Consider the following 57,671-nt stretch of genomic DNA (forward strand, 5'->3'; position numbering starts at 1 on the left):
CAGAGATTGGGTGGTGGTCGGCAGTACGCCACAGGAGATGCTCGACGCGGGCTACCAGCAGGTAGGCCGCGATTTTCCTGTTTTTCTGCATCCGCAAACCCATGAAGAGTATGCGCTGGCACGTACCGAACGGAAATCCGGCTCCGGTTATACCGGTTTTACCTGTTATGCCGCGCCAGATGTCACACTGGAAGATGATCTTAAGCGTCGCGATCTGACCATCAATGCACTGGCTCAGGATGATAACGGCAAGATTATCGACCCGTACAACGGCCTGAGCGATCTGCAAAATCGTCTGTTGCGCCATGTTTCCCCCGCGTTTGGCGAAGATCCGTTACGCGTTCTGCGCGTGGCGCGTTTTGCTGCGCGTTATGCCCACCTCGGTTTTCGTATTGCCGATGAAACTCTGGCGCTGATGCGTGAGATGACTCATGCAGGCGAACTCGAACACCTGACGCCCGAACGCGTGTGGAAAGAGACTGAAAGCGCCCTCACCACACGCAATCCGCAAGTTTTCTTCCAGGTATTGCGTGATTGCGGCGCACTACGCGTTTTATTCCCGGAGATCGACGCGTTGTTTGGTGTCCCCGCTCCGGCGAAATGGCACCCGGAAATCGACACGGGTATTCACACCTTAATGACGCTCTCCATGGCAGCGATGCTGAGTCCGCAGGTCGATGTCCGTTTCGCAACGTTATGCCACGATCTCGGTAAAGGGCTGACTCCACCAGAACTTTGGCCGCGTCATCACGGTCACGGTCCGGCGGGCGTGAAGTTAGTGGAACAACTATGTCAGCGTCTGCGGGTGCCAAATGAAATTCGCGATTTAGCCAGACTGGTGGCTGAGTTTCACGACCTCATCCACACCTTCCCAATGCTGAACCCAAAAACCATCGTCAAATTGTTTGATTCCATCGATGCCTGGCGTAAACCGCAGCGTGTCGAGCAACTGGCGCTGACCAGCGAGGCCGACGTGCGCGGCAGAACCGGCTTTGAAGCGGCTGATTACCCGCAAGGGCGCTGGTTGCGCGAAGCCTGGGAAGTGGCGCAGTCAGTACCGACAAAAGCGGTCGTTGAAGCGGGATTTAAAGGCGTGGAGATTCGCGAAGAGTTGACCCGACGCCGGATTGCGGCGGTAGCCAGCTGGAAGGAACAACGTTGCCCAAAACCTGAGTAATTGTTGGATATATAACTAAAAATTAGTGCGAACTGTCCCCTCGCCCCTCTGGGAGAGGGTTAGGGTGAGGGGAACAGGCCAGTACCAGAGCGAACAATTACCCTCACCCCGGCCCTCTCCCTAAAAGGGCGAGGGAGAAAACCGGGCCTGCTCCGAATCAAAAGAACACTACGTACACCGCAGCCGCCACAATAAAGCGATAAATGGCGAACGGGATAAACGAAATGCGCTTAATCAGTTGCAGGAAGGTTTTAATCGCAATCAGCGCCACCACAAAAGCGGTGATAAACCCAACGGCAAACATCGGGATATCGCCGGTTGTCAGGAAGCCCCAGCTTTTGTAGAGATCGAGCGCCGTTGCGCCCATCATCATCGGCACCGCCAGCAGGAACGAGAACTCAGAAGCGGCGTAGCGGCTCACGCCCATCAGCATCCCGCCGGAAATAGTTGCCCCAGAGCGGGAGAAACCCGGCCACAGCGCCAGACACTGGAAACAGCCAATCATAAACGCCTGACGATAGGTCATATCATCCAGACCCGGCGCACGCGGCTCTTTCGGCTTCAGGCATTCGGCGGCAATCAGCAACAGACCGCCAACAACCAGCGCATACATCACATTTATAGGGTTAAACAACGACTTAATCGTATCGTGGAATAAAAGTCCCAACACCACCGCCGGGATCATCCCCAGCAAAATGTGGATCAGCGTTAACCGGCCTTTGCTTTCTCCTTCGTGCTGCAACGGACGCCCAAAGTGAATGCCAATCAGGCCAAACAGACGCCGCCAGAACATCACTACCACAGCCAGAATTGATCCTAACTGGATCACGACTTCAAAGGTTTTCGCCGTGTCGCCCTCAAACCCCAACAAATGACCGACAATAATCATATGGCCCGTGCTGGATACCGGCAGAAATTCTGTCAATCCTTCGACCACACCCAATATTGCCGCTATCAGCAGCGAGTGCATATCGCTCATCAATAAACCCCTAAATTATAAAAATGTACCGCTTGTCCGAACTACTGCAGTATGACCAGGTTATAACCGTTTGGTTTAACAGCTGTAAAATTAATTATTTTCTTTCAGATTATTGCCACGCTCAATGATGACGCCAACATTCGCTGCACGCGCCACTGCGCCTGGCTTGCTGAGTTTGATACGCACCCACGGCGAGTTAAAGCGTGCTAACAGCAGTTCCGCCACCTCTTCCGCCACGCGTTCCACCAGCGCAAAACGCGCGCCCTCGACGTGGCTGACCACCGTTTCTGCAATGTCAGCGTAGCTGAGACAATCCGCCACATCATCGCTTTTCGCCGCTTTACGGTTATCCCACGCCATTTCGATATCGAACACTAACTTCTGTTCGATGGTCTGTTCCCAGTCGTAAACACCAATAGTGGTGATTACCGAAAGTTGCTCTATAAATACAATATCCATCACGTCCTGCCTGCTTTTTGGCTAACCGGATACCACTTCCGGCGAAATGTGCGTATTATCCACAGATTCATCGTTGAACACGAATTTTCAAAACGGAACAGCTTATGAGTGCAATCGCGCCTGGAATGATCCTCATCGCGTACCTCTGCGGCTCCATTTCCAGTGCCATTCTGGTTTGCCGCTTGTGTGGGCTGCCCGATCCGCGAACCAGCGGCTCCGGCAATCCAGGCGCAACCAATGTGTTACGTATCGGTGGCAAGGGAGCAGCCGTAGCAGTGCTGATTTTCGACGTTCTGAAAGGAATGTTGCCCGTCTGGGGCGCGTATGAATTAGGCGCCAGCCCCTTCTGGCTAGGGCTGATTGCGATTGCCGCCTGTCTTGGGCATATCTGGCCGGTTTTCTTCGGTTTTAAAGGAGGAAAAGGCGTTGCCACCGCTTTTGGTGCAATCGCCCCGATAGGCTGGGATTTAACGGGCGTGATGGCGGGAACCTGGCTGTTAACCATTTTACTCAGCGGTTATTCGTCGCTGGGAGCGATTGTCAGCGCACTGATTGCCCCGTTTTATGTCTGGTGGTTTAAACCACAATTTACCTTCCCGGTTTCTATGCTCTCTTGCCTCATCCTGCTGCGTCATCATGACAACATCCAGCGTCTGTGGCGTCGCCAGGAGACAAAAATCTGGACGAAATTCAAAAGAAAGCGCGAAAAAGATCCCGAGTAATTTCTGGCAGGTTTACAAAACCTGATAGCCTTCATCGGGCTTGCCCAGTCGTTGCTGGCACCACGCCGCCAGAAACTCTACGCAGACGCGCAACTTCATACTGCGATAGAGTGGCTCCCGATAGACAGCCCAGATATTGGCGCTTTGTGCATATTCCGGCAATACTCGCACCAGTTTGCCACTCTCCAGAAACGGCAGCACATCCCATTCGGAACGCAGCATAATCCCTTTCCCTTCCAGCGCCCATTGCAGCACTATCTCACCGCTGTTGGAGGAAAGGTGCCCGCTGACTTTCACCGATTTTTTCTCCTGACCGTTCCCCAACTCCCATATTCCGTGGGTCATATCGCGCTCTTTAGTCACCAGGCAGTCATGACGACTTAATTCCTGTAAGGATTGTGGCTGGGGATATTTTTGCAGATACTCAGGTGCTGCGCATAATATTCTTTTATTTTTCGTCAAAAGATGCGCGATATAATAATCAGGGATTTCATCATTAATACGAATATCCAGATCAATATTATCCTGCACTAAATCAATTTGCCGATCGAACAATTCAAAATGCACCTGTAATTCAGGGTAATTGCGCATCAGTTCAGTAATTGCTGGCGCAATATGGCTGCGACCAAAACCAAAACTACAACCAATACGAATCATCCCCTCCGGGCGCGTTTTGATTTGCGTGACGTCATCGACCAGTCGCTGATATTGGGTGAGGATTTCCAGCGCATGTTCGTAACAACGTTGGCCACTTTCAGTCAGCGCCACGCCGCGAGCGGAGCGGTTAAGCAGCGTCGTTGCCAGCGTGTTTTCAAGGATTTGGATTCGTTTGGTGACAAATGCGGGCGTCTGCCCAAGCGTCGCCGCTGCGGCACTAAAACTGCCGCTATGGACGATTTCCACCAGTACCTGCAAGTCTTTGGCTAAAGGCCAGCTATTCAGCATCGTTAATTATCCGCAATTTTGACTGGCTCAGTGTATTTCGCAAAACATTGCCATTCCCTGCTCTGGCGCAATATTCATTCTTATTTTCGTGTTGATTCACGAACTGTTAATTACATATTCACGGCGGTAAGAAATATAAAACCCTATTTTTAGTGTTAGTTTGTGGCGGTGAATTTTTCCAGACAAATAGAAAAACTGGAGTTGCCATGATGAGCGAATGTAATAAACAACAGGCAGTGAATAAGTTGACGGATATTGTCGCTAACTTTACCGCCATGATTTCTACCCGGATGCCCGATGACGTGGTGGATAAACTAAAACAGCTTCGGGACGCCGAAACGTCGTCGATGGGGAAAATTATCTACCACACGATGTTCGATAACATGCAAAAAGCGATCGACCTGAATCGCCCGGCCTGTCAGGACACCGGCGAAATCATGTTTTTTGTTAAAGTCGGTTCTCGTTTCCCGCTGCTTGGCGAGCTGCAAAGCATTCTTAAGCAAGCCGTGGAAGAGGCGACCGTCAAAGCGCCACTGCGCCACAACGCGGTGGAAATTTTTGACGAAGTGAACACCGGCAAAAATACCGGTAGCGGCGTACCGTGGGTTACCTGGGATATCGTCCCCGACGGTGACGACGCGGAAATCGAAGTTTACATGGCTGGCGGCGGCTGCACGCTACCTGGCCGCTCGAAAGTGTTAATGCCATCGGAAGGCTACGAAGGCGTGGTGAAATTCGTCTTCGAAAATATCTCCACCCTCGCCGTAAACGCCTGTCCACCGGTACTGGTAGGTGTAGGCATCGCCACCTCGGTGGAAACCGCCGCAGTGCTCTCACGTAAAGCCATTTTGCGCCCAATTGGCAGCCGCCATCCCAATCCAAAAGCGGCAGAGCTGGAGCTACGCCTGGAGGAAGGACTCAACCGTCTGGGGATTGGTCCACAAGGGCTGACTGGCAACAGTTCAGTGATGGGCGTGCATATCGAATCTGCCGCTCGCCATCCCTCTACCATCGGCGTCGCTGTCTCTACCGGCTGCTGGGCGCATCGTCGCGGCACGCTGCTGGTTCATGCCGATCTCACCTTTGAAAATCTGTCTCACACCCGGAGCGCGTTATGAAAAAGATCCTGACAACCCCGATCAAAGCTGAAGATCTGCAAGATATTCGCGTCGGCGATGTGATCTACCTGACCGGTACGCTGGTGACTTGCCGCGACGTTTGTCACCGCCGCTTGATCGAACTGAAACGTCCGATCCCTTACGATCTCAACGGCAAAGCGATTTTCCACGCAGGCCCCATCGTGCGCAAAAACGGCGACAAATGGGAGATGGTCTCCGTCGGCCCGACAACCAGTATGCGTATGGAAAGTTTTGAACGTGAATTCATTGAACAGACCGGCGTGAAACTGGTGGTCGGCAAAGGCGGAATGGGGCCGCTGACCGAAGAAGGTTGCCAGAAATTCAAGGCGCTGCATGTAATTTTTCCGGCAGGCTGCGCGGTACTGGCGGCGACCCAGGTGGAAGAGATTGAAGAGGTGCACTGGACAGAACTCGGAATGCCGGAGTCGCTGTGGGTCTGCCGGGTCAAAGAGTTCGGTCCGCTGATTGTCTCTATTGATACCCACGGAAACAACCTGATAGCCGAAAACAAAAAGCTGTTCGCCGAACGCCGCGATCCCATCGTGGAAGAGATTTGCGAGCACGTCCACTACATCAAATAACCCTCCCGGAGAGGCTCACCCCCTCTCCTTTTTCGCAGGCATAACACGATGAAACCTTCCACTGAATGGTGGCGATATCTCGCACCGCTGGCGGTCATCGCCATTATTGCTCTACTTCCGGTTCCCGCAGGGCTGGAGAGTCATACCTGGCTCTACTTTGCGGTTTTTACCGGCGTGATCGTTGGGCTGATCCTCGAACCCGTGCCGGGTGCCGTGGTGGCGATGGTGGGTATCTCCATCATCGCCATTCTCTCGCCCTGGCTGCTGTTTAGCCCCGAGCAGCTCGCCCAGCCAGGCTTTAAATTCACCGCAAAATCCCTCTCCTGGGCGGTTTCCGGTTTTTCTAATTCGGTTATCTGGCTGATTTTCGCCGCCTTTATGTTTGGCACTGGCTATGAAAAAACCGGTCTTGGACGCCGTATCGCGCTGATTCTGGTGAAAAAGATGGGGCATCGCACACTGTTTCTCGGCTATGCGGTGATGTTCTCCGAGCTGATCCTGGCACCTGTAACACCGTCCAACTCAGCGCGCGGTGCGGGGATTATCTATCCCATCATCCGTAACCTGCCGCCGCTCTATCAATCACAGCCGAACGACAGCAGTTCGCGCAGCATTGGCTCATACATCATGTGGATGGGGATTGTTGCCGACTGCGTGACCAGCGCCATTTTCCTGACGGCGATGGCACCTAACCTGCTGTTAATTGGACTGATGAAAAGCGCATCTCACGCCACGCTGAGTTGGGGCGACTGGTTCCTCGGTATGTTGCCGCTCAGTATCTTACTGGTTCTGCTGGTTCCCTGGCTGGCTTATGTGCTGTATCCACCGGTGCTGAAGTCTGGCGATCAGGTGCCGCGCTGGGCAGAGACGGAACTACAAGAGATGGGGCCACTCTGTTCGCGTGAAAAACGGATGCTGGCGCTGATGGTGGGCGCGCTGGTGCTGTGGATTTTCGGCGGTGATTATATCGATGCTGCGATGGTCGGTTACAGCGTGGTGGCACTGATGCTACTTCTGCGCATTATCAGCTGGGACGATATTGTCAGTAATAAAGCGGCGTGGAACGTTTTCTTCTGGCTGGCCTCGCTAATAACCCTCGCCACCGGACTCAACAACACCGGTTTTATTAGCTGGTTTGGCAAACTGTTAGCAGGCAGCTTAAGTGGTTATTCGCCGACGATGGTGATGGTAGCGTTGATTGTGGTGTTTTATCTGCTGCGCTACTTCTTTGCCAGCGCCACGGCGTATACCTCCGCTCTCGCGCCGATGATGATTGCCGCCGCGCTGGCGATGCCGGAAATCCCGCTGCCGGTGTTCTGCCTGATGGTTGGCGCGGCAATTGGTCTGGGGAGCATTCTTACGCCATACGCCACCGGGCCCAGTCCGATTTACTACGGCAGTGGTTATCTGCCAACGGTGGATTACTGGCGACTGGGGGCGATTTTTGGGCTGATATTCCTCGTGTTGCTGGTGATTACCGGCTTACTGTGGATGCCCGTGGTGTTGCTTTAAGTGAGGACGGTGCCGGAAGTGACTCTCCGGCACCCGAGAGTTTTACGCAGCCGGTAACTCTGCCAGCGGCCAACGCGGACGCACGCTAACGCCGAGATCCGCCGTCGCGCCTGCTTTAAACCGCACCATTCCGGCATAGGCGATCATCGCACCGTTATCGGTACAAAATTCCGGGCGCGCGTAGAACACTTCGCCGCGACGCTTTTTCATCATTTCCGCCAGTTTCGCCCGCAACGTGCGGTTAGCACTCACGCCGCCCGCCATTACCAACCGTTTGAATCCCGTCTGATCCAGCGCCCGCTTACACTTAATCATCAGCGTATCAACCACCGCATCTTCAAAAGCGCGGGCAATATCGGCACGCGTCTGGTCGTCGGTGCCATTGTCACGAATCGTGTTCGCGGCGAAGGTTTTCAGGCCGGAGAAGCTGAAATCCAGCCCCGGACGGTCGGTCATCGGGCGCGGGAAGACAAAGCGCCCGGCTGTACCCTGCGCCGCCATTTTCGACAGCAGCGGCCCGCCAGGATAATCCAGCCCTAACAGCTTCGCGGTTTTATCAAACGCTTCACCAGCGGCATCATCAATGGACTCGCCGAGCAGCTCATACTGACCAATGCCAGTCACGCTGATTAACTGCGTATGACCGCCAGAAACCAGCAATGCGACAAACGGAAATTCCGGCGGGTTATCTTCCAGCATCGGTGCTAACAGATGCCCTTCCATATGGTGCACCGGGATCGCCGGAACGTTCCAGGCAAATGCCAGAGAACGTCCCACGGTCGCACCAACCAGCAGCGCGCCGACTAATCCTGGGCCTGCGGTATAGGCCACGGCATCAATATCTTTTGCCGTCAAACCAGACTCTTTCAGCGCCGCCTGGATCAACGGTACGGTTTTACGCACGTGATCGCGGGAGGCCAGTTCAGGCACCACGCCGCCGTAGTCAGCGTGTAATTTCACCTGACTATACAATTGGTTGGCTAACAAACCTTTTTCATCGTCGTAAATGGCGATGCCGGTTTCATCGCAGGAAGTTTCAATACCCAGTACACGCATGACTTGTTTTACCTCGCTTTATTACCGCGCAGTGTAGGACCAATGCGGGTTGATGTAAAACTTTGTTCGCCCCTGGAGAAAGCCTCGTGTATACTCCTCACCCTTATAAAAGTCCCTTTCAAAAGAGGTCGCGGTGCTTTACAAAGCAGCAGCAATTGCAGTAAAATTCCGCACCATTTTGAAATAAGCTGGCGTTGATGCCAGCGGCAAACCGAATTAATCAAAGGTGAGAGGCACATGCCGGTAATTAAAGTACGTGAAAACGAGCCGTTCGACGTAGCTCTGCGTCGCTTCAAGCGTTCCTGCGAAAAAGCAGGTGTTCTGGCGGAAGTTCGTCGTCGTGAGTTCTATGAAAAACCGACTACCGAACGTAAGCGCGCTAAAGCTTCTGCAGTGAAACGTCACGCGAAGAAACTGGCTCGCGAAAACGCACGCCGCACTCGTCTGTACTAATTCCCTGAGAGCGTTGCTCTCCGATCAGACCGAGTTGTAGTTGTAAGGCCGTGCTTCCGAAAGGAATGCGCGGCTTATTTTCGTTTATGAATTGCTAAAAATCGGGGCCTATGGCTGGACGAATCCCACGCGTATTCATTAATGATCTGCTGGCGCGCACTGACATCGTCGATCTGATCGATGCTCGTGTGAAGCTGAAAAAGCAGGGCAAGAATTTTCACGCGTGTTGTCCCTTCCACAACGAGAAAACCCCGTCATTCACCGTTAACGGTGAGAAACAGTTTTATCACTGCTTTGGATGTGGCGCGCACGGCAACGCGATCGACTTCCTGATGAACTACGACAAGCTCGAGTTCGTCGAAACGGTCGAAGAGCTGGCGGCAATGCACAATCTTGAAGTGCCATTTGAAGCAGGCAGCGGCCCCAGCCAGATAGAGCGCCATCAACGGCAAACGCTTTATCAGTTGATGGACGGTCTGAATACGTTTTACCAACAATCTTTACAACAACCTGTTGCCACATCTGCGCGCCAGTATCTGGAAAAACGCGGATTAAGCCACGAGGTCATCGCCCGCTTTGCGATTGGTTTTGCGCCCCCCGGCTGGGACAACGTCCTGAAACGGTTTGGCGGCAATCCAGAAAATCGTCAGTCATTGATTGATGCGGGCATGTTGGTCACCAACGATCAGGGTCGCAGTTACGATCGTTTCCGCGAGCGGGTGATGTTCCCTATTCGCGATAAACGCGGTCGGGTGATTGGTTTTGGCGGGCGCGTGCTGGGCAACGATACCCCCAAATACCTGAACTCACCGGAAACCGATATTTTCCATAAAGGCCGCCAGCTTTACGGTCTTTATGAAGCGCAGCAGGATAACGCTGAACCCCAGCGTCTGTTGGTGGTCGAAGGCTATATGGACGTGGTGGCGCTGGCGCAATACGGTATTAATTACGCCGTTGCATCGCTGGGTACGTCAACCACTGCCGATCACATTCAGTTGTTGTTCCGTGCGACCAACAATGTCATTTGCTGTTATGACGGCGACCGTGCAGGTCGCGATGCCGCCTGGCGGGCGCTGGAAACTGCGCTGCCTTATATGACAGACGGCCGTCAGTTACGCTTTATGTTTTTACCGGATGGCGAAGACCCAGACACACTGGTGCGCAAAGAGGGTAAAGAGGCGTTTGAAGCGCGAATGGAGCAGGCAATGCCGCTCTCCGCATTTCTGTTTAACAGCCTGATGCCGCAGGTTGATCTGAGTACTCCTGACGGGCGCGCACGTTTAAGTACGCTGGCGCTGCCGCTGATTTCTCAGGTGCCAGGAGAAACGCTGCGCATCTATCTTCGTCAGGAATTAGGCAACAAGTTAGGCATCCTTGATGACAGCCAGCTTGAACGATTAATGCCGAAAGCAGCAGAGAACGGCGTTTCTCGTCCTGTTCCGCAGCTAAAACGCACGACCATGCGTATACTTATAGGGTTGCTGGTGCAAAATCCAGAATTAGCGACGTTAGTCCCGCCGCTTGAGAATCTGGATGAAAATAAGCTCCCCGGACTTGGCTTATTCAGAGAACTGGTCAACACTTGTCTCTCTCAGCCAGGTCTGACCACCGGGCAACTTTTAGAGCACTATCGTGGTACAAATAATGCTGCCACCCTTGAAAAACTGTCGATGTGGGACGATATAGCAGATAGGAATATTGCTGAGCAAACCTTCACCGACTCACTCAACCATATGTTTGATTCGTTGCTTGAACTGCGCCAGGAAGAGTTAATTGCTCGCGAGCGCACGCATGGTTTAAGCAATGAAGAACGCCTGGAACTCTGGACATTAAACCAGGAACTGGCGAAAAAGTGATTTAACGGCTTAAGTGCCGAATAGCGATCGGGAAGCCCCCGACAGCCGCACTGAGAGGCAGCGGCAATGATATAAGTACGCCCTCGTAATTATCGTTGGCGGTAAACAACCGTTGGATTTCAGTATTAACGTCTGAATGATATCCGGTCAATCGCCCAACACCAACCTCATGAAATAAGTGTGGATACCGTCTTATGGAGCAAAACCCGCAGTCACAGCTGAAACTTCTTGTCACCCGTGGTAAGGAGCAAGGCTATCTGACCTATGCCGAGGTCAATGACCATCTGCCGGAAGATATCGTCGATTCCGATCAGATCGAAGACATCATCCAAATGATCAATGACATGGGCATTCAGGTGATGGAAGAAGCGCCGGATGCCGATGACCTGATGCTGGCTGAAAACACAGCAGACGAAGATGCTGCCGAAGCCGCCGCGCAGGTGCTTTCCAGCGTGGAATCTGAAATCGGGCGTACGACTGACCCGGTACGCATGTACATGCGTGAAATGGGCACCGTTGAACTGTTGACCCGCGAAGGCGAAATTGACATCGCTAAACGCATCGAAGACGGGATCAACCAGGTTCAATGCTCCGTTGCTGAATATCCGGAAGCGATCACCTATCTGCTGGAACAGTACGATCGTGTTGAAGCAGAAGAAGCGCGTCTGTCCGATCTGATCACTGGCTTTGTTGACCCGAACGCAGAAGAAGATCTGGCGCCAACCGCCACTCACGTCGGTTCAGAGCTTTCTCAAGAAGATCTGGACGATGACGAAGATGAAGACGAAGAAGATGCCGACGACGACAGTGCCGACGATGACAACAGCATCGACCCGGAACTGGCTCGTGAAAAATTTGCTGAACTGCGCGCTCAGTACGTTGTAACGCGTGACACCATCAAAGCGAAAGGCCGCAGCCACGCTGCTGCTCAGGAAGAGATCCTGAAACTGTCTGAAGTATTCAAACAGTTCCGCCTGGTGCCGAAGCAGTTTGACTACCTGGTCAACAGTATGCGCGTCATGATGGATCGCGTTCGTACACAAGAACGTCTGATCATGAAGCTCTGCGTTGAGCAGTGCAAAATGCCGAAGAAAAACTTCATCACCCTGTTTACCGGCAACGAAACCAGCGATACCTGGTTCAACGCGGCAATTGCGATGAATAAGCCGTGGTCGGAAAAACTGCACGATGTCTCTGAAGAAGTGCATCGCGCCCTGCAGAAACTGCAGCAGATTGAAGAAGAAACCGGCCTGACCATTGAGCAGGTTAAAGACATTAACCGTCGAATGTCCATCGGTGAAGCGAAAGCCCGCCGTGCGAAGAAAGAGATGGTTGAAGCGAACTTACGTCTGGTTATTTCTATCGCTAAGAAATACACCAACCGTGGCTTGCAGTTCCTCGATCTGATTCAGGAAGGCAACATCGGTCTGATGAAAGCGGTTGATAAATTCGAATACCGTCGTGGTTACAAGTTCTCCACCTACGCAACCTGGTGGATCCGTCAGGCGATCACCCGCTCTATCGCGGATCAGGCGCGCACCATCCGTATTCCGGTGCATATGATTGAGACCATCAACAAGCTCAACCGTATTTCTCGCCAGATGCTGCAAGAAATGGGTCGTGAACCGACGCCGGAAGAACTGGCTGAACGTATGCTGATGCCGGAAGACAAAATCCGCAAAGTGCTGAAGATCGCCAAAGAGCCAATCTCCATGGAAACGCCGATCGGTGATGATGAAGATTCGCATCTGGGAGATTTCATCGAGGATACCACCCTCGAACTGCCGCTGGATTCTGCGACCACTGAAAGCCTGCGTGCGGCAACGCACGACGTGCTTGCTGGCCTGACCGCGCGTGAAGCGAAAGTTCTGCGTATGCGTTTCGGTATCGACATGAACACCGACCACACGCTGGAAGAAGTGGGTAAACAGTTCGACGTTACCCGCGAACGTATCCGTCAGATCGAAGCGAAGGCGCTGCGTAAACTGCGTCACCCGAGCCGTTCTGAAGTGCTGCGTAGCTTCCTGGACGATTAATCGGTAGGCCGGATAGGCGTTACGCCGCACCCGGCACTAGTCCCTCTGCACAAACGCCACCTTTTCGGTGGCGTTTTTATCGCCCACGCACCACTAGCGCCTGATCCAGTTCCCGATACGCCTCAACCAGTTTCTCCAGTGAAACGCGACTTAAACCGCTGGGATTCGGCAACACCCAAATCTGCGTCGAACCAATAGTGAGCGTTTGTTTCCCCCACTGTACGCCGCGCTGGCTGAATCCCTGTTCATATGCTTGTTTGCCCAGAATCGCCAATGCTTGTGGTTGGTAATCTTCAATTTTTTCAATCAGCTTACGCCCGCCTGCGTGCAGCTCCTGCTTTGAAACTTCATTGGCTTGCACCGTTGGACGGTCTACCAGTTTGGTAACACCGCAACGATAATCCAGCAGATGCTGCGCTTCCTGCGGCTTCAACTGACGGTCAGTAAATCCGGCCTGATAAATCACCTTCCAGAAGCGATTTGCCGGATGGGCAAACGGAAAGCCAGACTCTGCGGAAGAAAGACCCGGATTGATGCCACAAAACACCACACGCAATCCTGGCGCAAGAATATCGTCAACCATATTAACTCCTGAACAACACAACTCGCAGGAAGTATAACGAATTGAAAACACATTGTTTATAAAAACAGCAGCCGCGCGCTAATGGCTGGATTGCAGCACGGAGTTACTTTATAATCCGCTACCATGGCCCCTTAGCTCAGTGGTTAGAGCAGGCGACTCATAATCGCTTGGTCGTTGGTTCAAACCCAACAGGGGCCACCATATCTATCAAGGGGTTACGTTAACAGCGTGACCCCTTCGTTTTTTCTAGGATACCTATAGGATACCGTGACAGAGTATAAGCAGGTATAAAAACAACAAGTTACGCAACATCATACCTGTCATGAAACTTTAACTATCCGTCATGATAGCTGGTCGATGATACGGATAATCCGTTATGTGGATCCCCATATCGGCATCAGGCCCACCAGCGTGAAGCGTTTTTCATTTTTCGCGGGTATAAAAAATCGATGGGGCTGGCAGTCCGGAAGACGTCAGGCCGCAGGGATTTGACCCGCCCCTCTCTGTGCATGAGCACAATAAATAACCGAAGGCGGAATTCCGCCCTCGGTACTCACATATGAGAAGATATTTCTTCCTCTGATACCCAAAATTTGGGTATCGCGAGTAAGCCCCAAAATCTGGGTGTTACTCTTACTACCCAAACTACGGGTAGTTTCCGTAGTTTCATAGTCGAGTTGCAGATCTGCAACTCGCCATCAGTCAGGGAAATTTTGTAATTTCACGGGGGTAAAAATTCGAAGAGGCGGGCACTCCAAGAGATAAGAGACGGTAGGGATTTTGCTCCCCCTCCTGAATGCAATTTTTCGTATATATATACAAAACAGTGCGGGTTATGCGGGTTAGCGGGTTATCTTCGCGTGCTAAGTATTTTTTATTCTTTAATATCAATGCGTTGAAAAATGACACGTTCAAATGTTAGCCAAATCGTAACCCGCAAGCCATTCAAAATAACCCGCAACCACCCCCAAATAACCCGCAAACACATCAGGAAAATGGGGCCAGTGATGCCACCGATACCCTATATTTGGGTATCGCGAGTAAGCCCCAAAATCTGGGTGTTACTCTTACTACCCAAACTACGGGTAGTTTCCGTATTTTCATGGTCGAGTTGCAAATCTGCAACTCACCCACCCGCCAACCCATTTTTGGGCCGTCGGGAATATCAACAAATTAGCACAGAAATAACTCAGGCAGATACAAAACTCAACTTTGAGCTTTGCTTATTATTCAGTTGGTTAACATCCCTCAAAACTGAGGACTGTACCCAAAGCTATTTTTATAGCTCCGGCCTCAGCAGTTGGCTGTTCCCGAAAATATCAGTCAGTTACGTTAACCGCTAATTTCTGCCTTTGGTGTGAATACTGTCGCTTTAACCTACGGTAATTGTTCTGCCTCGGTGCGTGTCACCGCCGTAACCGCGCCAGTAAACACCACAGATTCGTGGTTTTCCTGAATATCAGGAATCTACCGCCGCAACCGTTCCGGCTTCTTCCACTGGTAAGTATTTTTCGCGCTCTCCCTCCGTTGTTGAGAACGGCGACGGTATGCCAGCAACTCAAGAACTCTGGTTCGTATGTTGCGCATATCCACGCCGTTAAGCTCAATACCGTCACGGCGCATTACCTCAGCCACCACACGCGTGTAATTTTCGGCTATCACGCTGTCCGGCTGTGTAGCCTGTTCGTCAGGCTGCTGACTGATTCCGGTAATGCGGCGAATTATTTTTAGTAGATCAGTTTCAGTCATTCTCGTCATACCCCATCAAACGCCGCAAGTCGCTCTTTGTGGCTGTCGCTCATATCAAATGCAAATTCCTCATGCTCTGCCTGGAATGTGCCAAACGCCATCAGCGCCGCAACGCTCGGGTCTATCTTGTTGGATGATTTTTTCTTGTTCGGCTTGATATTGGCGTTCGCGTCACTCTGCATCACAACATTACTCATTGACCAGGCCAGCACCGGATCACCACGATGCACAATCACCTTCCGGTTAACAAAAACTTCGAACGATTTCGCCGCCGGACTGAAACGAAGGTATGTTTGCGGGAACGGCTCCACCTCTAATCCTGCCCCCTGTAGCTGCGTCCTCAGGTGCGTGGCGTTCCATGTATCGAAGCCCACCAGCCTGATATTGAAATTCTCTGCATCCGCCATGATGTCATCACGGATACGGTCATAATCAATGCAGTCACCCGGTGTTGTGCGTATCCAGCCCGCCTTTACCCACTGGCGATAGATGGCGCGGTTTTTATTGGCGGGGTTCTGTAGCTGAAATTCCGGCAGATAGTGACGGGAAACCAGCATAATCTTTTTACCGACCGGAAAGGCATAGCACACGCTGGAAATATCGCTGGTTGATGATAAGTCCAGCCCCGCGTAGCACTCCTGCCCGTATAAATCCGCCTCCGCGAACGTTCCGGCGCACTCCGCCCATGCACCGTTACCCATCCACGGCGTAGCCCCCTGACACCAGATATTGAATCGCTTGGTGAGCATTTCCACCCACTGCGACGGAATACCCCGCGCTTTCTGGATGGTTGAGGCCAGTTTTTCACGATCGACGGAAACATCGATATTTGGATTCGCCTTTATCCACATCGCCGGATCGTCAACCTCGCTTTCATCATCCAGCTCGTAAATCAGAACGAACATGGATTCGTTCATCTCTTCACCATCCAGTATCTGACAGCAATAGTCATAGTGTTGTTTACAGGCTGAAACAACGTTGCTCCCCGATGTGGTGATGGCAAATAACAGCCCCTCCGGACGCGCCCCCATCCCCAGCTCAAGTGCGGAATAAACCCCGTTGTCTGGGTGCAGGTGATATTCATCCACAATGGCAAGACTCGGGTTTGTCCCCTCAATGGTTGCCGCTTTTGCTGCCAGTGGCTTTAACAGGCTGTTGGTTTTCGGGTGTATCACCTTGTGCGCCTGAATATTTACCCGCTTTCGTAACGGTCGGGATAAAAGGCACATCTGACGCGCATCATCAAACACGATCCGCGCCTGATCACGACTCACGGCGGCGGTGTAAATATCCTGCTGCCCGTTTTCCATAACCAGAAACCAGTTAGCCAGGATAGCGGCGACCGTGGATTTGGCATTTTTTCGCGGTACTTCAATGAATGCGCTGGTGTATTTGCGCCGTCCGGTGGCCTTAACCTTAAAGCCCAGGATGCAGGCAAAGGCGAACTGCTGCCACGGCTCCAGTTCAATGGGGCTACCGCGCATTGCGCCTTTTACGTGCGGGCACACCCGGGAAAAGGCAATAAACCGCTCCACGACCTCCGGATCGAACGTGTAAAGGGAGTTTTCAAGGTCAGAAAAATACCGTTTAACGGCCTGTTTCAGTCGTTTACAGGCCGTAATTTTGCCGTTTTTTACGCCTTCTGCGTACTCATGCCAGGCGGTCAAGTTCGTCCTCTTCCTCTGTTTCCGGTGGATTTCTGCGACGGCTTACCGGGTCAAAACCCAGCAAAGAAGCCATTTTGATCATTATTCTTTCTGCGTCAGCCTTTGCGCTCAGTGCGGGGTTTCTGCTCTCGCTGCCCTGACTGTTAACAATGCTGAACCCGCGCGTCGCAAGGTCTTCGACGGCTTTGCGGTATATGGAGTAGTTAACACAATACAGTTCCAGATTGCTCCAGTCGGCGGGGGTAAGGTCTTCCCGCCCGGAAAGCTGGCGCGATTTTTCCTTCCACTGCCTGACCGCGATTTCATCCAGGTAAGCGGGGGTTTTTGGTGGTCTTGCCATGTTCTTTTTTCGCCCAATTATTTTCAAAAAAATTACCGTGCACAAAAATTTGAGGGGGCGGTCGGTGTCCGGCAGGGACGGTTTCGTCCTGAAAACCGCCCCCACCCCCTCTGACGGCCTCACCAGCGATTGCGAAAACATTCCATGACCTCGCGGTCACGGTCGGTTAATCGCTTCGCTGTGGTGCGTTTTGTGCGCCCTGTCCTGTTGGCTTTGTGCTCTGTCTCCTGTGTCTTCCATGTGTCACGCTGCCTTATCAGTCCACGTATCAGCCTGGTTTGCTCCTGTTCAGTCATCATCGCCATACATCCAGTCGTTACGGTGTGCCGCCCGTTCTTCCTGCTCGCGATACATGCCCGCTTTACGGTTTGCTTTCGTGGCTGGATCTTCTCGTGTCGTCTTACGGTTGTGGCACGTCTGGCACAATGCCTGGTGATTCCACTCAGGCCAGAAGAGAACATCACCGCCGCCATTGATGGGAATGATGTGATCCACCACAAGAGCTGGCGTATAAATCCCCTTAGCCAGACAACGCACGCATAACGGGTTTTTGCTCAGGTACAGGGCGCGGTATTTGTCCCACTGTCGGGAATACCCGCGCGCGCGGCGGTGTCCCCGTCTGGCATCCTCTGCACGCCATGCAGCCCGCCTGTGCTCTTCACACTTGCCGGACTTCACGCGCTTATTACAGCCAGGCTCAGTGCATCGCCTTAATGGTTGCCACGGCATCAGTACACCCCTACGTCACGATAAACTGACCAGAGCGCAGAAATAGCCATAGGCAGTTCCGAGTGCTCCACTGGTGAAACCGCTTCCCGGTTCTCGTACAGGAAAGCGATGTACATCAGGCAACCAACACGCATTGCCGGGGTAAATTCCAGCCCGTCTTCAAAACGTTTCCCGATATGCTTCTGGCAGGCTTCCAGCGCCGCATCGGTATACATTTTCAGAAGTTCGCCTTCACCGGATAAATCATCATCAAGTCGAAGATGTGCCCTGACTTCATCAGGTGTAATTCTGGCTTCACTCATCTTTTCTCCCTTTAATTTCCACAGTCTGTTTCCATGCCTGGCTGAACTCATCACCACCTTCACGCGGCGGCATACCCTCACGCTCACGGGCTTCGTTCGGATTCATGATCCCGTTCTTAATCCCTTTCTCATACGTGGCATAACGTTCGGTGGGTGTGGCGCGTAATAAATCGGCTGAATCAAACTCAACCAGATAACGGGTACCAGGTACGGGAGAAGCCACCAGCAAAGCGGCCTTGATTTGCTGTTCGAAGTTCGCTAGCCACGGGCGCATTGTCATGGTCAGAAACGCGCGGCTTGCCTCGCTGAAATTGCTGTAGGTGCTGTTGCTGTATTCCTGCAGAAAAATAGGCGATACGTTGAACATGCGGGCGATGTCTTCAATGGAGAAGCGACGGGAGGCCAGCCATTCCGCATCCTGGTTACTCATTCCCAGTTGCCTGTAATCCATGCCCCCTTCAAGGATTGGCGTTTTTCCGGCATTTTTCGCCCCCTTGTAGCGTTCCAGAGCATCCAATGCCTGTTTACCTTTCACGCCGTCCAGCCATTCGCCTGACGTGATAATCCCTGCCGCCATCATGCCATCTTTCATAATGCTGGCTCCGTGACGCTGTTGAGCAAGGCCAAGCCCCAGCGCCTCACGGCAAATCGTGACGGGGGAACGCCCCAGAAAGCCATCATCCGAGGCATAGCGGAGATGCAAAACTTCTTCCTGTAAATACGTGCGCACCGTTCCTGTACAGGGTTCGGTGATGGTATAGCGGTATTTGTGTGCGCCTGTGCATTCCGGTACAACACACCCCGGCGCATAAGGATGAAGTGATTTTGGCTGCCCGTCCTGCCCCCACTCAATAACCGCATAGGCGTTACCGTTCAGCAGGCAGTGACGCATCATTGTGCGTTTAAACTGGTAAGGTGTCTGGCACGAATTAGGCTGCTCATTCAGCAGAATATCTACCGGGTGACTGTCCAGCCATTCCCGCGCCTCCCTGCCCTTGTCATTACGTACCAGATACAGATAACACGGCATCGTGGCCACCGCCTCAGCGATGACAGAAACCGCATTCATCACTGCAGGCAATGATTCAGCCGTCCCGGCAGAAACATATTCTCCGGATCCGGTATTCGGTACGCCGGACAGCGCCAGAAAATCATCAATGGACAGGTTACGCTGCTCGCTTTTTTTACGACTAAAAGGCCACCACATATCACAACCCCGCCAGCTCAGACCAGCGATGACGATTATTTCCTGTCGGACGTAATTCAGGGTGCTGTGCAAACAACGAACGGTGGGCAATCTCCACGCCAGATTCTGGATAAGCAGGCATCGACGTTATTGTGATTTCACGGAGTTCAGCGGCGGTTACGGTACGCAGATACGGTTTTTGCGCGATACTCCACTCCTCGCATAATGCGCGAAAACCAAAGCTCATTCCTGTAATGTCGCCACGCTCCACCAGCGTAAGCACATCTTTTCCAAGCTGGGTATCCGGCGGTGTCAGTTCAAAACGTAACCCGGTGTTATCCTCAGTCAGTACCAGAGTGCCGGATTTGGTGCGCCCCAGCAGTTGGGTATAGTCATGCTCATACAGGCAGCGCACATCATTACCCGTCGCCAGATAGTCAGCAAAAGCCCCCGGCGTGAACTGTTCGCGGAATTCGTCCCAGATAATTTCTGAAAGGCTGTTCCAGCGAACGGCATACCCCACCAGCTTTTTATTGCTGGCGGTCAGTTCAGATGTGCGGATTTCAAAATCGGTGTTTTTCATCGGTGTACTCCATAAAACTGAAAAAGGAGGCCGCAGCCTCCTCCTTACTCATGACTAGCCAGCTTTCATTTCCAGAATTTTGATGGCGTTTGAATCCACCACACCACCGCCCAGATATTTATCCGTGTGGACCTTGTAGAATCCGGGTTCAGTAATGTTGTCCGGTCGGGTGCGAATCCCTGTTACATGATCAACGATGAAATAACCACGACTGAAATCTCCAACCGCTAGCGGTGCTTTTCCTGTGCCGATGTCCGGCATGGACTCCAGGCAGTAAACAGGACGACCAAGCAACATATCCGGCGCACCTTCTTTAAGGCTGTCGCGCCAGATATAATCGCCGTTCTCATTTTTCAGCTTCTGTAGTGCCCCTGCCGTGCCCGAGTTCATCACCCAGACGGCATTTTTGCGGTATTTCGCTTTCAGCTTGTAGAGAATGTCGATCAGTTCGTCCGCTGTAATGGCGGTTCCACTTGCCGCTACCATTTTTTCAATGGTGCCAAAAGCGCGGGTTTTGTCACTGGTCGCCGCACGGGTGTAAGCCATGAAGCCTTTCGGCTTGCCGTTACCGTCGCCATTAACAAAATCATCCTCTTCGGTGCTGGCGAACGTGTCGGCAATTTCGGAGGATAACCAGCCCAGAATATCCACCTCTGAAAAATCCAGGATTTCCTGCGTGGTTTTCGGGTAGGCGTAGATCGGATTCAGCTTGATGGTTACGCGTTCAATTTTCGGGGTGTTGGTTTCACTGCGTGCGCTGCCTTCTGTGCCTCGTCCTACAGTTGCGCCGCCAGTGGAAACCAGTTTCTGAAACTCATTTGATTTTGCGGTCTTCACGGTCGCGATCACGCGCATAACACTGTCATCCTGTAGCTGGCGCATGACTTCGCGATCGAGCTCAGGAATTACGGTATATCCACCATCCCTGCCGCTGTCAGTGCTGGTGGACAGTGATCGCACATCTCCGGTTACGATGTAGTTACGCAATTCATCAGATGATAATTTCTGGATGCCCGTTCCTGGCTTGCTGCGTTCTTCATCAGCCACAGACTCGAGGCGGGAAATTTCTGTGTCGAGGGAATCGGCTTTTGCACGCAGTTCATCAAACTGTTTGCCCTCGTCATCGTTCAGGCTGCGGTTTTCACTGTCGGCTTTTTCCAGCAGGGATCGCATCTGGTTTTTCAGGGCGTTTTTTTGCTGGCGGAGTTCGATTAATTTCTTCATGAAGGTTTTCTCGTATTGGTTAAGATTCAGGACGTGAAACCAACACGGAGGGAGCGCCGCCCGACACTCTCGGCATCTCGCAGATCAACCCGGCATCACGCAGGGGGTCAGGCGGCATTGTGGCGGCTCACGTCTGAGTGCCACACGCCAACATATACATAAAAATCAGTATGTAAACATCAGCCAGAATCACCGAACAATCTGGAACAACCGCGAACAAATAATTTACAAAACCTGAAAAAAGACCCGGGAAAAATCCGGGCCTTTATCGCTTTACTGTTTCACGGGATCGCGCATTCTGCGCCTTATTTTCCACAAATATTCGATCATCGCTTCCACCTGCTCACGGTTGGTTGCGAAAATTTCCCCGGTCAGTGAGCTGCGCAGAAAATCATGATGATCCACAACAAATAACGCATCGGAAGAAAGCAGACGGCGATATTTTTTTGCTGTCGTGGTTTCCAGATCATCAATACCATGAAACTTTTTATGTTGCTGAACTTCTTCAAATGTCACTGGCATGTATCCCCCTGTTATCGCTAAAAGGGTATGTTATCCCCGTATGGATCATCATTCCCCGCCTGTTGCTTAGCCCTATTTAGAGCGTCAGTAGCCTGACCCTGCTGGCCTTTTTTGCCACTAGGTCGCGCCGTTCTGGCACTGATTACGCTGTCTGCGATAACCTGCCAGCCCTGCCGCGTTTCCCCGTTCTGGCCTGTCCACTGGCTTACCTGCATGTTACCCGCCACGCTCACCAGCTCGCCTTTGTGGTGTTTTGCCAGTGCGTCGGCCTGTCTGCCAAACGCCAGGACGGATAACCACATCGTCGCCTGTCCGTCATCTGCCTGATTGCACGGCAGGGGGACCGCCATGCTTGCCATAGCCATTTGTGTGCCCTTGCTGGTGGTCTTTAACTGCGGGTCAGCCACCAGCCGCCCGTAAGCTGCTATCTGTGCTGTCATGCTGTCTGTTCTCCGGTTTTAACGTTGATAGTTACGCTTGTTTACACCCTTACGGTGAAATTCTGCGGGTTATAATCGCACTTTTGCGGGTTATAACTGCCGTTTTGCGGGTTACGTGCGGGTTATTGATTTCCTTTTTATTCATACAGTTAATTCACTTACACACAGGATAACCCGCATAACCCGCAACTTTTCACCTCACACAGGGGAGTTAATCTTCTGCCTCAGGCTGGAACATCATCACGTAAAAAACATGCTGCTTACCCCCAATTTTGCCGAGCGCCTTTTTCTTGTAACGGCGATCGTTACCCGCTTCCAGCATTCCGGCAGCACTCAACGCGCGGGCAAAGTGGGACGGGTTAAATCCCTGTGCGATCTCCCCCTCAAACACATGAGGAAACGTGTAAAAACGGAACTCATCATCTTCATTTCTGATACTCCCCTTTCTGTATCCGGCAAGGTCTTTAATCGGTAAATCACGTTCATCACTGTTTGGGTAAGGAAGGTATCGACTGAACCCGAACGACGACAAAAACGCCTCAGCCTGTTCAACCATCTGTTTAAATTCCCTGTTACCCGTGCCGAACTCCTTCACCCAGGCATTAAAGTTATGCTGTATTGCGTCCCGGCATTCCTGCGCGGCCCAGCCAGTTACATGACCGGAAAGCACAAGCGCAGCCTCCAGTATCGCGAAACGTTCCCCCACGCGGTGGACCTGCTCGCCGTAGCTCTCCGGTATCAGGTTGCGCCACCGTTCGCGGCATTCCCTTACCGTATCCTTTGCCTCCTGCTGGTGGTCTGCCAGCCATTTAACCCATTCACGACCCGCCGCCCCGTGATTTTCTGTCCAGGCATCTTTTAACGCGTCTGCGTGCGCCTTTCCGGTGCTGTATTCGTGAAATTGCGTGGCTTTTTCCATCGGAACGTTAAGCAGGCGGACAAGCTGCCCCGCTTTGACTTTTATCCCCTCCGTTTTGAGGAATGTCTCAACGTCCATTTCTCCGGTGCTGATTGCCACCGTGCGCCAGTGTTTTATCTCCCGGTTGCCGCCGTCCTTCGCCCCCTGTAATTTCCCGGAGCCGTTAAACAACGTATAGGCTGACGTGGACACCTCCCGCGCGTTTCCGGCCTGACCTATTTCATCCAGGGGTAACAGCCCGTCGTTGTGTGCCTCTGCCTCGTTGGCGATACCTAACGCCGTTCCGTACCAGGTAAGCCGTTGTGCGTCCGGCTCTCCCCATAAACTTGATGCGATGTTCTGCGTGGTGGTTTTCCCTGCCGATGACTGTTCGAAAAGATGTACCCCGAAGCCGTCAGCACCAACAAGGCCAATCAAAGGTGCTGACAGTGACGTGGCAACACCCAGCATCATGGACGGATTGCCACCAGCCAGCCGCGCCACGCTGTCACGCCAGCCCTCCGCCGTACCCGCAACCGAATAGCCATTAACAGCGGCACTTTTTCCGGTAAACAGGATCGGTTTTTCAGAATCACCAATGATTGAACCGTCCGGCATGATGTACGCGCCAAAATGCCAGCCTGTTGTTGTGCTTAGCTGCCATTCCTCATGGCTTCCGCTTAACTGCATCCAGTCAGCCAGGATAGCCCTGTATTTGCCATTTGTTGTCACGTTCAGCCCGTGATCTTTAAGCAACCGCCAGCCGTCACGGTCGCCAATGCCACCACACGGGATCGCCATTGTGATGACTTCATGGTTTGCTAATTTTTTCCAGCGCATCACGCGGTAATGTTCTTTACCGATCGTCCCCGTTCCCAGTAGTTCAAGCGGAGAACATAACCACGTCTCAGGCCGGATAATTTCGCCTGACTGCTTATCCACTTTGGGCGTTACCCAGAAAACACCATCGACGCGACTTTCAACGCGGGGCTTTAATTCATCATCCTGATAGCATGGCTCTTTTTTCTTTACAGGCAGTTCAACTACCTTTTTCTTTTCCGCCAGCTCTGCCCGTTCACGTTCCAGATATTCACGCCAGTTCTCCCGTTTCTGGCTGTGCATTCCTTCAGGGTAATAATCAGCATCCCTGACACCTGCCGCTGCCAGTTTCTGCCCGATGGTATTAACAACCCCCGGACGCAATAACCCCGCCTGATAGAGACGCACGCGATAGCGCCCGTCCGGTACGATTTGCAGCTTATCCAGTTCGGATAACTGCTGCTCACCAAGCCACACAGGAGGCACGTTATCGCCAGCCAGTCGCCCGTCCTGTTCCTGCCACTGCTTCGCATGTGCCCACGCATCACTACCCGCAAAAATGATGACTTCCGTCATTTTGTCACGCGGCTGGTGTTTTAAATTTGGCGCTTTTTTCATTTCTGCTCTCTCCACGCGGCAATCATGTTTTTCAGTTCCTGTAGTTTTTTATCAACATCCATACATGACACATGGTTATTTCTGGAAAGCGGGATTTCCCGCCGGAATCTGCAAATAAAGATCTCCACGTTCAGCGAACTATGAAATGAATAGCCATCACGAATAAAATACACACGGTCAAACATCAGTCCTTTTACCGTTACTCTGTTACCGTTCTTATCCAGATAAATAGCGCCGGGGATAATTTTGGGGTGTGCATAACCGCTGGCAGTCAAGCCAGATAAATATGTTCTCATGATTATTTATCCCCGATTTGAATCAGTATTCGCTTTCTTTATGGCATTTAATGCATCTGCAGCATTTTCAATGGTGCACCGTAACGAAATATCAAACTGCCCAAGCATTGCCAGTAACAAACCGATATTACCCATATCAATGCGCATAGCCTTTTCGTCATAGTCCTCATTTTCTGACGCATGCCACATCAGGCTACCAATTGACGCAATACCCATTGATATATTGTCAGTAGCCCCATACGCAGCGGAATAAACCTTTTTAGCAATATCATGCTCACAGTTAAAATGCGGATTAATCAGGTACTGGTAATTTGACATATCAGGCATGGCACACCCCCTGACGAATACGGGCGGCGAATACCATCACGCAGCCAGCCGGGGATTGCTGGCGTGCTTCCTGTTCGCTGGTGGCCTCAATGGTAATCACGCGCGGTTGTGCCGTGCTCAGGGCGATAAAACGCCAGATGTATTTATTCAGGTTGTGCGAGTCCCGCCCTTGCGGGTGTGTGGTATGATTTAACATAGCTACCTCGATACTGTTGCTATCGTTGGTGGTTAGAAGCCCGGTTAGTGTTCCCGCACTGCCGGGCTTCGCTGTATTTAATGGTTGCGTATTTTTAATGTGGTACGTACCATTTGATTTCAGTTTATAACGATGGTACGTACCAATGCAAGAAGAAAATGTGAAACCAAAATTTGATCGCTCCGGCAGCACAAAGAAAAACATCCGCTTCGAAGACACATTGTTGCAACAAATTAACGAAGTTGCAGGGCCTGGTAATTTCAGCTCATGGGTAAAAAATGCTTGTCGTGATAAGCTACGCAAAGAAGGCATAGAACCCAAAGGCTGACAGCCAACCAGCAAGCCAGCACACTGATCACATTGCCCACCAGCCGCAAATGTGGCATTGTTGGTGATGCGTTCAAGTTTAGTGTGTATCCATTGGCGACCGCCCCCGGTCGCCTTTGTTTTATGTGCCATCACTCCCCCTATGCTGCCTTACCTGAATTAACTCGGTCACGGTTTTGCACCCAGTCCATAACTTCGGAAAGCAACCAACCTACAGAACGCCCACCAAGATTACGGCGAGACGGAAAGCTCCCTTTTTTCTCCAGTTCATAGCGAGTGGTACGGCTAACCCCGGTTAACTTACTGCATTCAGCCTCACGGATTATGCGGTCAAATTGAGCCATCACTCCCCCCTTACACCGTCTGCGTTCTGCGAGTGGATGCAAGATAAGCATCGAGATCAGTGCGCATATACAGCACTTTGCGCCCCAGCTTATGAAAAGGGATTTTTACCTTGCCAGTACACGCCCAGTTAGCAAGAGTCTGGACACTTACCCCCAAATGCTCGGCAGCTTCTTTGCGGGTCATCTTTTCTAAATGCATGAGTATCACCGTATACTTCTGATTAAGAACAGGTATACGTTATTTAGCGATGGGGAAGTCTTGAAGACAGGAAAACCAGATACAAAATCGCATATCTGGTTTACATGGCTGAAATCTGGATTACAGAGGATAAAACTGGATTTATTCTTTGTCTCCAATAACTAACTTAAAATCCCTGTTTTTTTGCGGGGATTTTGGATTCATCCCCGACTCCTTAAGCCATCTCTCTATAGTCCCAACTACAGGGACATCATTCCATTTATTGCGTAAGTGCGCGTATATCTCTGCGGATAGCCCGGGTAAACTGGCATTAGGGTATTTTTTCCAAGTGTTACAAGCTATAGATAACGCTGTTGATTTATGCCTGTTTGTTTTTCCTTTCTTTGCTTTACTACGGTCTTCACTGATAATTTTCTTTACATTAGCTATATCACGTACTGATTTTAATAAATTCTCCGACACTAAAATCGCATATCTTTCACGTAACTGATCTGCAAGTCTGTTGAAACCAAGAACTTCAAATATAATGGCAGCTTTCAAAATATCATTGAATTCTGAATATGCACTATTAAATTTTTTATCAAAATCATCTCCATATCCGGCACATACAGAAATATTAACCTTTAAATCCTTATTTTCTATCTCTGACGATAATGATAATCTTTCCTCCAGAGACATTTTAGATGGTGTGATATTTGCCATATCGCATATCGTTTTTTTTACAAAAGAAGACGCCAGTTCATCTCTAATATAATCTGCAATAGTATTCATATCCTTCGCATCATTATGGTCAAATTCTATTGCAGCAATGATTTTATTTTCTGACATTCAAACCACCATTTGAATTAACGATACTAAATAGTAATGCGCGTTTCTCACTGTCACTCATACTCTCCAGTGCGGAAAGCAATTGCGCATCGATAGATTTTTTACTCTCCACCAGCCCGGCATGTTCCAGAATTGCCCGTTCTATCCGTGACGCTGGCTCCAGCAGTTCATCAGCACCAAAATGTAAATACCCCTGCGTTACGTCAGCACTTCGCATAGTACGGTGATTCATCAGGCGCTTGAGGATGTAATTGCCCACGCCCACCAGTTCGGCAACCGTTCCGAACGTCCGGCGTGCATCGTGCCATTTGAATGGTACAGGGGAGAGCATTTCATCGTTCGACTCTGGAACAGTAGCCGCGCTTATCCGGTCTATGATGTGCCGTGTTTCCTGAATCACTCCCTTCACACCAGGAAACACCAGAACATCATCAGCGTTTTTTATTTTCAGTCGGCGGTGGAACATTTCCCGCAACGTATCAGTAATCGGTAATTCGAGCGGATCCCCGTTTTTCGTGGTGTCTATCCAGAAAAAACGACCGCCCATATTCACGCGATCCCACGTAAGGCCAAAAATTTCTGATTTCCTCAGTCCGGTAAAAAGCGCCATTTCCACGGCATCGCATACCGTCACCGCTATATCATCCCTTTCCTGTTCGCCCTGGTCGCGCACAGCAGCTACAGCAGCAAACCAGCGGGGAAAATCATGCAGGCGGATACGTTCCGTTTTTCTTACCGTTCCGTGCCACTGGCGCTTGGTGCTCAGTACCAGAGTCGGCGGATCCGGTAAAAGAGTATTACCCGCATCATCACGGTAATGATCATGCGCAAACCGACACACAGCACGTAGCGCACGCGCCCATAAATCGGCCTGTGCCTTGCTTCCTGTACCAACCCCAGCCCGTAACGTGGTTTTATCAGCACCGAACCATACAGCCCCATCAGTGATGGCCTTATGCCGTTGTTCCACCCGTTCGCGGGAAATACTGGCGAGGGTATGGGCCATCCAGTCACCGGAATAATTCTGTAATATGCTGCGGTACTGTTTTTCTGTGGCGGGTTTCAGGCGGTGGCCACGATTTTTTACGTAGGCGTCAATCGCCTCACTCAGCGTTATCATGGCCTTGTTGTTAGTGCGCTTTGCTATGTTCGGATTTATCCCCGTTGTGGCGACTTCGCCAAGGAGTTCCATAGCTTTAGCCCTGGCATTATCCACGCTCAGATCAGGAAAACGCCCCAGCGTTGCACGAATAAATTTTCCGTTACGCTTACGGGAAATGCAGAAACTTTTCACACCAGACGAACCTACACGGACACGCAGCCCGTTAACCTCCGTATCACCATATTCGACCTGTCCATGTTCCGGCGTTGGCAGTTCTGCAATTTTTACTTTAGAGAATCTGAATAATTTCACTCATACACCCCACCAAGCGATCTGGTATCCTGGAAAATCGCTTGTTCTGCTCCAGGATACCTATAGGATACCGTAAAGAAGTATTTTGGGGTATATACAGGTATTTATACAGTAGTTTTAAAAAATACTAAGGTATTGAAAAGTATCGCTAAGTATCTGTAAGTAAAGGGTTATCAACCAACTCATAATCGCTTGGTCGCTGGTTCAAGTCCAGCAGGGGCCACCAGATACAGCAAAGGCTGACGAGAAATCGTCAGCTTTTTTATTTATCAATTACTTTGCGTGCCAGTAAGCCGCTGCACGTACCCGCTGTGGGTCATATTGTTCCGCTTCAAAGCGGCGGCTTAAATTCTTAACCACCTTGCCTTCGCCGGTTATCCAGATGAAATAATCATCGGCAGGAATTTCCAGCTGTGCCAGACGCGCATCCACCGCCTGCTCATCATGCGCCAGCCACTCGATGTTAAAACCGTCAAGGTGCGCGAGATAATCCTGACAGGCGTTATCCCGCACGCTGACCAGCGCGGTAACTTGCGGTTTAACGGCAAGTTTGCTCAACGTTTCCAGGCGTCGACGCAGTGCGGGCATTCCGGATTCATCACAGACATACACCTGATACGCGTAATCCTCCGGCACCACCAGTGAACCACGCGGTCCGGCTACTGTGAGTTTATCGCCCAGTTGCGCCTGCATCGCCCAGCCGCTGGCGACACCACCGTCATGAATAAAGAAATCGATCGCCAGTTCATGGCGCTGCTCATCATACAGTGGCGTATAGTCGCGCGACGGTGGACGTGGCCCTTCCGGCCAGACGATACCCTCTTCAGTTACCGTTGGCGGTACAAAGTGAGCGCCAGGTTGAGGAAAGAAGAGTTTGCTGTGATCGTCAAAACCGCGCGACGTAAAACCGTCCAGCGCCTCGCCGCCGAGGACAATGCGCTGAAAACCGGCGCTGATGCGCTCAACGCGTAACACGGTCAGTTCACGGAAGCGCAGATCATTGCGAACGCGCTGTGGGTAGCGGGGAGAGTTATTCATTGTTATCGCCTTCGTGATAGTAATCAGATATATCTAAATAAAATTAGCAAATGATAATGATTGTTAATCATGATAAATGCAAGCAATTTGTAGTACTGATATATCTGAAGTATGTGACGTCATTCAGCACCATAGCAAGGCTGCCGGATGCGGCGTGAACGCCTTATCCGGCCTACATGTTGAGTACATTTGCGTTTAAAAATCATTTTTGTACTTGCAGCAACTCACATATCAGATATAAATTAGATATATCTAATTAAGCAAAAGGAGGCTGATATGAGCCATCATCACGAAGGGTGTTGTAAACATGAAGGCCAGCCACGCCATGAAGGCTGCTGCAAAGGTGAGAAGTCAGAACACGAGCACTGCGGGCACGGTCACCAGCATGAACACGGTCAATGCTGCGGTGGTCGCCACGGTCGCGGCGGCGGTCGTCGGCAGCGTTTCTTTGGTCACGGTGAATTGCGACTGGTAATTCTGGATATTCTCTCGCGCGATGACAGCCACGGTTATGAGTTGATTAAAGCGATTGAGAATCTGACCCAGGGGAATTACACCCCAAGCCCTGGCGTCATCTACCCGACGCTGGATTTTCTCCAGGAGCAGTCGCTAATTACCATTCGCGAAGAGGAAGGCGGCAAGAAGCAGATTGCGCTGACCGAACAGGGCGCGCAGTGGCTGGAAGAAAACCGCGAACAAGTAGAGATGATTGAGGAACGCATCAAAGCGCGTTGTGTTGGTGCGGCGCTGCGCCAGAACCCGCAAATGAAGCGGGCGCTGGATAATTTTAAAGCGGTGCTGGACTTACGCGTCAACCAGAGCGATATCACCGACGCGCAGATAAAAAAGATCATTGCGGTGATCGACCGCGCCGCTTTTGATATTACGCAACTGGATTAATCACCAACTGCCGGATGCGGTGTAAACACCTTATCCGTCTACCCACCCGTAGGCCTGATAAGATGCGTCAGCATCGCATCAGGCATTGTGCTCCAACTGCCGGATACAGCGTAAACACCTTATCCGCCTACACCCACCCGTAGGCCTGATAAGATGCGCCAGCATCGCATCAGGCATTGTGTACCAACCGCCGAATGCGGCACACCGATTAATGCAGCACCGTCACCGCGTCTTCCAGTCGGCTGGCGCGGTGTTTCACCATTGCCGACACCTGCGCACTCTCTTCCACCAGTTCGGCATTTTTCTGGGTGATCAGGTTAAGCTCATCTACCGCACGGGTCAGGCAGGAAAGCCCATCGGCCTGTTCCAGCGTTGAATGGCTGATCTGGGCGATCAACTGCGTGACGTTTTTTACCTGCACCACAATATCGTCCATCGTCCGTCCGGCGGCGTGTACCTGTTGCGAACCGGATTGCACCTTATCAGCACTGGCATCAATCAGCTTGCGAATATCGTTGGCAGCATTGGCGCTGCGGCTGGCTAAATGACGCACCTCACCCGCAACCACCGCGAAACCTTTGCCTTGTTCTCCGGCGCGTGCCGCTTCCACCGCTGCATTCAGAGCGAGGATATTGGTCTGAAACGCAATATCGTTAATCAGCGAAGTAATGGTGCCAATGCGCTGGGTACTATCAGCAATATCATCCATCGTCTTGATCACCGTGGTCATCGCTTCCCCGCCCTGCACCGCCGCATTACTGGCGGTAATAGAAAGTTTATCGGCAGCCGACGCCGTGGCAGAGTTCTGTTTTACCGACGCTGCCATCTGGTTCATGGTCGCCACCGTTTGCTGAACGTTATCTACCGTCTGCTGAGTATGCTCATTCAGTTCATCTGTGCCTTTCGCCAGCGTCTCGCTGCCGTTTCTGACGCTGGACACCTGGCTTGAGACATCATTAATCAACCAGCGGCACATCAGGCCAAGCTGCCCTACCGCGCGTAATGTCAGCCCCAGCTCATCGCTGCGATTCAAATGCTCAACACTATTACGTTCTCCGGTCGCCACCTTCAGTGCCTGACGGGCAACATTTTCTATCGGGCGCACTATCTGCCATTCAAAACAGACAGTTGCCAGCAACATCACTAACGCGCAGAGGAAATACGTCACCACCGGGGCAGCAACAAACCAAAGCATGGCTGCCAGCACGATAAACATCAGCGCCATCACTCCACGCGCCCGCCAGCGAAGCGGCAATGAAGGCAGTTTTCCCAGCCAGCCTTTACGCACCACCAGACCTTTATGAATACGCTTATTTGTGCGTCCGGCATTCAGCGCCTTGTACAGCGGCTCTACCGCTGCGATCTCGTCATCCGTCGCCCGCGTGCGAATCGACATATACCCACTAATTTTGCCCTCGCGCACCATCGGCACCACATTCGCTCGCACCCAGTAATGATCGCCATTTTTGTGCCGATTTTTCACAATACCACTCCAGGGTTCTCCCTGTTTCAGGGTGTACCACATATCAGCAAAGGCCGCTTTTGGCATATCCGGATGGCGCACCATGTTATGCGGCTGCCCCTGTAGCTCTTGCAAGGTATAGCCGCTAACCTGCACAAAAGTGTCATTAGCATGTGTGATATAGCTTTGTAGATTGGTAGTAGACATCAGAGTGGTATCGTCAGCCAGCGGGATATTTTGCTGGGTGACATACGGATGAGAAGACATAATCGCGTCCTGTGCAGGTTATATTGTTGTTAACTTCTTGTCAGAAGTTATGTCGGCTCCGGTGCGGTTATCTTTAGTGGTTTAATTTGATTTAGATCGCAATTTTCGATTAAAGCACAAAACCTAATTCATTGATTTAAAATACTTTCATTTGGGTACTATCCCGGCACGTTTATTATATTGCTCAACAATCAGGCAATTATTGCCCTGGCATGGTGCATTTACTCCTTGATAACAGGAGGTGCGCCCGATAAAAATCGTGCAAAATAACAACAATGGTTAACAATTGGAATTAAATGTTGCATAAATGATAACGTAATTTGTGTTTATCCCGATTTTCGCGATCGCAACCGGAGTGGCGCAATCCCTGCAATACTTAAATCGGTATCATGTGATACGCGAGCCTCCGGAGCATATTTTGAACAGGTTACCTTCGAGCGCATCGGCTTTAGCGTGCAGCGCCCACGCCCTGAATCTCATAGAGAAGCGAACGCTGGATCATGAGGAGATGAAAGCACTTAACCGCGAGGTGATTGAATACTTCAAAGAGCATGTCAATCCGGGGTTTTTAGAGTATCGCAAATCTGTTACCGCCGGCGGGGATTACGGAGCCGTAGAGTGGCAAGCGGGAGGTTTAAATACGCTTGTCGACACCCAGGGACAGGAATTTATCGACTGCCTGGGAGGTTTTGGAATTTTCAACGTGGGGCACCGTAATCCAGTTGTGGTTTCCGCCGTACAGAATCAACTTGCGAAACAACCGCTGCACAGCCAGGAGCTGCTCGACCCATTACGGGCGATGCTGGCGAAAACCCTTGCTGCGCTAACGCCCGGTAAACTGAAATACAGCTTCTTCTGTAATAGCGGCACCGAGTCCGTTGAAGCGGCGCTGAAACTGGCGAAGGCTTATCAGTCACCGCGCGGCAAGTTTACTTTTATCGCCACCAGCGGCGCGTTCCACGGTAAATCGCTTGGCGCGCTGTCAGCCACGGCGAAATCGACCTTCCGCAAACCGTTTATGCCGCTGCTACCGGGCTTCCGTCATGTACCATTTGGCAATATCGAAGCCATGCGCACGGCTCTTAGCGAGTGCAAAAAAACCGGTGATGATGTGGCTGCGGTGATCCTTGAGCCGATTCAGGGCGAAGGTGGCGTCATTCTGCCGCCGCCGGGCTATCTCACCGCCGTGCGTAAGCTGTGCGATGAGTTTGGCGCACTGATGATCCTCGATGAAGTGCAAACAGGCATGGGGCGTACGGGCAAGATGTTCGCCTGCGAGCATGAGAACGTTCAGCCGGACATCCTGTGTCTGGCGAAAGCCCTCGGCGGCGGCGTGATGCCAATTGGCGCAACTATTGCTACCGAAGAGGTGTTCTCAGTCCTGTTCGACAACCCGTTCCTGCATACCACCACCTTTGGCGGCAACCCGCTGGCCTGTGCGGCGGCGCTGGCGACCATCAATGTGTTGCTGGAGCAGAACTTACCGGCTCAGGCTGAACAAAAAGGCGATATGTTGCTGGACGGTTTCCGCCAACTGGCGCGGGAATATCCCGATCTGGTGCAGGAAGCGCGAGGTAAAGGGATGTTGATGGCGATTGAGTTTGTTGATAACGAAATCGGCTACAACTTTGCCAGCGAGATGTTCCGCCAGCGTGTGCTGGTCGCCGGAACGCTCAACAACGCCAAAACGATCCGCATTGAACCGCCACTGACGCTGACCATTGAACAGTGTGAACTGGTGATCAAAGCGGCGCGTAAGGCGCTGGCGGCCATGCGAGTAAGTGTCGAAGAAGCGTAATATCAAATCGGATGGCGATGCAACGTCGCCATCCGATCTCTTTATACGATTCGCACGCCCGCAGGCATCATCCGTTCCGGCGTTAACAGTACGCTTTCACTGCCGTCATCGGTTTCCGCACACAACAGCATGCATTCCGAGGTTTCACCGCGCATTTTCGCTTTTTGCAGATTGCACAAGACCACCACCGTTTTCCCCATCAGCTCTTCTTCGCTGTAGTACGGCACCAGGCTGGTCACGGTTTGCAGCGTTTTTTCCCCCACATCAACCTGTACGATGTACAGCTTGTCGGCGTTTTCATGGCGTTTCACATCCACAATCTTCCCAACGCGCATTTCCAGACGTGCAAAATCAGCGTAAGCCACGGTTTCCATTGTTCCCTCCTTCAAGTAAAATTTTACTAAACTATAGCAAAAGTTTTTCTCAATCCTGTAGGCTAAAAATGGAGAATGCAGGCGTGATCACATTCGTGAGCCGCTGTGTTACCGTTACAGCGTCAAAGAAACGCGCTTTATTTACTGAAAACAGGTGACCCGATAAGCACTTCCTCTACAATGGAGACGCACATCAGGGAAAGTAAAAAAGGTAAACATGGCAACACTAAAAGACATCGCAATCGAAGCTGGCGTATCCCTGGCGACAGTATCCAGGGTCTTAAATGACGATCCGACGTTGAATGTGAAAGAAGAGACGAAACATCGCATTCTTGAGATCGCCGAAAAGCTGGAGTACAAGACCAGTAGCGCCCGAAAACTACAGACAGGCGCAGTCAACCAACACCATATTCTGGCTATCTACAGCTACCAACAGGAGCTGGAGATCAACGATCCTTACTATCTGGCAATCCGCCACGGCATTGAAACCCAGTGCGAAAAGTTGGCGATCGAACTGACCAACTGTTATGAACACAACGGCTTGCCGGACATTAAAAACGTCACCGGCATTTTGATTGTCGGCAAACCCACGCCTGCCCTGCGTGCCGCCGCCAGCGCATTGACCGACAATATCTGTTTTATCGACTTTCACGAACCCGGCAGCGGTTACGATGCGGTGGATATCGATCTGGCACGCATCAGTAAGGAAATCATCGACTTCTACATCGATCAGGGCGTTAATCGTATTGGTTTTATTGGCGGCGAAGATGAGCCTGGCAAGGCGGATATTCGTGAGGTCGCCTTTGCGGAATATGGCCGACTGAAGCAAGTGGTACGCGAAGAGGACATCTGGCGCGGCGGTTTTTCCAGTTCGTCGGGCTATGAACTGGCAAAGCAAATGCTGGCGCGGGAAGACTACCCGAAGGCGTTGTTTGTCGCTTCTGATTCCATTGCTATCGGCGTACTGCGGGCAATTCATGAACGCGGCCTGAACATCCCGCAGGATATTTCGCTTATCAGCGTCAACGACATCCCCACCGCGCGATTTACCTTTCCGCCGCTCTCCACCGTGCGCATCCATTCCGAAATGATGGGAAGCCAGGGCGTTAACCTGTTGTATGAAAAGGCTCGCGATGGTCGCGCGCTGCCGCTGTTAGTCTTCGTTCCCAGCAAATTAAAACTGCGCGGCACCACCCGCTAAATCCCCTTACACACTGTCCGGCAATCGTTTTTGCCGGACAGTGCTGCCGTTTATTTTCGTGATCCAGTTAAAGTAAATGCATTTACCCGCTACTTTTTAGTAAAAATTTTACTAAACTCCCCAGCAATTACACAAACTACCATCACCATGAATGGTTCCGATTTCTCTCTACCGGGAGGCCCTATGAATCGCTGGGAAAACATTCAGCTCACCCACGAAAACCGACTTGCGCCGCGTGCGTACTTTTTTTCATATGATTCTGTTACGCAGGCGCGTACCTTTGCCCGCGAAACCAGCAGCCTGTTTCTGCCCTTAAGCGGTCAGTGGAATTTCCATTTTTTTGACCATCCGCTGCAAGTGCCAGAAGCCTTCACTTCCGAGTTAATGACTGACTGGGGGGACATTACCGTCCCCGCCATGTGGCAAATGGAAGGCCACGGCAAACTGCAATATACCGACGAAGGTTTTCCGTTCCCCATCGATGTGCCATTTGTCCCCAGCGATAACCCAACCGGTGCCTATCAACGTATTTTCACCCTCAGCAACGGCTGGCAGGGCAAGCAGACACTGATTAAATTTGACGGCGTCGAAACCTATTTTGAAGTTTACGTTAACGGTCAGTATGTGGGGTTCAGCAAGGGCAGTCGCCTGACCGCAGAGTTTGACATCAGTGCGATGGTTAAAACCGGCGACAACCTGTTATGTGTGCGCGTGATGCAGTGGGCGGATTCCACCTACGTGGAAGACCAGGATATGTGGTGGTCGGCAGGGATCTTCCGCGATGTTTATCTGATCGGTAAACAACCGACGCATATTAACGATTTCACCGTGCGTACCGACTTTGACGAAGCCTATTGCGATGCCACTCTCTCCTGCGAAGTGGTGCTGGAAAATCTCGCCGCCTCCCCTGTCGTAACGACGCTGGAATATACCCTGTTTGATGGCGAACGCGTGGTGCACAGCAGCGCCATTCCTCATCTGGCAATTGAAAAAATAACCAGCGCCAGCTTTGCTTTTACTGTCGAACAGCCGCAGCAATGGTCGGCAGAATCTCCTTATCTTTACCATCTGGTCATGACGCTGAAAGACGCCGACGGCAACGTTCTGGAAGTGGTGCCACAACGCGTCGGCTTCCGTGATATCAAAGTGCGCGACGGTCTGTTCTGGATCAATAACCGTTATGTGATGCTGCACGGCGTCAATCGTCACGACAACGATCATCGCAAAGGCCGCGCCGTTGGGATGGATCGCGTCGAGAAAGATCTTCAGTTGATGAAACAGCACAACATCAACTCCGTGCGTACCGCTCACTACCCGAACGATCCGCGTTTCTACGAACTGTGTGATATCTACGGCCTGTTTGTGATGGCGGAAACCGACGTCGAATCGCACGGCTTTGCTAACGTCGGCGATATCAGCCGCATAACCGACGATCCGCAGTGGGAAAAGGTCTACGTCGAGCGCATCGTTCGCCATATTCACGCGCAGAAAAACCATCCGTCGATCATCATCTGGTCGCTGGGCAACGAGTCCGGCTATGGCTGTAACATCCGCGCAATGTACCACGCGGCGAAGGCGCTCGATGACACGCGTCTGGTGCATTACGAAGAAGATCGCGATGCTGAAGTGGTCGATATTATTTCCACCATGTACACCCGCGTGCCGCTGATGAATGAGTTTGGTGAATATCCGCATCCGAAGCCGCGCATCATCTGCGAATACGCTCATGCGATGGGGAATGGACCTGGCGGGCTGACGGAATATCAGAACGTCTTCTATAAGCACGATTGCATTCAGGGACATTATGTCTGGGAATGGTGCGACCACGGGATCCAGGCGCAGGATGACAACGGCAACGTCTGGTATAAATTCGGCGGCGACTACGGCGACTATCCCAACAACTATAACTTCTGTCTTGATGGTTTGATCTATTCCGATCAAACGCCGGGACCAGGTCTGAAAGAGTACAAACAGGTTATTGCGCCGGTAAAAATCCACGCGTTGGATCTGACTCGCGGCAAGCTGAAAGTCGAAAATAAACTGTGGTTTACCACGCTTGATGACTACACCCTGCACGCAGAGGTGCGCGCCGAAGGTGAAACGCTCGCAACGCAGCAGATTAAGCTGCGCGACGTTGCACCAAACAGCGAAGCGCCATTGCACATTACGCTGCCGCAACTGGACGCCCGCGAAGCGTTCCTCAACATTACAGTGACCAAGGATTCCCGTACCCGCTACAGCGAAGCCGGACACCCTATCGCCACTTATCAGTTCCCGCTGAAGGAAAACACCGCACAGCCGGTGCCTTTCGCGCCGAATAATGCTCGTCCGCTGACGCTGGAAGACGAACGTTTGAGCTGCACCGTTCGCGGCTACAACTTCGCGATCACCTTCTCAAAAATGAGTGGCAAACCGACATCCTGGCAGGTGAATGGCGAGTCGCTGCTGACCCGCGAGCCAAAGATCAACTTCTTCAAACCGATGATCGACAACCACAAGCAGGAGTACGAAGGGCTGTGGCAGCCGAATCATTTGCAGATCATGCAGGAACATCTGCGCGACTTTGCCGTTGAGCAAAGTGATGGCGAAGTGTTGATCATCAGCCGCACGGTTATTGCCCCGCCGGTGTTTGACTTCGGGATGCGCTGCACCTACATCTGGCGCATCGCTGCCGATGGCCAGGTTAACGTGGCGCTTTCCGGCGAGCGTTACGGCGACTATCCGCACATCATTCCATGCATCGGTTTCACCATGGGGATTAACGGCGAATACGACCAGGTGGCGTATTACGGACGCGGACCGGGCGAAAACTACGCCGACAGCCAGCAGGCTAACATCATCGATATCTGGCGCAGTAACGTCGATGCCATGTTCGAGAACTATCCCTTCCCGCAGAACAACGGCAACCGTCAGCATGTCCGCTGGACGGCACTGACTAACCGCCACGGCAACGGCCTGCTGGTGGTTCCGCAGCGCCCAATTAACTTCAGCGCCTGGCACTACACCCAGGAGAACATCCACGCCGCGCAACACTGCAACGAACTTCAGCGCAGTGATGACATCACCCTGAATCTTGACCACCAACTGCTTGGCCTCGGCTCCAACTCCTGGGGCAGCGAGGTGCTGGACTCCTGGCGCGTCTGGTTCCGTGACTTCAGCTACGGCTTTACGTTGCTGCCGGTTTCTGGCGGAGAAGCCACCGCGCAAAGCCTGGCGTCGTATGAGTTCGGCGCAGGATTCTTTTCCACGAATTTGCACAGCGAGAATAAGCAATGAGGATCATCGATAACTTAGAACAGTTCCGCCAGATTTACGCCTCTGGCAAGAAGTGGCAACGCTGCGTTGAAGCGATTGAAAATATCGACAACATTCAGCCTGGCGTCGCCCACTCCATCGGTGACTCATTGACCTACCGTGTGGAAAATGACTCCGCGACCGATGCGTTATTTACCGGGCATCGTCGTTATTTTGAAGTGCATTACTACCTGCAAGGGCAGCAAAAGATTGAATATGCGCCGAAAGAGGCATTACAGGTAGTGGAATATTATCGCGATGAAACTGACCGTGAATATTTAAAAGGCTGCGGAGAAACCGTCGAGGTTCACGAAGGGCAAATCGTTATTTGCGATATCCATGAAGCATATCGTTTTATCTGCAATAACGCGGTCAAAAAAGTCGTTCTCAAAGTCACCATCGAAGATGGTTATTTCCATAACAAATAACAACTACGGCGGCAAAAGGAGTTTGCCGCCACCGCTACCCTACTCATTTTCGGAGATGTGTTATGTCTGATACCAAACGTAATACAATCGGCAAATTCGGCTTGCTCTCGCTGACTTTTGCCGCCGTTTACAGCTTTAACAACGTTATCAATAATAATATTGAGCTTGGACTGGCCTCGGCGCCGATGTTTTTCCTCGCAACGATTTTTTATTTTATCCCCTTCTGTCTGATTATCGCAGAATTTGTCTCGTTAAATAAAAACTCGGAAGCCGGTGTCTACGCGTGGGTAAAAAGCTCGCTGGGCGGACGTTGGGCATTTATTACTGCCTATACCTACTGGTTCGTAAACCTGTTCTTTTTCACCTCGCTGTTGCCGCGCGTTATTGCTTACGCTTCATATGCCTTCCTCGGCTACGAATATATTATGACGCCGGTTGCTACCACCATTATCAGTATGGTGCTGTTCGCCTTCTCCACCTGGGTTTCTACCAACGGGGCGAAAATGCTGGGGCCAATCACCTCCGTGACCTCAACGCTAATGCTGCTGTTAACGCTCTCCTACATTTTACTGGCAGGTACGGCGCTGGTTGGCGGCGTACAGCCTGCCGATCCGATCACCGTTGACGCGATGATCCCGAACTTCAACTGGGCGTTCCTCGGCGTTACCACCTGGATCTTTATGGCCGCAGGCGGCGCGGAGTCCGTCGCGGTGTACGTTAACGACGTCAAAGGCGGTTCGAAATCGTTCGTTAAAGTGATCATCCTCGCCGGGATTTTCATTGGTGTACTGTACTCCGTCTCCTCGGTGCTGATTAACGTCTTCGTCAGCAGCAAAGAGTTGAAGTTTACCGGCGGATCGGTACAGGTATTCCACGGCATGGCGGCGTATTTTGGTCTGCCGGAAGCGTTAATGAATCGCTTTGTTGGCCTTGTTTCCTTTACTGCGATGTTCGGTTCCCTGCTGATGTGGACCGCAACGCCGGTGAAAATTTTCTTCTCCGAAATCCCGGAAGGCATCTTTGGTAAGAAAACCGTTGAACTGAACGAAAACGGCGTTCCGGCGCGCGCAGCGTGGATCCAGTTCCTGATCGTCATCCCGCTGATGATTATCCCGATGCTCGGCTCCAATACCGTGCAGGATCTGATGAATACCATTATTAATATGACTGCCGCAGCGTCCATGCTTCCGCCGTTATTCATCATGCTGGCGTATCTGAATTTACGCGCCAAATTAGATCACCTGCCACGCGATTTCCGTATGGGTTCCCGCCGCACCGGTATTATCGTTGTTTCAATGCTGATTGCGATATTTGCCGTAGGGTTTGTCGCTTCGACATTCCCGACTGGTGCGAATATTCTGACTATCATCTTTTATAACGTCGGCGGTATTGTCATCTTCCTCGGCTTTGCGTGGTGGAAATATAGTAAATATATAAAGGGACTCACAGCTGAAGAGCGCCATATTGAAGCGACGCCAGCCAGCAATGTTGATTAAGCAGACTAATAAAAAATGAGCAGGCATTTTCCCTCTTCCTGGATGGGGAGAGGGAAAATAGTTTCTGCCTTTATATTTTTATAATTACAACGATAAAAGGCTGTATTTTTTCTTTAGCTCATGGATTAACACAATGAAATTAATCACTGCACCATGCAGAGCATTACTTGCTCTGCCGTTTTGCTACGCCTTTTCTGCGGCAGGAGAAGAAGCACGTCCAGCAGAACATGACGACACAAAAACACCCGCAATTACCTCGACATATTCTCCTTCATTTCGTTTTTACGGCGAATTAGGGGTTGGTGGATATATGGATTTAGAGGGTGAGAATAAACATAAATATAGTGACGGCACCTATATTGAAGGTGGCCTGGAGATGAAGTACGGCTCCTGGTTCGGCCTGATTTACGGCGAAGGCTGGACCGTACAGGTCGACCACGACGGTAATGCCTGGGTGCCTGACCATAGCTGGGGTGGTTTCGAAGGTGGGATTAACCGTTTCTATGGCGGTTATCGTACCAATGATGGCACGGAAATCATGCTCAGTCTGCGTCAGGATTCCTCACTGGATGACCTGCAATGGTGGGGCGACTTCACCCCCGATCTGGGCTACGTCATTCCCAATACCCGCGACATTATGACCGCGCTGAAGGTGCAGAACTTAAGCGGCAACTTTCGTTATAGCGTCACCGCCACGCCTGCCGGACATCATGACGAAAGCAAGGCCTGGCTGCATTTTGGCAAATACGATCGCTACGACGACAAATACACCTATCCGGCAATGATGAACGGTTACATCCAGTATGACCTTGCCGAAGGCGTCACCTGGATGAACGGTCTGGAAATCACCGACGGCACAGGACAACTCTATCTCACTGGCCTGCTTACCCCTAACTTCGCTGCCCGCGCCTGGCACCAGACCGGACGCGCCGACGGGCTGGACGTACCGGGAAGTGAAAGTGGGATGATGGTGAGCGCCATGTATGAAGCGTTAAAAGGCGTTTATCTCTCCACCGCTTACACCTACGCCAAACATCGCCCTGACCACGCTGACGATGAAACCACCTCTTTCATGCAGTTTGGTATCTGGTACGAATACGGCGGCGGACGTTTCGCAACGGCTTTTGATAGCCGCTTCTACATGAAAAATGCCTCTAACGATCCCAGCGCCAAATCTTCCTGATGCAATATTTCTACTGGTAATAAGGACTGTAATTTCATGAAAATCAAAACTATTTTAACGCCAGTAACCTGCGCTCTGCTGATAAGTTTTTCCGCCCATGCCGCTAACGCCGACAATTATAAAAACGTGATTAACCGTACTGGCGCGCCGCAGTACATGAAGGATTACGATTACGACGATCACCAGCGTTTTAATCCGTTTTTCGATCTCGGCGCCTGGCATGGTCACTTGTTGCCAGACGGCCCGAACACCATGGGCGGTTTTCCGGGCGTTGCGCTGCTGACAGAAGAGTACATCAACTTTATGGCGACCAATTTCGACCGCCTGACCGTCTGGCAGGACGGCAAGAAAGTCGACTTCACGCTGGAGGCATACAGTATTCCCGGCGCGCTGGTGCAAAAACTGACAGCAAAAGATGTGCAGGTTGAAATGACCCTGCGCTTCGCCACGCCGCGCACATCACTACTGGAAACCAAAATCACCAGCGATAAACCGCTGGATCTGGTGTGGGATGGCGAACTGCTGGAAAAACTGGAAGCGAAAGAAGGGAAACCGCTTTCCGATAAAACCATTGCTGGCGAGTACCCTGATTATCAACGCAAAATCAGCGCCACCCGTGATGGCCTGAAAGTCACCTTTGGCAAAGTGCGCGCCACCTGGGATCTGCTGACCTCCGGCGAGTCGGAATATCAGGTGCATAAATCCCTGCCTGTGCAGACTGAAATCAGCGGCAATCGCTTTACCAGTAAGGCTCATATCAACGGTTCGACGACGCTCTATACCACCTATTCCCATCTGCTGACCGCCCAGGAAGTTAGCAAAGAGCAGATGCAGATCCGCGATATTCTGGCGCGTCCGGCGTTTTATCTCACCGCCTCGCAGCAACGCTGGGAAGAGTATCTGAAGAAAGGGTTAACCAATCCGGATGCGACGCCGGAACAGACGCGCGTCGCGGTGAAAGCCATCGAAACGCTCAACGGTAACTGGCGATCGCCGGGCGGTGCGGTGAAATATAACACCGTCACACCGTCGGTGACCGGGCGCTGGTTCTCCGGCAATCAGACCTGGCCATGGGATACCTGGAAGCAGGCGTTTGCGATGGCGCATTTCAATCCAGACATCGCCAAAGAGAATATCCGCGCGGTCTTCTCCTGGCAGATCCAGCCCGGCGACGCCGTGCGTCCGCAGGATGTGGGATTTGTCCCCGACCTGATTGCGTGGAACCTTAGCCCCGAGCGCGGCGGTGACGGCGGCAACTGGAACGAACGTAACACCAAACCCAGCCTTGCCGCCTGGTCGGTAATGGAAGTGTACAACGTCACCCAGGATAAAGCCTGGCTGGCAGAGATGTACCCAAAACTGGTGGCCTATCATGACTGGTGGTTACGTAACCGCGATCACAACGGCAACGGCGTGCCGGAATATGGCGCGACCCGCGATAAAGCCCACAACACCGAGAGCGGCGAGATGCTGTTTACGGTGAAAAAAGGCGACAAAGAAGAGACGCAGTCTGGGTTGAACAACTACGCCCGCGTGCTGGAGAAAGGCCAGTACGACAGTCTGGAAATTCCGGCACAGGTTGCTGCGTCGTGGGAATCGGGGCGTGATGACGCCGCCGTCTTTGGTTTTATCGACAAAGAACAATTGGATAAATATGTCGCTAACGGCGGCAAACGTAGCGACTGGACGGTGAAATTCGCCGAGAACCGCAGTCAGGACGGAACATTGCTGGGCTACTCGTTGTTGCAGGAGTCGGTGGATCAGGCCAGCTATATGTACAGCGATAACCATTATCTGGCGGAGATGGCAACCATCCTCGGTAAACCGGAAGAGGCCAAACGCTATCGCCAGTTGGCACAGCAGCTCGCGGACTACATCAACACCTGTATGTTCGACCCGACTACGCAGTTCTACTATGACGTGCGCATTGAAGATAAACCGCTGGCAAACGGCTGCGCAGGCAAACCGATTGTCGAGCGCGGTAAAGGGCCGGAAGGCTGGTCGCCGCTGTTTAACGGTGCGGCAACGCAGGCCAATGCCGACGCGGTGGTGAAAGTGATGCTCAATCCTAAAGAGTTCAACACCTTTGTACCGCTGGGAACGGCGGCGTTAACCAATCCGGCTTTTGGCGCGGATATTTACTGGCGCGGGCGCGTATGGGTGGATCAGTTCTGGTTTGGACTGAAAGGGATGGAGCGTTACGGTTATCGCGATGATGCCCTGAAACTGGCGGATACGTTCTTCCAGCACGCCAAAGGATTAACCGCCGATGGTCCGATTCAGGAGAATTACAACCCGCTGACCGGCGCGCAGCAAGGAGCACCAAATTTCTCCTGGAGTGCCGCGCATTTGTATATGTTGTATAACGATTTTTTCCGTAAGCAGTAATTTGCAACGGCTGGCGGATGCGGCGTAAACGCCTTATCCGCCCTACATGTGCAATCCCCCAGGCCGGATAAAACGCGGCAAGCGTCGCATCCGGCGTTACCACCGGGCGTATTCTTTTTGAATCCCATCACAAACCCCGCACTCCCCTTTTCCCTTTTCCCCGGCGACGGCTAAATTAGAACTCATCCGACCACATAACAATTATTTTACATACTGGACAATTTTATGAGCTACCCGTCGCTGTTTGCCCCGCTGGATTTAGGCTTCACCACGTTAAAAAACCGAGTACTGATGGGTTCAATGCACACGGGGCTGGAGGAATACCCGGACGGCGCTGAACGGCTGGCAGCGTTTTATGCTGAACGCGCCCGTCACGGCGTGGCGCTGATTGTCAGCGGCGGCATTGCGCCAGATTTCACAGGCGTTGGCATGGAAGGCGGCGCAATGCTCAACGACGTCAGCCAGATCCCGCACCATCGCACCATTACTGAAGCGGTGCATCAGGAAGGCGGCAAAATCGCCCTGCAAATTTTGCATACCGGGCGCTACAGCTACCAGCCACATCTGGTGGCACCTTCCGCATTGCAGGCTCCCATCAACCGTTTCGTTCCCCATGAGTTAAGCCATGAAGAGATCCTGCAACTGATCGACAATTTCGCCCGCTGCGCGCAACTGGCGCGGGAGGCCGGATACGATGGCGTAGAGGTGATGGGTTCCGAAGGGTATTTGATCAACGAATTTCTGACACTGCGCACCAATCAGCGTAGCGACCAGTGGGGCGGTGATTACCCTAATCGGATGCGGTTTTCCGTAGAAGTAGTGCGTGCGGTACGTGAACGCGTTGGCAACGACTTTATCATTATCTACCGTCTGTCGATGCTCGACCTGGTAGAAGGCGGCGGTACTTTTGCCGAAACGGTAGAGCTGGCGCAGGCCATTGAAGCGGCGGGCGCGACCATTATCAACACCGGCATTGGCTGGCATGAAGCGCGTATTCCGACCATCGCCACGCCCGTGCCGCGCGGCGCATTTAGCTGGGTCACGCGCAAACTGAAAGGTCACGTCTCGCTGCCGCTGGTGACCACCAACCGGATTAACGATCCGCAGGTTGCCGACGATATTCTCTCGCGCGGCGATGCCGATATGGTGTCGATGGCGCGACCATTTCTCGCCGATGCGGAGCTGCTGTCAAAAGCGCAATCAGGGCGAGCTGATGAGATCAACACTTGTATTGGCTGCAATCAGGCCTGCCTCGATCAGATCTTCGTCGGCAAAGTCACCTCATGCCTGGTGAATCCTCGCGCCTGCCATGAAACCAAAATGCCAATCCTTCCCGCCGCGCAGAAAAAAAATCTGGCGGTGGTCGGTGCCGGTCCGGCGGGGCTGGCGTTTGCCATTAACGCGGCGGCGCGTGGTCATCAGGTAACGTTGTTTGATGCACATAGCGAGATTGGCGGGCAGTTTAATATCGCCAAACAGATCCCTGGCAAAGAGGAGTTTTACGAAACGCTGCGCTACTACCGGCGGATGATCGAAGTGACGGGCGTAACGCTCAAACTCAATCACACCGTGACGGCGGATCAGTTACAGGCGTTCGATGAAACGATCCTCGCCAGTGGGATCGTACCGCGCATTCCGCCCATCGACGGGATCGATCATCCGAAGGTGTTGAGTTATCTCGATGTACTGCGCGACAAAGCGCCAGTGGGCAACAAAGTCGCCATTATCGGTTGTGGCGGGATTGGTTTTGATACGGCGATGTATCTCAGCCAGCCTGGTGAATCTACCAGCCAGAATATTGCCGAGTTCTGCACAGAATGGGGCATCGACAGCAGCCTGCAACAAGCCGGTGGCTTAAGTTCGCAAGGTATGCAGATCCCCCGTAGCCCACGACAGATTGTGATGCTCCAGCGCAAAGCCAGTAAACCGGGTCAGGGGCTGGGTAAAACCACAGGCTGGATCCATCGCACCACCCTGCTCTCGCGAGGCGTGAAAATGATCCCTGGCGTAAGTTATCAGAAGATTGACGATGACGGACTACATGTGGTGATCAACGGTGAACCGCAAATTTTGGCGGTAGATCATGTGGTGATCTGCGCGGGGCAGGAGCCAAACCGCGCGCTGGCGCAACCCTTAATCGATGCAGGAAAAACCGTGCATTTGATTGGCGGCTGCGACGTGGCTATGGAGCTGGACGCACGCCGAGCGATTGCCCAGGGAACACGGCTTGCGCTGGAGATTTAAACCGTTATTTGACGTGCCGGATGCTGCGTTCACACCTCATCCGGCAGGTAGCGTTAATCAATAAACAACGCAGGAGAAATACCGAATCGCGCAGCCAGTTTTTTAGCGTGTTCCAGTGTTAATTTTCTCTTCCCGTTCAAAACGCGTGACACCATCGATTTGCTACCAATTTCCGGCAGATCGGAAAGGGTTAAGCCGTATTGATCCATCAGGGTACGAATCACAGCAACACCACCTGGCATGGCTTGAGCCATGGCATTAAATTCAGCAAATTCGGGCGCTGATTCTTCCCACGCGGTTATTTTGGCACACACCAGATCCAGCAAGGGATTTTCAGGATCGTTAAGCAGCAGATGATCGACCAGTTCCAGCGCCTGGGCGTATTGTTCTTCGTTCTGGATACCCGCCAGAAAAGGTGCCACAGCAGTTAGCTTTTCTCCCGCCTGCAAGATGTCGGCAATCGCAATCATTTTTTCCCCTTAGTACGATGAATGGCGGTAAAGAAATCGTATTCTTTGTGCGTCATAACTTCGCGTATGTAGCACTTTTGCGATTCAAAAAAGACCATTGCGACAACACGTAATTCATTGCCCCCGACATTGAAAACATAATGCTTATCCAGATATTTGAAGTTATCCAGAGATGGGAACACTGCTTTTAATGACTCAGGTTTTTTGAAATATCCCTTAGCAATCGTGTTCCCCAAAGCCACCAGCTCCGTTTTGTGTTGCGGGTATTTTTCCGCAGCATCTTTCAGTGCTTTTTGAGTGATCAGGTGCATTCTTCATCATGTCCGTTGACAAATTGGCAATATGATAACATTCGTTGACAGATTGGCAACGAATGAATTTATCTGTATGACGGAAGAATAAACGTTGAGAAATGCCAAACAAGAGAATGCAAGGGGCGGTGACAGGGATTTTTTGTTTTATGGAAGCGAGATTCCAGAAATGAGCAGCATTGCCGGATGCGCCGCATCCGGCAGGTAGCTGCCAATCTTAACGACGACGCCCCAATTTCACCGCTTTCAGCACCACAAATTTATTATTCGTGGCAATAGTGGTGCAATTGCCGAAAATTTTCTTCAGTTTGTGGAAGTAATCCAGATGGCGGTTGGCAACGATATACAGCTCACCATTGATTTTCAGGCAGCGGCGGGCGTGGTGGAACATCTCCCAGGCGACGTTATCGGTCAGCGCATGTTGCTGGTGAAACGGCGGGTTGCAGAGCACAGCATTAAAGCGGAAAGGCTCCACGCCGGAGAGCGCGTTGTTGATCATAAACTCGCAGCGATCCAGCGCCTCAGGCATGTTGGTTTCAACGTTCAAACGGCTGGAAGCAACCGCCATTGGCGATTCATCGACAAACACCACTTTCGCCTGCGGGTTTTTATCGAGCAATGTCAGGCCAATAACGCCGTTACCACAGCCGAGATCGACAATCTCACCTTCGAGATTCTCCGGCAGATGCTGCATAAAGAAGCGCGCGCCAATATCCAGCCCGGTGCGGGAGAAGACATTCGCGTGATTGTGGATAGTCCAGTCAGTGCCTTCCAGCTTCCAGCTAACAGTCTGCGGCGCATCGGCCAGCGGCGGCTCGTTGAATGTACAGTTAATCAGTCGCGCTTTTTTCCATGCCAGCGTGGTGGTGGTCGGGCCGAGCACTTTTTCAAACAGTTCCAGCGTGGATGTATGGATGTCACGGGCTTTGGCACCGGCAATAATACGTGTATCCGGCGTGACCACTTTGCGCAACGCACGCAGTTGTTGTTCCAGCAATGCCAGCGTTTTCGGTACTTTGATCAGCACCACGCCCGGCTGTTGCGGATAGTCAGCGGTGCTGTCGAGAAACTTCACGCTCGATTCATCAATTCCGTTGAGACGTAAATTCTCGCGCGTTGCCAGTTCGCTGATATATGAGTCGCCAATGCTGTACGGCTTATGTTCTGCCAACGCACAGCTTAACGCGCCAAAGGCATCATTCAGGATCAACACCGGGCCGCAGATTTCTGTATCGTCCAACTGTTGCAGCAGATATTCATCCGCCGCTTCCCACGCCTGCAGCGGGTTAACGTCATCCGTCGCCGGGAAACGTTGTAGTGTCAGTGAACGGAAACCGTTGTCTAAGTGGCTCATCGGCCCTCCTGAATGATAAAATTTCGACGTTGCCCCTGAAAAGGGTGCGTGAGTATACCCTTTTTCTCTTTTTCGTGGGCGGTTATGAGCAATCTTACTTATCTTCAGGGTTATCCCGAGCAGCTACTTTCCCAGGTGCGCACGCTGATTAATGAACAACGTCTGGGCGATGTGCTGGCAAAACGCTATCCGGGAACGCACGACTACGCCACCGATAAAGCACTCTGGCAATATACCCAGGATCTGAAAAATCAGTTTCTGCGTAACGCCCCGCCGATCAATAAAGTGATGTATGACAACAAGATCCACGTGCTGAAAAACGCGCTCGGGTTACATACCGCTGTTTCGCGTGTGCAGGGCGGCAAACTGAAAGCAAAAGCGGAGATCCGCGTCGCTACCGTGTTTCGCAATGCGCCGGAACCGTTTTTGCGCATGATCGTGGTGCACGAGCTGGCGCACCTGAAGGAGAAAGAGCATAACAAAGCGTTCTACCAGTTGTGCTGCCATATGGAGCCACAGTACCACCAGCTTGAGTTCGACACCCGGCTGTGGCTAACGCAGTTGTCGCTTGGGCAAGACAAAATCTGAAAATGATGTCAGGCGTTATATTTTCAATCATTAACGCCTAAAATCGACGCCCCTCTTTTCGTTAAGGATAACGACCATGCTGCGCGCATTTGCTCGCCTTCTTCGCCGCGTTTGTTTTTCTCGCCGGACTCTTAAAATTGCCTGTTTATTGTTGCTTGTGGCAGGAGCGACCATTTTTATCGCCGATCGCGCAATGGTCACCGCCAGCAAGCAGCTGACCTGGAGCGATATCAACGCCGTTCCGGCGCGTAACGTGGGTTTATTACTGGGAGCGAGGCCGGGTAATCGCTACTTTACCCGACGCATTGATACCGCCGCAGAGTTGTACCATGCCGGAAAAGTGAAATGGCTGTTAGTCAGTGGCGATAACGGACGTAAAAATTACGATGAAGCGTCCGGAATGCAACAGGCTTTAATCGCTAAGGGCGTTCCGGCAAAAGCCATCTTCTGCGACTATGCCGGATTCTCGACACTTGATTCGGTGGTACGCGCCAAAAAGGTGTTTGGGGAAAACCATATCACCATTATTTCGCAAGAATTTCATAACCAACGCGCCATCTGGCTGGCAAAACAGTACGGCATCGACGCTATCGGGTTTAACGCGCCAGACCTGAATATGAAGCATGGCTTTTATACTCAGCTGCGGGAAAAACTCGCCAGAGTCAGCGCGGTGATAGACGCGAAAATCCTCCATCGCCAGCCGAAATATCTCGGGCCATCGGTCATGATTGGGCCGTTTAGTGAGCATGGCTGTCCGGCGAAAGAATAATGCGTATCTGCGCACGTCGAAGATGAAAAAGGCGTGCTACATTGACGCCATAACCCCTTTATGGAGTATCCACGCGTTATGATACGTTTCGCCGTGATTGGCACGAACTGGATCACTCGCCAGTTCGTCGAGGCCGCCCATGAGAGCGGCAAATACAAGTTAACCGCAGTCTATTCCCGCAGCCTTGAACAGGCTCAGCACTTCGCCAATGATTTTTCTGTCGAGCATCTGTTTACGTCGCTGGAAGCGATGGCGGAAAGCGATGCCATTGACGCGGTGTATATTGCCAGCCCGAACGCTCTGCATTTTGCCCAGACGCAACTTTTTCTTAGCCACAAAATTCATGTGATTTGCGAGAAGCCGCTGGCATCGAATGTGACGGAAGTGGATGCTGCCATTGCCTGTGCGCGGGAAAATCAGGTGGTGCTGTTTGAGGCATTTAAAACCGCCAGCCTGCCGAACTTTCATTTGTTACGCCAGGCGCTGCCGAAAGTCGGCAAACTGCGTAAAGTCTTTTTCAACTATTGCCAGTATTCCTCGCGGTATCAGCGTTATCTGGATGGTGAGAATCCCAACACCTTTAATCCGGCATTCTCTAACGGTTCAATTATGGATATCGGCTTTTACTGCCTGGCGTCGGCGGTGGCATTATTCGGTGAACCGAAAAGCGTGCAGGCAACCGCCAGTTTACTGGCAAGTGGTGTAGATGCCCACGGCGTGGTGGTGATGGATTACGGTGATTTCAGCGTCACCTTGCAGCACTCAAAAGTGAGCGATTCTGTCCTGGCAAGCGAGATTCAGGGCGAAGCGGGATCGTTGGTGATTGAAAAACTCTCCGAATGCCAGAAAGTGTGTTTTGTGCCGCGTGGCAGCCAGATGCAGGATCTCACCCAGCCGCAGCATATTAATACCATGCTCTACGAAGCAGAGCTGTTCGCTACCCTGGTGGATGAGCATCTGGTGGATCATCCAGGGCTGGCGGTCAGTCGCATCACCGCCAAACTGCTGACCGAGATCCGCTGCCAGACTGGGGTGATTTTTCCGGCAGATAGCGTAAAACTATAATTGCCAAAGTAAAACAGTGTAAAAGGTATGTAACAGACCATTGACTGGCTGAATGGTCTGTCATACTTTGTTACCTGCAAAGGGGAGTAACTTCATTGCCGGTCGATCGTCATTACGATGTGTGAAAAACCACATCCGGTCACCGGGCAACCCGAAAGGAATACGCAGACGTATTCCTTTTTTGTTGTAAGTGAGACCTTGCCGGAAGGCGAGGTCTATGCATAAAAAGCAGCGGCTGACGTCTTCCGACGTTGGCCGTTTTTTTATGTGTAAGGAACTTCTATGAATACTGTCGGCACGCCGTTGCTATGGGGCGGATTCGCTGTTGTTGTCGCTATTATGCTGGCTATCGACCTGTTATTACAGGGGCGTCGTGGCGCACATGCCATGACCATGAAACAGGCTGCGGCATGGTCGCTGGTCTGGGTGACGCTGTCGTTACTGTTTAACGCCGCTTTCTGGTGGTATCTGGCGCAGACACAGGGACGCGAAGTCGCTGACCCGCAGGCGCTGGCCTTCCTCACAGGTTATCTGATTGAGAAATCGCTGGCGGTCGATAACGTCTTCGTCTGGTTAATGTTGTTCAGCTATTTCTCTGTTCCGGCAGCATTACAACGTCGCGTACTGGTGTATGGCGTGCTTGGGGCGATTGTTCTGCGTACCATCATGATCTTCACCGGTAGCTGGCTGATTTCGCAGTTCGACTGGATCCTGTATATCTTCGGTGCATTCCTGCTGTTTACTGGCGTGAAGATGGCGCTGGCTCATGAAGATGAATCAGGAATCGGTGACAAGCCGCTGGTGCGCTGGCTGCGCGGTCATTTGCGCATGACCGACACCATCGACAACGAGCATTTCTTTGTGCGTAAGAATGGTTTGTTGTACGCCACGCCACTGATGCTGGTGTTGATTCTGGTGGAGTTAAGCGACGTGATCTTCGCCGTGGATAGCATTCCGGCTATCTTCGCTGTTACCACCGATCCGTTCATTGTGCTGACCTCAAACCTGTTTGCGATCCTCGGCCTGCGCGCGATGTATTTCCTGCTGGCGGGCGTAGCGGAGCGTTTCTCGATGCTCAAGTATGGCCTGGCGGTGATTCTGGTGTTTATCGGTATCAAGATGCTGATTGTCGACTTCTACCATATTCCGATCGCCGTCTCGCTGGGCGTGGTGTTTGGCATTCTGGTGATGACGTTTATTATCAACGCCTGGGTGAATTATCGGCATGATAAGCAGCGGGTAGAATGATTTTTAATCTGCCTAAGCCATGTACCCTGTCATCAACATGAGTACCGTTTTCTCCCTCTCCCTTCCAGGGAGAGAGTAATTTTTCGCACCGATGCTGGCCTGTTCCCCTCACCCTAACCCTCTCCCCAAAAGGGGCGAGGGGACTGACCGAGTACTTTTTTGACGTTGTTATCAGTCTGGAAGCCGCACGTTGGGCTTTATTTTTATGTCAAACAAATGTAACCATTAAGTTGCAAAACATGACCTCTCTTTAAAATCCAGCATTTTTCGCTTCCCGAAGCTGTAACTTTCCTTATACTCGACCTTGCAAACACTTTGTTACATCCTGAAAGATGCGTCGACAGAACGCACCAGGGATGTGCGACAACACAATGAAAGGATCGAAAAATGACTACGCAACGTTCACCGGGGCTATTCCGGCGTCTGGCTCATGGCAGCCTGGTAAAACAAATCCTGGTCGGCCTTATTCTGGGGATTCTCCTGGCATGGATCTCAAAACCGGCGGCTGAAGCTGTTGGTCTGTTAGGCACTTTATTTGTTGGCGCCCTGAAAGCCGTAGCACCAATCCTGGTGCTGATGCTGGTGATGGCTTCCATCGCTAACCACCAACACGGGCAAAAAACCAATATCCGCCCTATTCTGTTCCTCTATCTGCTGGGTACTTTCTCCGCCGCACTGGCCGCAGTCGTTTTCAGCTTTGCCTTCCCATCGACCCTGCATTTGTCCAGTAGCGCAGGCGATATTTCCCCGCCGTCAGGTATTGTGGAAGTGATGCGCGGACTGGTAATGAGCATGGTTTCCAACCCCATCGACGCCCTGTTGAAAGGTAATTACATCGGGATTCTGGTGTGGGCTATTGGCCTCGGTTTCGCGTTGCGTCACGGTAACGAAACCACCAAAAACCTGGTCAATGATATGTCGAATGCCGTCACCTTTATGGTGAAACTGGTGATTCGCTTCGCGCCAATTGGTATTTTTGGTCTGGTTTCTTCTACGCTGGCAACCACCGGTTTCTCCACACTGTGGGGCTACGCGCAACTGCTGGTCGTGCTGGTTGGCTGTATGTTGCTGGTGGCGCTGGTGGTTAACCCACTGCTGGTGTGGTGGAAAATTCGTCGTAACCCGTTCCCGCTGGTACTGCTGTGCCTGCGCGAAAGCGGTGTGTACGCCTTCTTCACCCGCAGCTCTGCGGCGAACATTCCGGTGAATATGGCGCTGTGTGAAAAGCTGAATCTGGATCGAGATACCTATTCCGTTTCTATTCCGCTGGGAGCCACCATCAATATGGCGGGCGCAGCAATCACCATTACGGTGTTGACGCTGGCTGCGGTTAATACGCTGGGTATTCCGGTCGATCTGCCTACGGCGCTGCTGCTGAGCGTGGTTGCTTCTCTGTGCGCCTGTGGCGCCTCCGGCGTGGCGGGGGGTTCTCTGCTGCTGATCCCACTGGCCTGTAATATGTTCGGTATTTCGAACGATATCGCCATGCAGGTGGTTGCCGTCGGCTTTATTATCGGCGTATTGCAGGACTCCTGCGAAACCGCACTGAACTCTTCAACTGACGTGCTGTTCACTGCGGCAGCTTGCCAGGCAGAAGACGATCGTCTGGCAAATAGCGCCCTGCGTAATTAATGTTTAACCCCTTTCGTCAACGGCGGAAGGGGTTTTCTCTACTTTAAACGGATCAATTCCCCTTTTCTGCATCCGCCAGAAACGAATGATATTCAGGCCATTCATCAGTAGAAAACTGCCTTCAATCATCGTGCCGCCAATCGACCCCGCCCAAAAGTTGTGAATCACCCAGCAACACGTTGAAAACCACATTACGCAGCGCATGGTCAGACCTTTACAGCGAAACAGCGCCCAGGTACTGACAATCGTGCCAATAACCGGCAATAGTTCAACAGGATGGTGGAACTTCGCCAGGCCAATTCCGCCAGTCAGCACAATAAAGATCGCCATTACCCATAAGCTGCGCGTGCGTAAGGTAATCAGTGTACGAATGGCATTAAGGATGGCACTGGCACCGGCGGGATAGGTGCCCAGGAGGAAAAAATGCACGCCAATAACGGCGCTATAGACCGAAAGCTGCTTTTTGAAGCGACGTTCGTCACGGTTAAAAAATGTTGTGATACCAATCAGAAAGGCGATGACACCCACGCCCTGGGCCAGCCAATACGCGGTCATGATAAATCCTTAGCAGGTATGGAAAAGCAAACGGCGCTTCACATTATGAAACGCCGTTTTTTATTAACAACTCATTTCGACTTTATAGCGTTACGCCGCTTTTGAAGATCGCCAGTTCGCGGAAGTCGTTACGCTCGTTGCAGGTTTGCTTACCGTTGGCAAACTCAACGATGGTATCGATAAATTCTTCCAGCAACTGCGGCATCGCTTTACCGTGGATCAGCTGACCCGCGTCAAAGTCGATCCAGTGTTTTTTCTTCGCCGCCAGTTCACTGTTGGTGGCAATTTTCACTGTCGGCACAAAACCACCATATGGTGTACCGCGACCGGTACTGAACAGCACCATGTGACAGCCTGCACCCGCCAGGGCGCTGGTCGCTACGGCATCGTTACCCGGCGCGCTTAACAGGTTCAGTCCCGGCGTTTTCAAACGCTCGCCGTAACGCAGCACGTCAACCACTTCGCTGGAACCCGCTTTCTGAGTACAACCAAGTGATTTGTCTTCCAGCGTAGTAATGCCGCCCGCTTTGTTCCCCGGTGATGGGTTTTCGTAAATCGGCTGGTCATGAGCAATAAAGTACTGTTTGAAATCGTTGACCATGGTGACCAGTTTTTCAAACGTTGCTTCGTCACGGCAATGACTCATCAGCAACTGCTCTGCGCCGAACATCTCTGGAACTTCGGTCAGTACGGTCGTACCGCCGTTAGCAATCACGTAGTCAGAGAAACGCCCCAACATTGGGTTAGCGGTAATACCAGAAAGACCGTCAGAACCGCCGCACTCCAGACCAAACTTCAGTTCGCTGAGTTTGCCTGGCTCGCGTTTATCGTTGCGCATCACGTTATACAACTGATGCAGATGTTCGATCCCGGCCTCGATTTCATCGTCCTGCTGTTGGCAGATCATGAAATGGACACGTTCAGGATCGATATCGCCCAGCGTTTCACGGAAGACATCGACCTGATTGTTTTCACATCCCAGACCAATTACCAGCACCGCACCTGCGTTCGGGTGACGCACCATGTTTTGTAGCATAGTACGGGTATTGATGTGATCGTCACCCAGTTGCGAACATCCGTAGGTGTGGCTGAAGAGGAACACGCCGTCAGTACCTTCGGCATTGTTGGTCTCTTTCAGGAAACGATTCTGGATCTGCCGCGCGATGCCGTTAACACAGCCCACGGTTGGTAGGATCCACAGCTCGTTACGCACCCCGACATCACCATTCGCGCGACGATAGATCTGCACTTCACGATCTGCCGCTTGTGCTGGCAGATCATGAAAATCAGGTTGATAGCGATACTGATCCAGATCGCTCAGATTCGTGCGCGTATTGTGGGCGTGAACGTGTTCACCTGCCGCAATATCCGCCAGTGCATAACCAATCGGCAGGCCGTATTTAATAACGTTGGCCCCTTTTGCGATATCCGTTAACGCAAATTTATGTCCTCGAGCGACATCCTGGCGCAGCGTAACGGTTTGGTTATCGACACTGACTTCTGTGCCTTCAGCCAAATCAGCTAAAGCAACCGCGACGTTATCCAGTGAATGGATCTTGATGTATTGCATATCAACCCCAGACCTTAGTTCAGTTCAATGGCGAAGTAGTCACGCGCATTGTTAAAGCAAATGTTTTTCACCATCTCACCCAGCAGGTTGATGTCCGCCGGTGCTTCGCCCGCTTCCACCCAACGACCGATCATCTGGCACAGAATGCGGCGGAAGTATTCGTGACGGGTGTATGACAGGAAGCTACGGCTGTCAGTCAGCATACCAACAAAGCGGCTCAGCAGACCAAGCTGCGCCAGTTGGGTCATCTGACGTTCCATACCGTCTTTCTGATCATTAAACCACCAGCCAGAACCGAACTGCATTTTGCCCGGCATACCTTCGCCCTGGAAGTTACCGATCATGGTGCCCAGCACTTCGTTATCGCGCGGGTTCAGGCAGTAGAGAATGGTTTTCGGCAGCAGGTTTTCTTCGTTTTGTTTGCTCAGCAGCTTAGACAGCTCTTCCGCCATCGGACGGTCGTTGATGGAGTCAAAGCCTACATCTGGCCCCAGCAGTTTGAACTGACGCAGGTTGTTATTACGCAGTGCGCCAATGTGGTACTGCTGTACCCAGCCGCGACGTGCGTATTCTGCGCCGAGGAACACCAGCACCGCAGTTTTGAACTGTGCCACTTCGTGCTCGCTCAGGGTTTCGCCAGCCAGACGGCGCGCCAGAATGCTGTCCAGTTCCGCTTCGTTCGCTTCAGCAAACATCACCACATCCAGCGCGTGGTCAGACACTTTACAACCGTGAGCAGCAAAGTGATCCAGACGTTTGGTCAGAGCAGTTTGCAGGTCTGCAAAGCGGCGAATGTCGGTATCGGAGACTTCACCCAGCTTCGCCATATAGTCGTTAAAGGTCGCCTGTTCGATGTTGAAGGCTTTGTCCGGACGCCAGCTCGGCAGCACCTTAATGGTGAAAGAGCCGTCTTTGGCAATCTCTGCATGATGCTCCAGAGAATCGATCGGATCATCGGTAGTGCCGACCATTTTCACGTTCATCTGCTGCATGATGCCGCGCGCGGAGAAGTTATCCTGCGCCAGCAGTTCGTTACATTCGTTCCAGATTTCATCCGCAGTAGACGGAGACAGCAGTTTGCCAGTGATACCGAATGGACGACGCAGTTCGAGGTGCGTCCAGTGGTATAACGGGTTGCCGATAGTGTGCGGAACAGTCGCCGCCCATGCGTCAAACTTTTCACGGTCAGAGGCATCACCGGTACACAGGCGTTCAGCTACACCATTGGTGCGCATTGCACGCCATTTGTAGTGATCGCCTTTTAGCCAGATGTCATACAAATTCTTAAAGCGATAGTCTTCTGCGATCTGCTGCGGCGGCAAATGGCAGTGGTAGTCGAAAATCGGCTGGTCTTTTGCGTAGCCGTGATACAGGCGGCGGGCAAATTCAGTATCTAACAGGAAATCTTCAGTCATAAACGGAGTCATTATCGTCTTCCTCTTAACGAGTGAGCTAGCTTGCTTATGGTGCGATGCTGACAAAGTTATCACACCAATTTCCAGAGCCAGAAGATATTTTCGTGAGTTAGAT

At 51.9% G+C, this 57,671-nt stretch carries 55 protein-coding genes, 1 tRNA gene and 1 pseudogene (1 of these 57 cut by a window edge); 24 read left to right on the plus strand and 33 right to left on the minus strand.

The genetic code is table 11. From position 1 onward, the window contains the following. Positions 1-1,177 carry the 3' portion of a fused tRNA nucleotidyltransferase/2',3'-cyclic phosphodiesterase/2' nucleotidase/phosphatase Cca gene (gene cca, locus WC5_RS18060; protein WP_000708516.1) on the plus strand. It extends 62 nt beyond the left edge of the window, so the window shows 1,177 of its 1,239 coding nt (coding positions 63-1,239); its start codon lies beyond the left edge, outside the window; the stop codon is at positions 1,175-1,177. Between the two features lie 157 nt (positions 1,178-1,334). Here cca and bacA read toward each other — a convergent pair whose 3' ends face one another. Then, positions 1,335-2,156: an undecaprenyl-diphosphate phosphatase gene (bacA, locus tag WC5_RS18055; RefSeq protein WP_001305111.1), complete on the minus strand. Its 822-nt coding sequence runs from the start codon at positions 2,154-2,156 to the stop codon at positions 1,335-1,337. A 90-nt stretch (positions 2,157-2,246) separates the two neighbouring features. Next, positions 2,247-2,615 carry a bifunctional dihydroneopterin aldolase/7,8-dihydroneopterin epimerase gene (gene folB / locus WC5_RS18050; RefSeq protein ID WP_001295541.1) on the minus strand — a complete coding sequence of 123 codons (369 nt, stop codon included), beginning with the start codon at positions 2,613-2,615 and terminating at the stop codon, positions 2,247-2,249. Between the two features lie 104 nt (positions 2,616-2,719). Between folB and plsY the strand changes: the two genes are divergently transcribed. Continuing rightward, positions 2,720-3,337, plus strand: a complete 618-nt coding sequence (gene plsY, locus WC5_RS18045; protein ID WP_001272791.1) for a glycerol-3-phosphate 1-O-acyltransferase PlsY — start codon at positions 2,720-2,722, stop codon at positions 3,335-3,337. Between the two features lie 12 nt (positions 3,338-3,349). Here the strand turns inward: plsY and ttdR are convergent, their stop codons facing one another. Then, complete coding sequence (gene ttdR / locus WC5_RS18040; RefSeq protein WP_000935208.1) at positions 3,350-4,282, minus strand: L-tartrate utilization transcriptional activator TtdR; 933 nt, start codon at positions 4,280-4,282, stop codon at positions 3,350-3,352. 206 nt (positions 4,283-4,488) lie between these two features. Here ttdR and ttdA point away from each other — a divergent pair, with 206 nt between their 5' ends. From ttdA to ttdT, 3 genes are read left to right on the plus strand one after another with little or no spacing between them, the layout of a single operon-like run. Further along, positions 4,489-5,400: a L(+)-tartrate dehydratase subunit alpha gene (ttdA, locus tag WC5_RS18035; protein ID WP_000986724.1), complete on the plus strand. Its 912-nt coding sequence runs from the start codon at positions 4,489-4,491 to the stop codon at positions 5,398-5,400. Continuing rightward, complete coding sequence (gene ttdB / locus WC5_RS18030; protein WP_000722957.1) at positions 5,397-6,002, plus strand: L(+)-tartrate dehydratase subunit beta; 606 nt, start codon at positions 5,397-5,399, stop codon at positions 6,000-6,002. Before ttdA ends, ttdB begins: the two co-directional genes overlap by 4 nt. Before the next feature lie 48 nt (positions 6,003-6,050). Beyond that, positions 6,051-7,514, plus strand: a complete 1,464-nt coding sequence (gene ttdT / locus WC5_RS18025; RefSeq protein ID WP_000804985.1) for an L-tartrate/succinate antiporter — start codon at positions 6,051-6,053, stop codon at positions 7,512-7,514. 42 nt (positions 7,515-7,556) lie between these two features. Here the strand turns inward: ttdT and tsaD are convergent, their stop codons facing one another. Next, on the minus strand, positions 7,557-8,570 hold the full coding sequence (gene tsaD, locus WC5_RS18020) for a tRNA (adenosine(37)-N6)-threonylcarbamoyltransferase complex transferase subunit TsaD (protein WP_001264365.1): 1,014 nt from the start codon (positions 8,568-8,570) through the stop codon (positions 7,557-7,559). 237 nt (positions 8,571-8,807) lie between these two features. Between tsaD and rpsU the strand changes: the two genes are divergently transcribed. From rpsU to rpoD, 3 genes are all read left to right on the plus strand, one after another. After that, complete coding sequence (rpsU, locus tag WC5_RS18015; RefSeq protein ID WP_001144069.1) at positions 8,808-9,023, plus strand: 30S ribosomal protein S21; 216 nt, start codon at positions 8,808-8,810, stop codon at positions 9,021-9,023. A gap of 110 nt (positions 9,024-9,133) precedes the next feature. Further along, positions 9,134-10,879: a DNA primase gene (gene dnaG, locus WC5_RS18010; RefSeq protein WP_000918842.1), complete on the plus strand. Its 1,746-nt coding sequence runs from the start codon at positions 9,134-9,136 to the stop codon at positions 10,877-10,879. A gap of 194 nt (positions 10,880-11,073) precedes the next feature. Next, entirely contained in the window at positions 11,074-12,915 is a 1,842-nt protein-coding gene (gene rpoD / locus WC5_RS18005; protein WP_000437367.1) for an RNA polymerase sigma factor RpoD, read from the plus strand. Between the two features lie 76 nt (positions 12,916-12,991). Here the strand turns inward: rpoD and mug are convergent, their stop codons facing one another. Then, positions 12,992-13,498, minus strand: a complete 507-nt coding sequence (mug, locus tag WC5_RS18000; RefSeq protein WP_000227304.1) for a G/U mismatch-specific DNA glycosylase — start codon at positions 13,496-13,498, stop codon at positions 12,992-12,994. Between the two features lie 125 nt (positions 13,499-13,623). On the opposite strand from mug, the gene WC5_RS17995 reads away from it, so the two are divergent. Beyond that, positions 13,624-13,699 (plus strand) — tRNA-Ile (locus WC5_RS17995). Between the two features lie 1,266 nt (positions 13,700-14,965). On the opposite strand, the gene WC5_RS17985 is transcribed toward WC5_RS17995, so the two are convergent. The 15 genes from WC5_RS17985 to WC5_RS25830 all read right to left on the minus strand — a co-directional run bounded on the left by WC5_RS17985 (position 14,966) and on the right by WC5_RS25830 (position 25,394). Next, entirely contained in the window at positions 14,966-15,247 is a 282-nt protein-coding gene (locus WC5_RS17985; protein ID WP_024192182.1) for a hypothetical protein, read from the minus strand. A gap of 5 nt (positions 15,248-15,252) precedes the next feature. Beyond that, complete coding sequence (locus tag WC5_RS17980) at positions 15,253-16,914, minus strand: terminase large subunit (RefSeq protein WP_016231458.1); 1,662 nt, start codon at positions 16,912-16,914, stop codon at positions 15,253-15,255. Continuing rightward, complete coding sequence (locus WC5_RS0121865; protein ID WP_024192183.1) at positions 16,898-17,254, minus strand: phage terminase small subunit P27 family; 357 nt, start codon at positions 17,252-17,254, stop codon at positions 16,898-16,900. Before WC5_RS0121865 ends, WC5_RS17980 begins: the two co-directional genes overlap by 17 nt. A 119-nt stretch (positions 17,255-17,373) precedes the next feature. Then, complete coding sequence (locus WC5_RS0121870) at positions 17,374-17,559, minus strand: hypothetical protein (protein ID WP_001251188.1); 186 nt, start codon at positions 17,557-17,559, stop codon at positions 17,374-17,376. Then, the gene (locus tag WC5_RS17975; protein WP_001145897.1) at positions 17,543-17,983 is read right to left on the minus strand and encodes an HNH endonuclease signature motif containing protein; all 441 of its coding nucleotides are present in this window, start codon (positions 17,981-17,983) and stop codon (positions 17,543-17,545) included. Before WC5_RS17975 ends, WC5_RS0121870 begins: the two co-directional genes overlap by 17 nt. Further along, the gene (locus WC5_RS17970) at positions 17,983-18,285 is read right to left on the minus strand and encodes a head-tail connector protein (protein WP_001287546.1); all 303 of its coding nucleotides are present in this window, start codon (positions 18,283-18,285) and stop codon (positions 17,983-17,985) included. The genes WC5_RS17975 and WC5_RS17970 overlap by 1 nt, the downstream gene beginning before the upstream one ends. Next, positions 18,278-19,492 carry a phage portal protein gene (locus tag WC5_RS17965; RefSeq protein ID WP_016231460.1) on the minus strand — a complete coding sequence of 405 codons (1,215 nt, stop codon included), beginning with the start codon at positions 19,490-19,492 and terminating at the stop codon, positions 18,278-18,280. Before WC5_RS17965 ends, WC5_RS17970 begins: the two co-directional genes overlap by 8 nt. 1 nt (position 19,493) lies before the next feature. Then, positions 19,494-20,054 carry an HK97 family phage prohead protease gene (locus WC5_RS17960; protein WP_000798773.1) on the minus strand — a complete coding sequence of 187 codons (561 nt, stop codon included), beginning with the start codon at positions 20,052-20,054 and terminating at the stop codon, positions 19,494-19,496. A gap of 54 nt (positions 20,055-20,108) precedes the next feature. Continuing rightward, positions 20,109-21,278: a phage major capsid protein gene (locus tag WC5_RS17955; protein ID WP_016231461.1), complete on the minus strand. Its 1,170-nt coding sequence runs from the start codon at positions 21,276-21,278 to the stop codon at positions 20,109-20,111. Between the two features lie 273 nt (positions 21,279-21,551). Further along, on the minus strand, positions 21,552-21,800 hold the full coding sequence (locus WC5_RS17950; RefSeq protein WP_016231462.1) for a hypothetical protein: 249 nt from the start codon (positions 21,798-21,800) through the stop codon (positions 21,552-21,554). Between the two features lie 17 nt (positions 21,801-21,817). Further along, positions 21,818-22,240, minus strand: a complete 423-nt coding sequence (locus tag WC5_RS17945) for a single-stranded DNA-binding protein (protein ID WP_016231463.1) — start codon at positions 22,238-22,240, stop codon at positions 21,818-21,820. Positions 22,241-22,451: 211 nt separating this feature from the next. Further along, positions 22,452-24,575, minus strand: a complete 2,124-nt coding sequence (locus WC5_RS17940; RefSeq protein ID WP_016231464.1) for a DUF927 domain-containing protein — start codon at positions 24,573-24,575, stop codon at positions 22,452-22,454. Then, positions 24,572-24,871: a DUF4222 domain-containing protein gene (locus tag WC5_RS17935; RefSeq protein WP_016231465.1), complete on the minus strand. Its 300-nt coding sequence runs from the start codon at positions 24,869-24,871 to the stop codon at positions 24,572-24,574. Before WC5_RS17935 ends, WC5_RS17940 begins: the two co-directional genes overlap by 4 nt. 6 nt (positions 24,872-24,877) lie before the next feature. Further along, on the minus strand, positions 24,878-25,198 hold the full coding sequence (locus WC5_RS17930; protein WP_016231466.1) for a hypothetical protein: 321 nt from the start codon (positions 25,196-25,198) through the stop codon (positions 24,878-24,880). After that, a complete protein-coding gene (locus WC5_RS25830; protein ID WP_021548028.1) occupies positions 25,191-25,394 on the minus strand; it encodes a host cell division inhibitor Icd-like protein in 204 nt (67 codons plus the stop codon). Before WC5_RS25830 ends, WC5_RS17930 begins: the two co-directional genes overlap by 8 nt. A gap of 145 nt (positions 25,395-25,539) precedes the next feature. Between WC5_RS25830 and WC5_RS25835 the strand changes: the two genes are divergently transcribed. Then, entirely contained in the window at positions 25,540-25,722 is a 183-nt protein-coding gene (locus WC5_RS25835; RefSeq protein WP_001154805.1) for a YlcI/YnfO family protein, read from the plus strand. A 139-nt stretch (positions 25,723-25,861) separates the two neighbouring features. Here the strand turns inward: WC5_RS25835 and WC5_RS17925 are convergent, their stop codons facing one another. The 5 genes from WC5_RS17925 to nfeF all read right to left on the minus strand — a co-directional run bounded on the left by WC5_RS17925 (position 25,862) and on the right by nfeF (position 29,544). After that, complete coding sequence (locus tag WC5_RS17925; protein ID WP_016231468.1) at positions 25,862-26,065, minus strand: helix-turn-helix transcriptional regulator; 204 nt, start codon at positions 26,063-26,065, stop codon at positions 25,862-25,864. A gap of 10 nt (positions 26,066-26,075) precedes the next feature. Continuing rightward, positions 26,076-26,270, minus strand: coding sequence for a helix-turn-helix domain-containing protein (locus WC5_RS17920; RefSeq protein WP_464964970.1), 195 nt, complete (start codon positions 26,268-26,270; stop codon positions 26,076-26,078). A gap of 135 nt (positions 26,271-26,405) precedes the next feature. Continuing rightward, on the minus strand, positions 26,406-27,092 hold the full coding sequence (locus WC5_RS17915; RefSeq protein WP_016231469.1) for a hypothetical protein: 687 nt from the start codon (positions 27,090-27,092) through the stop codon (positions 26,406-26,408). Further along, positions 27,079-28,506, minus strand: coding sequence for a tyrosine-type recombinase/integrase (locus tag WC5_RS17910; protein ID WP_016231470.1), 1,428 nt, complete (start codon positions 28,504-28,506; stop codon positions 27,079-27,081). The genes WC5_RS17915 and WC5_RS17910 overlap by 14 nt, the downstream gene beginning before the upstream one ends. A 273-nt stretch (positions 28,507-28,779) precedes the next feature. Next, on the minus strand, positions 28,780-29,544 hold the full coding sequence (nfeF, locus tag WC5_RS17905) for an NADPH-dependent ferric chelate reductase NfeF (RefSeq protein ID WP_001065907.1): 765 nt from the start codon (positions 29,542-29,544) through the stop codon (positions 28,780-28,782). Between the two features lie 276 nt (positions 29,545-29,820). Here nfeF and nfeR point away from each other — a divergent pair, with 276 nt between their 5' ends. Then, the gene (nfeR, locus tag WC5_RS17900; protein ID WP_000018005.1) at positions 29,821-30,444 is read left to right on the plus strand and encodes a DNA-binding transcriptional regulator NfeR; all 624 of its coding nucleotides are present in this window, start codon (positions 29,821-29,823) and stop codon (positions 30,442-30,444) included. Between the two features lie 208 nt (positions 30,445-30,652). On the opposite strand, the gene aer is transcribed toward nfeR, so the two are convergent. Further along, positions 30,653-32,173: an aerotaxis sensor receptor Aer gene (gene aer / locus WC5_RS17895; protein WP_016159749.1), complete on the minus strand. Its 1,521-nt coding sequence runs from the start codon at positions 32,171-32,173 to the stop codon at positions 30,653-30,655. Between the two features lie 418 nt (positions 32,174-32,591). On the opposite strand from aer, the gene ygjG reads away from it, so the two are divergent. Then, a complete protein-coding gene (ygjG, locus tag WC5_RS17890) occupies positions 32,592-33,971 on the plus strand; it encodes a putrescine aminotransferase (RefSeq protein WP_001309772.1) in 1,380 nt (459 codons plus the stop codon). A gap of 41 nt (positions 33,972-34,012) precedes the next feature. Here ygjG and WC5_RS17885 read toward each other — a convergent pair whose 3' ends face one another. Then, positions 34,013-34,345 (minus strand): tRNA-binding protein, encoded by a 333-nt coding sequence (locus WC5_RS17885; RefSeq protein ID WP_000450586.1) that lies wholly within the window; start codon positions 34,343-34,345, stop codon positions 34,013-34,015. Positions 34,346-34,562: 217 nt separating this feature from the next. Here WC5_RS17885 and ebgR point away from each other — a divergent pair, with 217 nt between their 5' ends. The 7 genes and pseudogenes from ebgR to fadH all read left to right on the plus strand — a co-directional run bounded on the left by ebgR (position 34,563) and on the right by fadH (position 46,579). Then, positions 34,563-35,546, plus strand: a complete 984-nt coding sequence (gene ebgR, locus WC5_RS17880; RefSeq protein WP_000212439.1) for a transcriptional regulator EbgR — start codon at positions 34,563-34,565, stop codon at positions 35,544-35,546. A gap of 183 nt (positions 35,547-35,729) precedes the next feature. After that, positions 35,730-38,822: a beta-galactosidase subunit alpha gene (gene ebgA / locus WC5_RS17875; protein ID WP_001082933.1), complete on the plus strand. Its 3,093-nt coding sequence runs from the start codon at positions 35,730-35,732 to the stop codon at positions 38,820-38,822. Next, positions 38,819-39,268 (plus strand): beta-galactosidase subunit beta, encoded by a 450-nt coding sequence (locus WC5_RS17870; protein ID WP_001219939.1) that lies wholly within the window; start codon positions 38,819-38,821, stop codon positions 39,266-39,268. The genes ebgA and WC5_RS17870 overlap by 4 nt, the downstream gene beginning before the upstream one ends. Before the next feature lie 62 nt (positions 39,269-39,330). Next, positions 39,331-40,764 carry an amino acid permease gene (locus WC5_RS17865; RefSeq protein WP_001285446.1) on the plus strand — a complete coding sequence of 478 codons (1,434 nt, stop codon included), beginning with the start codon at positions 39,331-39,333 and terminating at the stop codon, positions 40,762-40,764. Between the two features lie 133 nt (positions 40,765-40,897). Then, positions 40,898-41,967, plus strand: a pseudogene (ygjJ, locus tag WC5_RS17860) (protein YgjJ). 16 nt (positions 41,968-41,983) lie between these two features. Continuing rightward, positions 41,984-44,335 carry an alpha-glucosidase gene (gene ygjK, locus WC5_RS17855; RefSeq protein WP_000695510.1) on the plus strand — a complete coding sequence of 784 codons (2,352 nt, stop codon included), beginning with the start codon at positions 41,984-41,986 and terminating at the stop codon, positions 44,333-44,335. A 225-nt stretch (positions 44,336-44,560) separates the two neighbouring features. Continuing rightward, positions 44,561-46,579, plus strand: a complete 2,019-nt coding sequence (fadH, locus tag WC5_RS17850; protein WP_000121402.1) for an NADPH-dependent 2,4-dienoyl-CoA reductase — start codon at positions 44,561-44,563, stop codon at positions 46,577-46,579. Positions 46,580-46,632: 53 nt separating this feature from the next. On the opposite strand, the gene higA is transcribed toward fadH, so the two are convergent. The 3 genes from higA to rlmG form a co-directional block, all read right to left on the minus strand. Beyond that, positions 46,633-47,049, minus strand: coding sequence for a type II toxin-antitoxin system antitoxin HigA (gene higA / locus WC5_RS17845; RefSeq protein WP_000560254.1), 417 nt, complete (start codon positions 47,047-47,049; stop codon positions 46,633-46,635). Next, entirely contained in the window at positions 47,046-47,360 is a 315-nt protein-coding gene (gene higB / locus WC5_RS17840) for a type II toxin-antitoxin system toxin HigB (RefSeq protein ID WP_000550188.1), read from the minus strand. Before higB ends, higA begins: the two co-directional genes overlap by 4 nt. Before the next feature lie 217 nt (positions 47,361-47,577). Continuing rightward, positions 47,578-48,714 carry a 23S rRNA (guanine(1835)-N(2))-methyltransferase RlmG gene (gene rlmG / locus WC5_RS17835; RefSeq protein WP_000018652.1) on the minus strand — a complete coding sequence of 379 codons (1,137 nt, stop codon included), beginning with the start codon at positions 48,712-48,714 and terminating at the stop codon, positions 47,578-47,580. Between the two features lie 84 nt (positions 48,715-48,798). On the opposite strand from rlmG, the gene WC5_RS17830 reads away from it, so the two are divergent. The 5 genes from WC5_RS17830 (at position 48,799) to sstT (ending at position 54,016) form a co-directional block, all read left to right on the plus strand. Beyond that, entirely contained in the window at positions 48,799-49,302 is a 504-nt protein-coding gene (locus tag WC5_RS17830; protein WP_001295542.1) for a M48 metallopeptidase family protein, read from the plus strand. 76 nt (positions 49,303-49,378) lie between these two features. Further along, on the plus strand, positions 49,379-50,071 hold the full coding sequence (locus WC5_RS17825; protein WP_016231472.1) for a SanA/YdcF family protein: 693 nt from the start codon (positions 49,379-49,381) through the stop codon (positions 50,069-50,071). A gap of 78 nt (positions 50,072-50,149) precedes the next feature. Continuing rightward, positions 50,150-51,136 carry a Gfo/Idh/MocA family protein gene (locus WC5_RS17820; RefSeq protein WP_016231473.1) on the plus strand — a complete coding sequence of 329 codons (987 nt, stop codon included), beginning with the start codon at positions 50,150-50,152 and terminating at the stop codon, positions 51,134-51,136. Between the two features lie 282 nt (positions 51,137-51,418). Next, positions 51,419-52,384, plus strand: coding sequence for a TerC family membrane protein Alx (gene alx, locus WC5_RS17815; protein WP_001098791.1), 966 nt, complete (start codon positions 51,419-51,421; stop codon positions 52,382-52,384). A 387-nt stretch (positions 52,385-52,771) separates the two neighbouring features. Then, positions 52,772-54,016, plus strand: a complete 1,245-nt coding sequence (gene sstT / locus WC5_RS17810; protein WP_000211637.1) for a serine/threonine transporter SstT — start codon at positions 52,772-52,774, stop codon at positions 54,014-54,016. 3 nt (positions 54,017-54,019) lie between these two features. Here sstT and WC5_RS17805 read toward each other — a convergent pair whose 3' ends face one another. From WC5_RS17805 to uxaC, 3 genes are all read right to left on the minus strand, one after another. Further along, positions 54,020-54,571 (minus strand): YgjV family protein, encoded by a 552-nt coding sequence (locus WC5_RS17805; RefSeq protein ID WP_000128138.1) that lies wholly within the window; start codon positions 54,569-54,571, stop codon positions 54,020-54,022. Positions 54,572-54,653: 82 nt separating this feature from the next. Beyond that, entirely contained in the window at positions 54,654-56,141 is a 1,488-nt protein-coding gene (uxaA, locus tag WC5_RS17800) for an altronate dehydratase (RefSeq protein WP_001199401.1), read from the minus strand. A 14-nt stretch (positions 56,142-56,155) separates the two neighbouring features. Then, positions 56,156-57,568, minus strand: coding sequence for a glucuronate isomerase (uxaC, locus tag WC5_RS17795; RefSeq protein WP_000187462.1), 1,413 nt, complete (start codon positions 57,566-57,568; stop codon positions 56,156-56,158). Positions 57,569-57,671: the final 103 nt, after the last annotated feature.

Origin of the sequence: Escherichia sp. KTE114, from assembly GCF_000407765.1 — a bacterium.
GTDB classification, from domain to species: Bacteria; Pseudomonadota; Gammaproteobacteria; order Enterobacterales; family Enterobacteriaceae; genus Escherichia; species Escherichia ruysiae.

Bases quoted from the DNA above. Each gene is read 5' to 3' on its own strand.
- bacA (WP_001305111.1), bottom strand. From the start codon at position 2,156: ATGAGCGATATGCACTCGCTGCTGATAGCGGCAATATTGGGTGTGGTC.
- folB (WP_001295541.1), bottom strand. From the start codon at position 2,615: ATGGATATTGTATTTATAGAGCAACTTTCGGTAATCACCACTATTGGT.
- plsY (WP_001272791.1), top strand. From the start codon at position 2,720: ATGAGTGCAATCGCGCCTGGAATGATCCTCATCGCGTACCTCTGCGGC.
- ttdR (WP_000935208.1), bottom strand. From the start codon at position 4,282: ATGCTGAATAGCTGGCCTTTAGCCAAAGACTTGCAGGTACTGGTGGAA.
- ttdA (WP_000986724.1), top strand. From the start codon at position 4,489: ATGATGAGCGAATGTAATAAACAACAGGCAGTGAATAAGTTGACGGAT.
- ttdB (WP_000722957.1), top strand. From the start codon at position 5,397: ATGAAAAAGATCCTGACAACCCCGATCAAAGCTGAAGATCTGCAAGAT.
- ttdT (WP_000804985.1), top strand. From the start codon at position 6,051: ATGAAACCTTCCACTGAATGGTGGCGATATCTCGCACCGCTGGCGGTC.
- tsaD (WP_001264365.1), bottom strand. From the start codon at position 8,570: ATGCGTGTACTGGGTATTGAAACTTCCTGCGATGAAACCGGCATCGCC.
- rpsU (WP_001144069.1), top strand. From the start codon at position 8,808: ATGCCGGTAATTAAAGTACGTGAAAACGAGCCGTTCGACGTAGCTCTG.
- dnaG (WP_000918842.1), top strand. From the start codon at position 9,134: ATGGCTGGACGAATCCCACGCGTATTCATTAATGATCTGCTGGCGCGC.
- rpoD (WP_000437367.1), top strand. From the start codon at position 11,074: ATGGAGCAAAACCCGCAGTCACAGCTGAAACTTCTTGTCACCCGTGGT.
- mug (WP_000227304.1), bottom strand. From the start codon at position 13,498: ATGGTTGACGATATTCTTGCGCCAGGATTGCGTGTGGTGTTTTGTGGC.
- WC5_RS17985 (WP_024192182.1), bottom strand. From the start codon at position 15,247: ATGACTGAAACTGATCTACTAAAAATAATTCGCCGCATTACCGGAATC.
- WC5_RS0121865 (WP_024192183.1), bottom strand. From the start codon at position 17,254: ATGGCAAGACCACCAAAAACCCCCGCTTACCTGGATGAAATCGCGGTC.
- WC5_RS0121870 (WP_001251188.1), bottom strand. From the start codon at position 17,559: ATGGCGATGATGACTGAACAGGAGCAAACCAGGCTGATACGTGGACTG.
- WC5_RS17975 (WP_001145897.1), bottom strand. From the start codon at position 17,983: ATGCCGTGGCAACCATTAAGGCGATGCACTGAGCCTGGCTGTAATAAG.
- WC5_RS17970 (WP_001287546.1), bottom strand. From the start codon at position 18,285: ATGAGTGAAGCCAGAATTACACCTGATGAAGTCAGGGCACATCTTCGA.
- WC5_RS17965 (WP_016231460.1), bottom strand. From the start codon at position 19,492: ATGTGGTGGCCTTTTAGTCGTAAAAAAAGCGAGCAGCGTAACCTGTCC.
- WC5_RS17960 (WP_000798773.1), bottom strand. From the start codon at position 20,054: ATGAAAAACACCGATTTTGAAATCCGCACATCTGAACTGACCGCCAGC.
- WC5_RS17955 (WP_016231461.1), bottom strand. From the start codon at position 21,278: ATGAAGAAATTAATCGAACTCCGCCAGCAAAAAAACGCCCTGAAAAAC.
- WC5_RS17950 (WP_016231462.1), bottom strand. From the start codon at position 21,800: ATGCCAGTGACATTTGAAGAAGTTCAGCAACATAAAAAGTTTCATGGT.
- WC5_RS17945 (WP_016231463.1), bottom strand. From the start codon at position 22,240: ATGACAGCACAGATAGCAGCTTACGGGCGGCTGGTGGCTGACCCGCAG.
- WC5_RS17940 (WP_016231464.1), bottom strand. From the start codon at position 24,575: ATGAAAAAAGCGCCAAATTTAAAACACCAGCCGCGTGACAAAATGACG.
- WC5_RS17935 (WP_016231465.1), bottom strand. From the start codon at position 24,871: ATGAGAACATATTTATCTGGCTTGACTGCCAGCGGTTATGCACACCCC.
- WC5_RS17930 (WP_016231466.1), bottom strand. From the start codon at position 25,198: ATGCCTGATATGTCAAATTACCAGTACCTGATTAATCCGCATTTTAAC.
- WC5_RS25830 (WP_021548028.1), bottom strand. From the start codon at position 25,394: ATGTTAAATCATACCACACACCCGCAAGGGCGGGACTCGCACAACCTG.
- WC5_RS25835 (WP_001154805.1), top strand. From the start codon at position 25,540: ATGCAAGAAGAAAATGTGAAACCAAAATTTGATCGCTCCGGCAGCACA.
- WC5_RS17925 (WP_016231468.1), bottom strand. From the start codon at position 26,065: ATGGCTCAATTTGACCGCATAATCCGTGAGGCTGAATGCAGTAAGTTA.
- WC5_RS17915 (WP_016231469.1), bottom strand. From the start codon at position 27,092: ATGTCAGAAAATAAAATCATTGCTGCAATAGAATTTGACCATAATGAT.
- nfeF (WP_001065907.1), bottom strand. From the start codon at position 29,544: ATGAATAACTCTCCCCGCTACCCACAGCGCGTTCGCAATGATCTGCGC.
- nfeR (WP_000018005.1), top strand. From the start codon at position 29,821: ATGAGCCATCATCACGAAGGGTGTTGTAAACATGAAGGCCAGCCACGC.
- aer (WP_016159749.1), bottom strand. From the start codon at position 32,173: ATGTCTTCTCATCCGTATGTCACCCAGCAAAATATCCCGCTGGCTGAC.
- WC5_RS17885 (WP_000450586.1), bottom strand. From the start codon at position 34,345: ATGGAAACCGTGGCTTACGCTGATTTTGCACGTCTGGAAATGCGCGTT.
- ebgR (WP_000212439.1), top strand. From the start codon at position 34,563: ATGGCAACACTAAAAGACATCGCAATCGAAGCTGGCGTATCCCTGGCG.
- ebgA (WP_001082933.1), top strand. From the start codon at position 35,730: ATGAATCGCTGGGAAAACATTCAGCTCACCCACGAAAACCGACTTGCG.
- WC5_RS17870 (WP_001219939.1), top strand. From the start codon at position 38,819: ATGAGGATCATCGATAACTTAGAACAGTTCCGCCAGATTTACGCCTCT.
- WC5_RS17865 (WP_001285446.1), top strand. From the start codon at position 39,331: ATGTCTGATACCAAACGTAATACAATCGGCAAATTCGGCTTGCTCTCG.
- ygjK (WP_000695510.1), top strand. From the start codon at position 41,984: ATGAAAATCAAAACTATTTTAACGCCAGTAACCTGCGCTCTGCTGATA.
- fadH (WP_000121402.1), top strand. From the start codon at position 44,561: ATGAGCTACCCGTCGCTGTTTGCCCCGCTGGATTTAGGCTTCACCACG.
- higA (WP_000560254.1), bottom strand. From the start codon at position 47,049: ATGATTGCGATTGCCGACATCTTGCAGGCGGGAGAAAAGCTAACTGCT.
- higB (WP_000550188.1), bottom strand. From the start codon at position 47,360: ATGCACCTGATCACTCAAAAAGCACTGAAAGATGCTGCGGAAAAATAC.
- rlmG (WP_000018652.1), bottom strand. From the start codon at position 48,714: ATGAGCCACTTAGACAACGGTTTCCGTTCACTGACACTACAACGTTTC.
- WC5_RS17830 (WP_001295542.1), top strand. From the start codon at position 48,799: ATGAGCAATCTTACTTATCTTCAGGGTTATCCCGAGCAGCTACTTTCC.
- WC5_RS17825 (WP_016231472.1), top strand. From the start codon at position 49,379: ATGCTGCGCGCATTTGCTCGCCTTCTTCGCCGCGTTTGTTTTTCTCGC.
- WC5_RS17820 (WP_016231473.1), top strand. From the start codon at position 50,150: ATGATACGTTTCGCCGTGATTGGCACGAACTGGATCACTCGCCAGTTC.
- alx (WP_001098791.1), top strand. From the start codon at position 51,419: ATGAATACTGTCGGCACGCCGTTGCTATGGGGCGGATTCGCTGTTGTT.
- sstT (WP_000211637.1), top strand. From the start codon at position 52,772: ATGACTACGCAACGTTCACCGGGGCTATTCCGGCGTCTGGCTCATGGC.
- WC5_RS17805 (WP_000128138.1), bottom strand. From the start codon at position 54,571: ATGACCGCGTATTGGCTGGCCCAGGGCGTGGGTGTCATCGCCTTTCTG.
- uxaA (WP_001199401.1), bottom strand. From the start codon at position 56,141: ATGCAATACATCAAGATCCATTCACTGGATAACGTCGCGGTTGCTTTA.
- uxaC (WP_000187462.1), bottom strand. From the start codon at position 57,568: ATGACTCCGTTTATGACTGAAGATTTCCTGTTAGATACTGAATTTGCC.